At 72.5% G+C, this 57671-nt stretch carries 49 protein-coding genes (1 of these 49 running past the window's edge); 14 read left to right on the plus strand and 35 right to left on the minus strand.

Annotated elements, in window-relative coordinates:
• From H9623_RS20005 to H9623_RS09235, 9 genes are all read right to left on the minus strand, one after another.
• Positions 1 to 1704: PfkB family carbohydrate kinase (locus H9623_RS20005; RefSeq protein ID WP_193719759.1), on the minus strand; the 1704-nt coding region annotated here is incomplete at its 3' end.
• Complete coding sequence (locus H9623_RS09200; RefSeq protein WP_193719760.1) at positions 1701 to 2933, minus strand: AGE family epimerase/isomerase; 1233 nt, start codon at positions 2931 to 2933, stop codon at positions 1701 to 1703. The genes H9623_RS09200 and H9623_RS20005, both read right to left, overlap by 4 nt.
• Entirely contained in the window at positions 2930 to 5464 is a 2535-nt protein-coding gene (locus tag H9623_RS09205) for a glycoside hydrolase family 2 protein (RefSeq protein WP_193719761.1), read from the minus strand. The genes H9623_RS09200 and H9623_RS09205 overlap by 4 nt, the downstream gene beginning before the upstream one ends.
• Positions 5461 to 6327: a carbohydrate ABC transporter permease gene (locus tag H9623_RS09210; RefSeq protein ID WP_193719857.1), complete on the minus strand. Its 867-nt coding sequence runs from the start codon at positions 6325 to 6327 to the stop codon at positions 5461 to 5463. The genes H9623_RS09205 and H9623_RS09210 overlap by 4 nt, the downstream gene beginning before the upstream one ends.
• A gap of 80 nt (positions 6328 to 6407) precedes the next feature.
• Positions 6408 to 7337: a carbohydrate ABC transporter permease gene (locus H9623_RS09215; protein WP_193719762.1), complete on the minus strand. Its 930-nt coding sequence runs from the start codon at positions 7335 to 7337 to the stop codon at positions 6408 to 6410.
• Positions 7338 to 7437: 100 nt separating this feature from the next.
• Positions 7438 to 8700: an ABC transporter substrate-binding protein gene (locus tag H9623_RS09220; protein ID WP_227748437.1), complete on the minus strand. Its 1263-nt coding sequence runs from the start codon at positions 8698 to 8700 to the stop codon at positions 7438 to 7440.
• A gap of 214 nt (positions 8701 to 8914) precedes the next feature.
• A complete protein-coding gene (locus H9623_RS09225; protein ID WP_193719764.1) occupies positions 8915 to 9934 on the minus strand; it encodes a LacI family DNA-binding transcriptional regulator in 1020 nt (339 codons plus the stop codon).
• 203 nt (positions 9935 to 10137) lie between these two features.
• A complete protein-coding gene (locus H9623_RS09230; RefSeq protein WP_193719765.1) occupies positions 10138 to 10599 on the minus strand; it encodes a hypothetical protein in 462 nt (153 codons plus the stop codon).
• 76 nt (positions 10600 to 10675) lie between these two features.
• Positions 10676 to 11452 carry an SDR family oxidoreductase gene (locus H9623_RS09235; protein ID WP_193719766.1) on the minus strand — a complete coding sequence of 259 codons (777 nt, stop codon included), beginning with the start codon at positions 11450 to 11452 and terminating at the stop codon, positions 10676 to 10678.
• 182 nt (positions 11453 to 11634) lie between these two features.
• Here H9623_RS09235 and H9623_RS09240 point away from each other — a divergent pair, with 182 nt between their 5' ends.
• A complete protein-coding gene (locus H9623_RS09240; RefSeq protein ID WP_193719767.1) occupies positions 11635 to 12264 on the plus strand; it encodes a hypothetical protein in 630 nt (209 codons plus the stop codon).
• Between the two features lie 22 nt (positions 12265 to 12286).
• Here the strand turns inward: H9623_RS09240 and H9623_RS09245 are convergent, their stop codons facing one another.
• From H9623_RS09245 to H9623_RS09255, 3 genes are read right to left on the minus strand one after another with little or no spacing between them, the layout of a single operon-like run.
• Positions 12287 to 12802, minus strand: a complete 516-nt coding sequence (locus tag H9623_RS09245) for a MarR family winged helix-turn-helix transcriptional regulator (protein WP_193719768.1) — start codon at positions 12800 to 12802, stop codon at positions 12287 to 12289.
• Positions 12799 to 13587, minus strand: a complete 789-nt coding sequence (locus H9623_RS09250) for an SDR family NAD(P)-dependent oxidoreductase (protein ID WP_193719769.1) — start codon at positions 13585 to 13587, stop codon at positions 12799 to 12801. Before H9623_RS09250 ends, H9623_RS09245 begins: the two co-directional genes overlap by 4 nt.
• Positions 13588 to 13633: 46 nt before the next feature.
• Complete coding sequence (locus H9623_RS09255) at positions 13634 to 14065, minus strand: VanZ family protein (protein ID WP_193719770.1); 432 nt, start codon at positions 14063 to 14065, stop codon at positions 13634 to 13636.
• 28 nt (positions 14066 to 14093) lie between these two features.
• Here H9623_RS09255 and H9623_RS09260 point away from each other — a divergent pair, with 28 nt between their 5' ends.
• Positions 14094 to 14540 carry a YchJ family protein gene (locus H9623_RS09260; protein ID WP_193719771.1) on the plus strand — a complete coding sequence of 149 codons (447 nt, stop codon included), beginning with the start codon at positions 14094 to 14096 and terminating at the stop codon, positions 14538 to 14540.
• 47 nt (positions 14541 to 14587) lie between these two features.
• Positions 14588 to 15706, plus strand: a complete 1119-nt coding sequence (locus H9623_RS09265) for a threonine aldolase family protein (protein WP_193719772.1) — start codon at positions 14588 to 14590, stop codon at positions 15704 to 15706.
• A gap of 29 nt (positions 15707 to 15735) precedes the next feature.
• On the opposite strand, the gene H9623_RS09270 is transcribed toward H9623_RS09265, so the two are convergent.
• From H9623_RS09270 to H9623_RS09290, 5 genes are all read right to left on the minus strand, one after another.
• Complete coding sequence (locus H9623_RS09270; RefSeq protein ID WP_193719773.1) at positions 15736 to 21249, minus strand: DUF5979 domain-containing protein; 5514 nt, start codon at positions 21247 to 21249, stop codon at positions 15736 to 15738.
• A gap of 269 nt (positions 21250 to 21518) precedes the next feature.
• Positions 21519 to 21800, minus strand: a complete 282-nt coding sequence (locus H9623_RS09275; protein ID WP_193719774.1) for a hypothetical protein — start codon at positions 21798 to 21800, stop codon at positions 21519 to 21521.
• Positions 21797 to 23092 carry an inorganic phosphate transporter gene (locus tag H9623_RS09280; RefSeq protein WP_193719775.1) on the minus strand — a complete coding sequence of 432 codons (1296 nt, stop codon included), beginning with the start codon at positions 23090 to 23092 and terminating at the stop codon, positions 21797 to 21799. The genes H9623_RS09275 and H9623_RS09280 overlap by 4 nt, the downstream gene beginning before the upstream one ends.
• Before the next feature lie 241 nt (positions 23093 to 23333).
• Positions 23334 to 23804 carry a VOC family protein gene (locus H9623_RS09285; protein WP_193719776.1) on the minus strand — a complete coding sequence of 157 codons (471 nt, stop codon included), beginning with the start codon at positions 23802 to 23804 and terminating at the stop codon, positions 23334 to 23336.
• A gap of 112 nt (positions 23805 to 23916) precedes the next feature.
• Positions 23917 to 24702 (minus strand): NUDIX hydrolase, encoded by a 786-nt coding sequence (locus tag H9623_RS09290; RefSeq protein ID WP_193719777.1) that lies wholly within the window; start codon positions 24700 to 24702, stop codon positions 23917 to 23919.
• 97 nt (positions 24703 to 24799) lie between these two features.
• On the opposite strand from H9623_RS09290, the gene H9623_RS09295 reads away from it, so the two are divergent.
• Complete coding sequence (locus H9623_RS09295) at positions 24800 to 25837, plus strand: SPFH domain-containing protein (RefSeq protein WP_193719778.1); 1038 nt, start codon at positions 24800 to 24802, stop codon at positions 25835 to 25837.
• 1 nt (position 25838) lies between these two features.
• Positions 25839 to 26855, plus strand: coding sequence for a diacylglycerol kinase catalytic domain-containing protein (locus H9623_RS09300; RefSeq protein ID WP_193719779.1), 1017 nt, complete (start codon positions 25839 to 25841; stop codon positions 26853 to 26855).
• 109 nt (positions 26856 to 26964) lie between these two features.
• Here H9623_RS09300 and H9623_RS09305 read toward each other — a convergent pair whose 3' ends face one another.
• The 6 genes from H9623_RS09305 to H9623_RS09330 form a co-directional block, all read right to left on the minus strand.
• A complete protein-coding gene (locus H9623_RS09305) occupies positions 26965 to 27420 on the minus strand; it encodes a GNAT family N-acetyltransferase (protein WP_193719780.1) in 456 nt (151 codons plus the stop codon).
• A 179-nt stretch (positions 27421 to 27599) separates the two neighbouring features.
• Positions 27600 to 29408 (minus strand): glycoside hydrolase family 43 protein, encoded by a 1809-nt coding sequence (locus H9623_RS09310; protein ID WP_321575364.1) that lies wholly within the window; start codon positions 29406 to 29408, stop codon positions 27600 to 27602.
• Between the two features lie 4 nt (positions 29409 to 29412).
• Entirely contained in the window at positions 29413 to 31878 is a 2466-nt protein-coding gene (locus H9623_RS09315; protein ID WP_193719781.1) for a beta-xylosidase/alpha-l-arabinosidase, read from the minus strand.
• Between the two features lie 7 nt (positions 31879 to 31885).
• A complete protein-coding gene (locus tag H9623_RS09320) occupies positions 31886 to 32848 on the minus strand; it encodes a carbohydrate ABC transporter permease (RefSeq protein ID WP_193719782.1) in 963 nt (320 codons plus the stop codon).
• On the minus strand, positions 32848 to 33768 hold the full coding sequence (locus H9623_RS09325) for a carbohydrate ABC transporter permease (RefSeq protein WP_193719783.1): 921 nt from the start codon (positions 33766 to 33768) through the stop codon (positions 32848 to 32850). Before H9623_RS09325 ends, H9623_RS09320 begins: the two co-directional genes overlap by 1 nt.
• Positions 33769 to 33793: 25 nt before the next feature.
• A complete protein-coding gene (locus H9623_RS09330; RefSeq protein WP_193719784.1) occupies positions 33794 to 35101 on the minus strand; it encodes an ABC transporter substrate-binding protein in 1308 nt (435 codons plus the stop codon).
• Positions 35102 to 35292: 191 nt separating this feature from the next.
• Here H9623_RS09330 and H9623_RS09335 point away from each other — a divergent pair, with 191 nt between their 5' ends.
• Complete coding sequence (locus H9623_RS09335) at positions 35293 to 36312, plus strand: LacI family DNA-binding transcriptional regulator (RefSeq protein ID WP_193719785.1); 1020 nt, start codon at positions 35293 to 35295, stop codon at positions 36310 to 36312.
• A 34-nt stretch (positions 36313 to 36346) separates the two neighbouring features.
• On the opposite strand, the gene ehuA is transcribed toward H9623_RS09335, so the two are convergent.
• From ehuA to H9623_RS09355, 4 genes are all read right to left on the minus strand, one after another.
• On the minus strand, positions 36347 to 37120 hold the full coding sequence (gene ehuA, locus H9623_RS09340; RefSeq protein WP_321575365.1) for an ectoine/hydroxyectoine ABC transporter ATP-binding protein EhuA: 774 nt from the start codon (positions 37118 to 37120) through the stop codon (positions 36347 to 36349).
• Between the two features lie 196 nt (positions 37121 to 37316).
• On the minus strand, positions 37317 to 37958 hold the full coding sequence (ehuD, locus tag H9623_RS09345) for an ectoine/hydroxyectoine ABC transporter permease subunit EhuD (RefSeq protein ID WP_193719787.1): 642 nt from the start codon (positions 37956 to 37958) through the stop codon (positions 37317 to 37319).
• Positions 37955 to 38683 carry an ectoine/hydroxyectoine ABC transporter permease subunit EhuC gene (gene ehuC, locus H9623_RS09350; RefSeq protein ID WP_193719788.1) on the minus strand — a complete coding sequence of 243 codons (729 nt, stop codon included), beginning with the start codon at positions 38681 to 38683 and terminating at the stop codon, positions 37955 to 37957. Before ehuC ends, ehuD begins: the two co-directional genes overlap by 4 nt.
• A 13-nt stretch (positions 38684 to 38696) precedes the next feature.
• Positions 38697 to 39692 (minus strand): transporter substrate-binding domain-containing protein, encoded by a 996-nt coding sequence (locus H9623_RS09355; protein WP_193719789.1) that lies wholly within the window; start codon positions 39690 to 39692, stop codon positions 38697 to 38699.
• A 248-nt stretch (positions 39693 to 39940) separates the two neighbouring features.
• Between H9623_RS09355 and H9623_RS09360 the strand changes: the two genes are divergently transcribed.
• The 8 genes from H9623_RS09360 to H9623_RS09395 all read left to right on the plus strand — a co-directional run bounded on the left by H9623_RS09360 (position 39941) and on the right by H9623_RS09395 (position 48098).
• On the plus strand, positions 39941 to 40705 hold the full coding sequence (locus H9623_RS09360; RefSeq protein ID WP_193719790.1) for a GntR family transcriptional regulator: 765 nt from the start codon (positions 39941 to 39943) through the stop codon (positions 40703 to 40705).
• Between the two features lie 148 nt (positions 40706 to 40853).
• On the plus strand, positions 40854 to 41060 hold the full coding sequence (locus tag H9623_RS09365) for a hypothetical protein (RefSeq protein ID WP_193719791.1): 207 nt from the start codon (positions 40854 to 40856) through the stop codon (positions 41058 to 41060).
• A 177-nt stretch (positions 41061 to 41237) separates the two neighbouring features.
• Positions 41238 to 42770 (plus strand): glycosyltransferase 87 family protein, encoded by a 1533-nt coding sequence (locus H9623_RS09370; protein WP_193719792.1) that lies wholly within the window; start codon positions 41238 to 41240, stop codon positions 42768 to 42770.
• A 222-nt stretch (positions 42771 to 42992) separates the two neighbouring features.
• Positions 42993 to 43973, plus strand: a complete 981-nt coding sequence (locus H9623_RS09375) for an ABC transporter substrate-binding protein (protein WP_193719793.1) — start codon at positions 42993 to 42995, stop codon at positions 43971 to 43973.
• A 62-nt stretch (positions 43974 to 44035) separates the two neighbouring features.
• A complete protein-coding gene (locus H9623_RS09380) occupies positions 44036 to 45061 on the plus strand; it encodes an ABC transporter permease (protein WP_193719794.1) in 1026 nt (341 codons plus the stop codon).
• Positions 45048 to 46109: an iron chelate uptake ABC transporter family permease subunit gene (locus tag H9623_RS09385; RefSeq protein ID WP_193719795.1), complete on the plus strand. Its 1062-nt coding sequence runs from the start codon at positions 45048 to 45050 to the stop codon at positions 46107 to 46109. The genes H9623_RS09380 and H9623_RS09385 overlap by 14 nt, the downstream gene beginning before the upstream one ends.
• Entirely contained in the window at positions 46106 to 46864 is a 759-nt protein-coding gene (locus H9623_RS09390) for an iron ABC transporter ATP-binding protein (RefSeq protein WP_193719796.1), read from the plus strand. Before H9623_RS09385 ends, H9623_RS09390 begins: the two co-directional genes overlap by 4 nt.
• A 22-nt stretch (positions 46865 to 46886) precedes the next feature.
• On the plus strand, positions 46887 to 48098 hold the full coding sequence (locus H9623_RS09395; protein WP_193719797.1) for a glycoside hydrolase family 3 protein: 1212 nt from the start codon (positions 46887 to 46889) through the stop codon (positions 48096 to 48098).
• 165 nt (positions 48099 to 48263) lie between these two features.
• On the opposite strand, the gene H9623_RS09400 is transcribed toward H9623_RS09395, so the two are convergent.
• The 8 genes from H9623_RS09400 to H9623_RS09435 all read right to left on the minus strand — a co-directional run.
• Entirely contained in the window at positions 48264 to 48983 is a 720-nt protein-coding gene (locus H9623_RS09400) for an ABC transporter ATP-binding protein (RefSeq protein ID WP_193719798.1), read from the minus strand.
• Positions 48970 to 49992, minus strand: a complete 1023-nt coding sequence (locus H9623_RS09405; protein ID WP_193719799.1) for an ABC transporter ATP-binding protein — start codon at positions 49990 to 49992, stop codon at positions 48970 to 48972. Before H9623_RS09405 ends, H9623_RS09400 begins: the two co-directional genes overlap by 14 nt.
• Positions 49989 to 51410, minus strand: a complete 1422-nt coding sequence (locus H9623_RS09410; protein ID WP_193719800.1) for a branched-chain amino acid ABC transporter permease — start codon at positions 51408 to 51410, stop codon at positions 49989 to 49991. The genes H9623_RS09405 and H9623_RS09410 overlap by 4 nt, the downstream gene beginning before the upstream one ends.
• Complete coding sequence (locus H9623_RS09415; RefSeq protein ID WP_193719801.1) at positions 51407 to 52441, minus strand: branched-chain amino acid ABC transporter permease; 1035 nt, start codon at positions 52439 to 52441, stop codon at positions 51407 to 51409. Before H9623_RS09415 ends, H9623_RS09410 begins: the two co-directional genes overlap by 4 nt.
• A 174-nt stretch (positions 52442 to 52615) precedes the next feature.
• On the minus strand, positions 52616 to 53707 hold the full coding sequence (locus H9623_RS09420; protein WP_321575366.1) for a branched-chain amino acid ABC transporter substrate-binding protein: 1092 nt from the start codon (positions 53705 to 53707) through the stop codon (positions 52616 to 52618).
• 411 nt (positions 53708 to 54118) lie between these two features.
• A complete protein-coding gene (locus H9623_RS09425) occupies positions 54119 to 55801 on the minus strand; it encodes a CHAT domain-containing protein (RefSeq protein WP_193719803.1) in 1683 nt (560 codons plus the stop codon).
• Positions 55798 to 57135: an ATP-binding protein gene (locus H9623_RS19795; protein WP_193719804.1), complete on the minus strand. Its 1338-nt coding sequence runs from the start codon at positions 57133 to 57135 to the stop codon at positions 55798 to 55800. The genes H9623_RS09425 and H9623_RS19795 overlap by 4 nt, the downstream gene beginning before the upstream one ends.
• Before the next feature lie 190 nt (positions 57136 to 57325).
• A protein-coding gene (locus H9623_RS09435) for an aldo/keto reductase (protein ID WP_193719805.1) crosses the window boundary here: on the minus strand, positions 57326 to 57671 show its end. 506 nt of this gene lie beyond the right edge of the window; the window shows 346 of its 852 coding nt (coding positions 507–852); its start codon lies off the right edge, out of view — the gene reads right to left on this strand; its stop codon occupies positions 57326 to 57328.

Below are 57671 nucleotides of genomic sequence, written 5' to 3' on the forward strand. Positions count from 1 at the left end.
GCCCGACGGCGCCCCGGCGAGCGTCCAGTCGTTGGGCCGGTCCGCCGACCCCTCGCGGCTCGGGCACCCCGCCTCGAGGAACACGAACGGCTTGTCCTCCCGGGCGACCACACGCTCGATCCGGTCGAGGTGCTCCTCCCACGTCCCCGTCGGGTAGTACCCCGACGAGCTGATGACGTCGACCGCGTCCCACCAGGTCAGCCGGTCCTCCTGGTACTTGTCGCAGTTGTACGTGACCAGGCCCGGGTACACCTCGCGCACCTGCCGGACGAGCTCACGCCACTCGTCCTCGCGAGCGTCGGCGCGGACCATCTCGCACCCCACGCTGAACATCTCGACGCCCTCCTCGGCCGCGATCCGGGCGTGGTGGACCACGAAGGTCGTGTACGACGCGAACCACGCGTCCCACGTCGGCTCGCCCGGCACGTCCTGGTCGAAGAACCCGATGTGCCCGCGCCAGGTCCCGTCCGCACTGTTGACCACGGGCTTGAGGCAGACCCGCCACCCTCGCCGCCGCGCCTCGCGCACCGCGAACCGGACCTCGTCGTCGGTGACCGTGGGCTCCTGGTCGAGCGGGACGTGCGTCGACTGCGCAGTCGCCTGCTCCGCCGCGTACGTGACCGCTACCCAGGTGACCGCGTCGAGAGCCTCGAGCTCGTCCATCGACCGCCGAGCCTCGGGCCCGTCCCACGTACCCCGGACGCCCGTCCACCCCCAGGTCATGCCAGCCACGGGAGCCCCGGCGAACGGCGCAGGCCGGACCGGGCCCACGGCGTCGGCGAGCTCGCTCCGCGTGGGCGGGTTGGCCCCGGCCCGCGAGACCGTGACCGACGCGGCCACCGCGGCTCGCCCCGCGGCCCACCGCAGCGCGGCGTCGGAGAGGCCGCGCAGCCGCTCCCGGCCACCGGGCCCGTGGACCCCCATGCCGGCGAGCGCGTCGAGCAGCACCCCCGTGAACGTGTCCCCCGCGCCGACCGTGTCGACGACGGTCACGGCCCGGCCCGGCACGTCCTCGGTGCGCCCGCCCGGGCGCACGAGCGTGCACCCGTCGCCTCCCCGCGTCACGACGACGAGGCCCGGACCCCACGACACCCATCGCCGCGCGACGTCGACCGGGTCCTCGTCGGGGAAGAACCAGGCCAGGTCCTCGTCGCTCGCCTTGACGACGTCGCTCAGCGCGACGAGCTCCTCGACCCTCGCGCGCGCCGCGAGCCCGTCCTCGACGAGCGCGGGGCGCGCGTTGGGATCGAGCGAGACGACGGAGTGCCGGCGCGCCCGCCGCACGGCGTCGCGCACGACGTCGGCGCCGGGAGCCAGGACCGTCGCGACCGACCCCACGTGCATGACCTCGGCCTCCGCGACGTCGACGTCCCGCAGGTCCCACGCCAGGTCGAACGCGTACGACGGGGACCCGGCAGGGTCGAGGGTCACGGTGGCCGTCGAGGTCCGTCCGGACGCGGGGACCTCGGCCCGCACGACCACGTCGCTGTCGGTGAGCCAGCGCCCCACGGCTTCGCCTCGCGCGTCGGGCGCGAACGTGGTCGCGAGCGCCACGTCGCGGCCCATCCGTCCGAGCGTGATCGCGACGTTGGCGGGGCTGCCCCCCGGGAGGTCGCGCGGGCCGCCCGATGCGTCCGGCACGACGTCCACGAGGGCCTCGCCGACGATCAGGAAACGCGGTCCGGTGCGCGCCGCGGGCGTCATGCCGAGACCAGCCCGTCGTGCGCGGCGCGAGCGAGGCTGGGACCCAGCGGGACACGCGGGAGCAACGTCGCCTGCACCGCGTGGTACAGGTCCGGCTTGCCAGGCCAGACACCGTCCGCCGGGACGTTGGACGCGTCGAGCTGGTGCCGCCACGACCCGCGGTCGACGTCCACGAGGTAGGTCACGACGTAGTCCCACCACCGGGCGTACAGGTCCGCGTACCGCGCCTCGCCCGTGCGCCGGTGCAGGGCGTCGGCCGCTCCGACCGCCTCGGCGGCGACCCAGTGCATGCGGTCGCGGACCACCGGGACTCCGGCCCAGTCGGTCGTGTAGACGAATCCCGGCGCTCCGTCCCGCGCCCAGCCGTCCTCGACCGCGCGGTCGAACAGGAGCGAGGCCGTGGAGGCCAGGCCCGACGGCGCCCGCTCACCGAGCGCCGCCTCGGCCTGCAGCAGGAGCCGGGCCCACTCGAGCCCGTGCCCGATCGTCGCGCCGTACGGCTTGAACGGGTCGTCCGGGCGGTCTCGGTTCAGGTCGGGCTGCGGGCCCCAGCCGTCGTCGAAGTGCTCGGGCAGGCGACTCTCGTTCTCCTCGGCCAGGGTGACCACGAACGCGCAGATGCGGGCCGCGCGGTCCCGCCAGGAGTCGTCGTCCAGGCAGTCGGCGACCGCGAGCATGGCCTCGACCGCGTGCATGTTCGCGTTGAGCCCCCGGTACGGGGCGACCACGGACCACGACACGTCCCACTCGTCGACGCAGCGCCCGGCCTCCTCGTCCCAGAAGCGGTCGAGGAAGACGCCCGACGCCTCGTCGAGGAGCTCACGCGCCCCCGGGATGCCCGCGAGGGTCGCACTCGACGCCGCGAGCAGGACGAAAGCGTGGTCGTAGCAGCTCTTGCCCGCCACGGTGTCGGGGACGCCGTGCTCCGAGAGGGCGTGGTACCAACCGCCGGCGCGGGCGTCCCGCAGCCCCCCGGTCAGCCCCGCGAGCGCCCCCGCCGCGACGCCCGCAGAGCCGGGCACCCCGAGCAGGGCCCCCAGGCTGTACACGTGCACGGTCCGCGCCGTGATCCACGTCTGGACGCCGCGCGAGGGATCGGGGACCCCGTCGTCGTCCAGGTAGGCCGCGCCCCCGCCCGGGAGCACCACGTGCCGCCCGAACCCGAGCAGCCGACGGCACTCCGCGTCGAGCCACGACCGGTGCGTGGGGAGCGTCTGCCAGGGCCTCATCGGGTCACCTCCGTGACGAGCTGGTTCGCGTGCCGCAGGACCCGCGGGTCGGCGAGCGCGGCGAGGTCGATCTCGCCGGGGCACGTGACCTCGAACGTCACGGACTCCCCGGGGAGCAGGGTCACGAGCATGTCGTCGACGACGGCGTCCGGGGCGACCTTGTCGGCCAGGAGCGCGAGATCCTGGACCAGGACGTCGGTCGTGACCCGCACGCGGGCGCCTGTCGCGGTGCGGACCGGCTCGACGACGAGCCCGGGCGTCTCCAGCGCGCTGTCACGGGGCTCGGCGAAGAACCACGTCGCGCGCTCGGCCCCCAGGGTCGCCACGAGGACCTCTCCGGTCGGCGTGTCGGTCGCAGCGACGTCGGGTGGCACGGGGACCGTCGCCGTCGCGCGCGCCCCCACCTCGACCGGGACCTTGACGCCCTGGAGCTCGACGCCGTCGAACCGGAGCCTGCGGATCACCAGGTCTCCCGTCCACGCCTCGCCCGAGTCGTTGACGACGGCCACGGCGAGCGGCATGCCAGGCTGGTCGTCGCGCGGCTGGATCGTGACGAGCCGGTCCGCGTACGCATGCTTGAGGGCGTACAGCAGCGGCTTGGCGTGCCCGTCGCCGTCCACCGCGGACCACGAGGTCACGGGCCAGCAGTCGTTGAGCTGCCAGACGACCGAGCCCATGCAGACCGGGCTCCACGAGCGCAGGTGCTCGACCGCGACCCGTACCGCGGTCGCCTGGTTGAGGGACATGGCCCAGTGCCAGTCCTCCATGTCGTCGGGCAGCGGCAGGTGCGCCACGAGCCCGTCGACGAGCTTGTCGTTGCCCTGCATCGCCTTCTGGTGCACGAGCATGCCGGGCGACTCCGGGGTCAACGGGTCGTCGCTGATCGCTCGCGTGAGCGTCGACCAGGTGGGCGGCCCCTGCCACCCGAACTCGGCGAGGAAGCGGGGGACGACGTCGCGGTAGTGCGGGTAGTCCTGCCGGTTCCACAGCTCCCACGAGTGCATCGACCCGTGCGCGGGGTCGTTCGGGTAGACGTCCAGGCTCCCCGACCACGGGCTCGACGGCGTGTAGTCGCGCGCCGGGTCGAGCTCGGCCAGGAGCTGCGGGAGGAGCTCGGTGTAGTAGCCGAGGCCCCACGTCCTGCCGTCGAGGCGCTTCTCCCAGCCCCAGTCCTGGTAGCCCCAGATGTTCTCGTTGCTGCCGTTCCACAGCACGAGGGAGGCATGGTGCGCGAGCCGCACGACGTTGTCGCGGACCTCGGCCTCGACCTCGCCGCGCAGCGGCTCCTCCTCGGCGTACGCGGCGCACGCGAACAGGAAGTCCTGCCACGTGAGGATGCCGCGCTCGTCGCACAGGTCGTAGAAGTCGTCGGCCTCGTAGATCCCGCCGCCCCAGACGCGCAGCAGGTTGATGTTCGCGGTCTGCGCCTGGGCGATGCGCGCGGCGTACCGCTCGCGCGTCACGCGGTGCGGGAACGCGTCGTCGGGGATCCAGTTGGCGCCGCGCACGAACACGGGTCGCCCGTTGACGACGAACCGGAACGACGTCCCGTGCTCGTCGGGCTCCATCTCCAGGCGCACCGTGCGGAAGCCGACGCGTCGGTGCGCCCGGTCGAGCCGGTACGTCCCGCACGCGAGGGTCGCCTCGACGTCGTGGAGCGGCTGGTCGCCGTACCCCTGCGGCCACCACAGGGCGACCGCAGGGACGACGACGTCGACCGTCGCCGAGGTCTCCCCCTGCGTTACCTCGACGACCGTCTGCGCCCCCGCGACCTGGACGCCCAGACGGAGCGCGTCCGTCCCGGACGCCGTGCGCTCCACCTCGACCTGGACGCGGACCCGGCCCGGGGCGAGCGTCTGGCCCGGGCCGCCGTCGAGCGCGCCGTCCTCGACCGAGGCCTCGACCCGCACCACGGACAGCCTCGCGACCGACCAGGACTCGAGCCGTACGGGTCGCCAGATGCCCGACGTCGCGGTGTCGAGCCCCCAGTCCCAGCCGAAGCTGCACGCCATCTTGCGGATGGCGTTGAACGGGTGCTTGTTGACCTGCGGGCGGTACCCCAGCGCGAGGCTCTGCCGGTCGGCGTGCCGCACGGGCGACGCGAAGCGGACCACGAGGTCGTTGTCCCCGACGCGCAGCGCGCCCGACACGTCGAACCGGTAGGTGCGGTGCATGTTCGCGGTCGACCCCAGCACCTGGCCGTTGAGCCGCACCTCGGCCACGGTGTCGAGCCCGTCGAAGACCAGGTCGTGCCGCTCGTGCGCCGCAGCCTCCTCGGCCGTCCAGCCGAGCGTGGTGCGGTACTCCCAGTCGCACCTGCCGATCCACCCGAGCAGACCCTCGTTGTCGTCGAGGTACGGGTCGGGGATCAGCCCTGCCGCCAGAAGGTCCGTGTGCACGCTGCCCGGCACGGTCGCCGGGACGCCTACGAGGTCCGCGGCCTGGGGGGCCGCCGCCTGCGCGACCGAGAGGGTCCAGCCCTCGTGCACCTCCCGGGCGACAAGGGGCCGGGGGGCGTGCTGCTCTGTCACTTGGTAGCTCCTGAGGTGAGTCCGCTGTAGATGTGCCGCTGGAGCAGGAGGAAGGCGATGAGCGTCGGCACGATCACGAGGATCGTGCCGGCCGCGATGACCTCCCACTGCGACCCGTACGGCCCCTTGAAACGGAACAGCGAGGTCGAGATGACACCGAGGTCCCGCGAGGGCATGTAGAGGAAGGGGATGTAGAACTCGTTGTAGATCGCGAGACCCTTGATGATGACGACCGTGGCGATCGCGGGGCGCAGCAGCGGGAAGACGATGCGCGAGTAGATCGTCAGCCGGTTCGCGCCGTCCAGCATCGCGGCCTCGTCGAGAGAGCGCGGGATCGACCGCATGAACTGCAGGAAGATATAGATCGCGATGATGTCGGTGCCCATGAACAGCACGATCGCCGCCCCGCGGGTGTTGAAGAGTCCCAGGCCGTTGATGATCTGGAAGGTCGCCACCTGCGTCGTGACCGCAGGGACCAGGGTCGCGAGCAGGAACAGCCCCATGACGAGGCGACGCCCCCGGAAGTCGAACCGGTCCACCGCGTAGGCGGTCATGGTGCCGATGAGGATGGTCCCCGTGAGCGAGACGACGAGGATGACCGTCGTGTTGAGGAACCCCTCGAGCATGTTGCCGCGGGTGAACGCGGTCACGAAGTTCTCGAGGTTGAACCAGTCGGAGGGCGGGTCGAGCGGTCCCGTCGTCGCGTACTCCTCGCGCGACTTGAACGCAGCCATGAAGATCGTCACCAGGGGCACGATCGCCACGGCGCACGCGATGACGAGCGAGACGTACTTGAACGTGGTGCCCAGGGGGCCGAGGACCGCGCTGAACGACCTGGTCCGCTGCGCAAGACCTTGTCGCATCCGCTCGCTGGTACGGGGCGGCGCCGGGCGCTGAGGTCCGGGGCTCGCGACGGGCCGGGCGGGGGTGACGTGCTGCTGGCTCATGCCAGGTCTCCCTTCTCCTCCGGGAAGAACCGGCGCTGGACCCAGCTCACGAGGAGCACGAGGAGCAGCAGGACGACGGCCATCGCCGACGCGAGTCCGACCTTGGAGAACTTGAACGCGGTGTTGATCGTCTGGATGACGAAGGTCTCGGAGCCGTTCGCGCCGCCCGTCATGATGAACGGGATCTCGAAGACCGACAGCGCCCCCGAGACCGCCAGGATGAGCGAGAGCCCGACGATCTGGCTGATGCTCGGGAGGATGATGAAGCGGAACTTCTGCCAGGAGCTGGCCCCGTCGAGCTCCGCCGCCTCGTAGAGCTCGGTCGGGATCGACTGGATCGCCCCGAGGAACAGGACGAAGTTGAGGCCCATGTAGCGCCACACCGACGTCGCGGCGAGCGAGACGTTGACGAGCGACGGGTCGCCGAGCCACTGAGGGCCGTCCTGGACTCCCACGAGCGCCAGGAGGGCGTCGAGCGTCCCACCCGGTCGGAAGAAGAAGAGGAAGACCAGGCCGATCGCGACGCCGTTGAGCAGGTAGGGGAAGAAGATGATGCCCTTGAACCAGTTCCGGAACCGCGTGCTGAAGCTGAGCACGGTCGCGAAGTACATCGCCAGCACGAGCTGGAGGAACGCCCCGACCAGGTAGTAGACGCTGACGAGGAAGACGCGGAAGATCTCCGGCCGGGTGAAGATCTCGACGTAGTTCTGGAAGCCGACGGGTTCCTTGACGGCGTCGAGCCCGTCCCAGGACGTGAAGCTGTACCAGACCATGTTCGCGACGGGGACGTACGTGAACAGGATCAGCAGCCCCAGCGGGACGGCGAGGAAGAGCCAGGGCGTGATCTTCCACCCTCGGCGGGCAGGGCGCGGGCTGCCCGGGCTACGGGAGCCCGCAGCGCGCACCCGCGCGGTCGTTCCACTCATGACGGCCATGACGTGCTCATTTCTCCGGGAGATTCTCAGGGAGCGGCACGGTGGGGACCTCGACGGGTCGAGGTCCCCACCGTGCGGTGCGGGCCGGCGGTCAGCCGTCGTTGGCGATACGCGCGCTGTCCCAGCGCGAGTTGAGGTCCTCGAAGAACGAGAGCCGGTCCCCCGAGCCCGCGCCGCGAGCCACGTCGATGAGGGCACGCCGGTACTGGTCTCCGAAGAGGTCGATCTCGGCCTCGTTGTAGATGTCGGAGTCGAGCGACTCCTGGCCTGCGGGCGACGGCGTGAGCTCGATCTGCTGGACGCCGAACGTGTCGAAGTCCTTCAGGGTGTCCGGGCTCTCGGCGCCGACGACGGGAGAGATCCCGCCCTCGTCGACCGCGAAGGTCGACTCGGTCACGAACCAGTCGAGCCAGGCACGCGCGGCGGCCTTGTTGTCGGAGTGCTTGGAGATCCCGAGCTTGTAGTCACCGCCGACGCGGGACTGGAACGCGTCGTCGGTCTTCCACGGCATGGGCCAGATGGAGATGTCCTCCGGAGCGCCTCCCACGGTCTCGGTCGCGGCCTGGATCTGCGGGACGGCCCAGGAACCGAGGACCATGGTCGCGACGTCGCCCGAGGCGAGAAGGTTCTTGGACTCCTCCCAGTTGGTCGTGGTGGGGTCTGCCTCGGACAGACCACCGGCGACGACGTCGAAGAGCAGGCTGTCGAGCGCGTACTGCTCGTTGCCGTCGGACCACGGTGCTTCCTGGGCGTCGCGGATCTGGACCGCCTCGGCCCCGGCGAAGCTGCCCTGGTTGTTCTGCCACTGCGACAGCGGCCAGCCATCGGCGTAGTTCGTGTAGTACGGGGTCGCGTCGGTCTTCTCCCCGACGGCTTCGAGGGCGTCGAGGAACGCTTGCGGGGTCGTGGGCGGCTCGGTGATCCCGGCCTCGGCCCAGACCTTCTTGTTGAGCACGTAGCCGTTGGCCGTGCCGAAGGTGGCGATGCCGTAGACCTGGCCCTCGTAGGCCTGCTCGTCGATGAACCGGTAGGTCGCGGACAGCGCGTCGACGGTGTCGAGGGGCTCGAAGAACTGCGGGAGCTGGTCCTTGGTGACCGAGTTGGGCACCAGCAGGACGTCGCCGTAGTCCTGGGAGTTGAGGCGGATCGAGACGTCGCCCTCATAGTCGGTGATGGCCTCGAACTCGACGTCGATGTCGGGGTAGGTCTTCTGGAACTCGGTGACGTAGTCCCGCAGGGTCGTCTCGACGATGTCGGTGCGGTTGGTGAGGACCGTGATGGTCCCCGACAGGCCTCCCTCGCCCGATCCACCGTCGTCACCGGTCGAGCAGGCGGTCAATGTCAGCGCTGTCATCACTGCCAGAGCAGACGCTGCGTGCTTCCTTGCCATGGTGTTCTTCCCATCTCGCTGTCGTCATTGACGCACGCCGGTCAGCAGCACTGCGGGACCCTCGCTCATCGAGCTCATCGAGACGGTCCGCGGCCTTCTCTGGCGCAACGAGAACAAATTAAGCGCTTAAGTTCCGTTAAGTCAAAGGTGACAGGTCACGATCCGGCAACGGAACCGGTCATGCCCCGGGCGCCCGCGCCGTCGTCCCACGCGGTCGCAGCGCGGGGGTCGAGTCGAGGAATGCAGCGGGCGGGGCTCCGTCCATGCGGTCGAAGAGCCGCCGCGCCACGTGCGCGCCGTACCGGGTCACGTCGTGGCTGAGCGCCGAGAGCCGGGGGTAGGTCGCCTCGCACAGGGGCGAGTCGTCCCACGCGATGATCGACAGGTCACCGGGGACCTTCGTGCCCATCTCGCTCGCGACCCCGAGCCCCGAGAGCGCCATCACGTCGTTGTCGTAGATGATCGCCGACGGCGGAGCGTCGGACGCGAGGAGCGCCCGGGTCCCCGCCGCGCCCTCGACGGCCGTGTAGTCGGTGCGCACGACCGTCCCCTCGACGCCCAGCCGCGCGGTCTCGAGCGCGAACGCGTCGTCACGGATGTGGGTGTGCCCGAAGCTCTCCACCCCGGCCACCCGCGCGATCCTCCGGTGCCCCATCATGTGCAGGTAGCGCACGCTCTCCCGCATCGCGGCGGCGTCGTCGGTCCAGACGTTCGGCAGCCCTCCCGCCAGGGACGTGTCCCCGACGACGACGGCCGGCAACGCGTCGGGGCCCTGCAGGAGCTCGATCCGCGGGTCGTCCACCCGGGGGTCGACCATGATCACGCCGTCGACCCGCCGCGCTGCCCGCCACTGCCGGTAGGTCCGGACCTCGGTCTCCAGGTCAGGGACGACCTGGAGCAGGAGCGCGTACGAGCGCTTCGTCAGCTCCGACTCGATGCCCGCGAGGAACTGCATGTAGAAGGACTCGACCCCGAGCATCCCGGGGTCGCGCGCGAGGACCAGACCGATCGTCTCCGTCTTCGCACCGGACAGCGACCTCGCCGCAGAGCTGGGCGCCCACCCCATGTCGGCGGCGATCTGCAGGATGCGTGCGCGCGTCTCGTCGGACACCCCGGGCCGGTCGTTGAGCGCGTACGACACCGCGCCGGTCGAGACACCCGCCTGCCGCGCGATGTCGGCGATCGTGATGCGCGCCACCCTGCTCCTCCTTGCTCGGGACGGGACCCTCGTCGTCATCGACGGCACCCAGGAGCCGCACCCTCACCGCCCGCTCGTGCCCGAGGCCCGACCACGGGACCGAGGGTCAAGTCTGCCACCGCGAGCCGCGTGCACCGCCCGACCTGACGCCTGACGGCGCCGCTCACCTCCGGGGTGGGCGGCGCCGTCGGGCCGTGGTCTCCTCAGGTGCGCACCGCGAACGCCGCGGACGACAGCGCGACGGCGTCCTCCGCGACCGCGAGCTGCCAGTCCGGCGCCCAGCCGCTCGCGGCGAGCCGCCACATCGCACCGCCCGCCGTCCCGACGGCTGCGGCCACCGCCCCGAGGACCACGGGCGCGAGCACGCCGACGCCCGCACGGCGCGCGAGGGCCAGCCCGCCGAGCGCCCCCGACGCCATGCGGATCGCGGGCCCGGGCGGCTCGAGGCGTGAGCCCGCGCTCGGCAGCTTGTCGCCCGTGAGCTCGGCCGCGACCCCCAGCCCCGCAGCCACCTTGGCCGTCACGCCCCCCGGCCCGGGGAGCGCCGACGTCAGGATCGGCGCAGCCAGGCCGAGCGACGCCCGACTGCCCGCCGCGACGCCGAGCGCGACCGATCGGACCAGGACGTCGAGGGAGAGGTACGGGGCGTCGGCGGCTCGGGTCATGCTCTCCACGATCGTGCCGAGCCGGACGTCCGGCAACCGCAGGCAGCCGCGCCGGCACGGCGGTCGCAGGCAGGGGTCAGCGCGGAGGACCGTACCGCGCCAGCAGGTGCTGCCCGTACGTCTGCGTCCCGTAGGGCTCGCCCGGCACCAGGTGGTGCCCGGCCGCGTACGCGCCGAACGTCCGGCCCGGGAGCCGCACGCGCACGACGGCACGACGCCGCCCGGTCGCCCGCAGCCACGCGCGGGCGGCCTCGCGACCCGTGATCCGCTCGGGCCCGCCGATGTCCGCCGCCCGGCCCGAGGGCCCGGCGCCGACGATCTCCACGAGGCGCGCGGCGACCTCGGGCACGGCGATCGGCTGGACCTGGAGCCACGGGGTGAGCAGGGCGGGCGAGAGGTGCTGCGCCGCGAAGAGGCCGTCCACGAACTCGTGGAACTGCGTGGCCCGCAGGATCGTGTGCGGCAGCCCGGACGCGGTGAGCATCTGCTCGACCTCGAGCTTGGCGCGGTAGTAGCCGAGGGGGATCTGGTCGACGCCCACGATCGACACGAGCACGACGTGCCCCACTGACGCGTCCTGGGCGGCGGCCACGAGGCGTCGCCCCATCTCGACGTCGGCCCGGGGACCGCGTGTCGCGAGGTGCAGGACGGTCTGCACGCCGTCGAACGCCTCACGCAGGCCCTGGCCCGTCGTGAGGTCGCCCGTCACGACGGTCGCACCGGGAGCGGCCGCGCGGCCGGTCGAGGGGCTCGCCGACCGGCTGAGGACGCGGACGTCGTGCCCGTCGTCACGCAGGAGGGCCACCGTGGGCGTGCCGAGGGTGCCGGTGCCGCCGGTCACGAGGATCGTCATGCAGGCATCCTCCCTCTCTGCGGTCCACCCGGCACGCGCTGCCGACCGGGCCGGCGGGCAGCCCCCGGATCCCGGCCCCACCTCGCTCCGGCGTCACCCACAGGCGGCACCTCTGCACGCCCGTCCACAGGAGGCCGCGCGCTCCCGGTCCACGACGCGACGGGCCGGGCACGCTACCGCCCATGAGCCACGGCAACCGGACCCCGCACCCCCGACGACGAGCCACCCCTCGGCACCCCGTCTCGCCCCTCGGCGTGCCCAGGCTGCGCGCCCTGTGGAGGCACCAGGCCGCCGAGGCCAACGGCCCCGGCGGGTTCCACCACGTCCACGGCCCCCACACGCACGGCTGGCTGCTCGACGACGCCGTCCCCGAGCTCCTGGAACCGGTCCTGCACCCCGAGGACGACCCCCTCGAACCGACGTTCTTCGCGAGCCTCGACGGTCCCCTCGCCGAGGCGCTCCTCGCCCGGCTCGCCCCCGCACGGCTCGCGCACAGGACGAACGGGTCGCCGCCCCTGAGGAGCCTGCTCCGCGCAGCCGCCGAGCACCCCGACGACGTGCGGCTCCACGGGTACGTCCTGGGGCCGGGGCGCTGCGACGAGCGGATCGTCGCCGAGGGGGCCGTCGTGCGCTTCGAGGCGGACCTGCTCGTCACCGAGCAGCACACCCCGGACTGCGAGTGCGAGCTGCTGTGGGCCTACGCCGTGGACGAGCTGGGGCTCGGCGACGCGGTCCACGCACCGCACCGCATCCACCCGCTCCAGCGCGCGGACGCGCCGGGCGAGACGTGGTGGCGGCTGCTGTGGGCGTAGCGGGGCGGGCGCGCGCCGCACCTCAGGACCGGTCGAGGAACGCCTCGCTGGCGCTCTCGAAGCGCCGCATGAGCGCTGCGAAGGCCACCCGGTCCTGGGGTGCCCACCCGTCGAGCAGCTCGTCGACGAGCCTGTCGCCCGCCGCGACGAACACCCTCGCGACCCGGGCCCCCTCCTCGGTGAGGTGGACGCGCGACGCACGGGCGTCGTCGGGGTCCTGGCGCCGCTCGGTGAGGCCCGCCGCGTCGAGGCGGCGCAGGATCTTGCTCACGTTCGACGGCCCCGTCGACAGGTGCTCCGCGATGGCCGAGGGACGGCGCGGCCCCTGCCGCCACACGACCGTGAGCACCACGACGGCCGGGGAGTCCAGGTCGATCCCCTCACGGGCCGCGACCGCTGCGAGGAAGTCACCGCTCGTCCACAGGCCCATGACCCGCACCAGCGAGTCGAGCAGGTCGGAGCGGTACGCGGGGACCCGCGGGTCGCCCGGGGCGGGGCCGTCGGCCGGCCCCGCCCCGGGGAGTGGTGCGTCGGTCACGCGACCAGTGTGCCGCCGTCGACCGGGAGGACCACACCGGTGATGAAGCTGGCCTGGTCGGACAGCAGGAAGACGACGGCGTTCGCGATCTCGGCCGGCTGGCCCAGGCGCTTCATGGGGACGTCGGCGGCGTATCCCGCACGGGCCTCCTCGGGCAGCGACGCGAGCGCGGCCGTCTCGATCGCGCCGGGCGCGACGGCGTTGATGCGGATCCCGTCGGTCACGTACTCGACCGCGGTGCCGCGCGTGAGGGACACGACGCCCGCCTTGGCGGCCGAGTAGGGCGACAGGCTCGGCGAGGCCTTGAGGCCCGCGATCGAGGCGATGTTGACGATGCTGCCGCCACCGTTGCCGAGCATGTGGGCGATCTCGGCCTTCATCGACAGGAAGGTCCCGCGCAGCGTGACGTCGAGCGTGCGGTCCCAGCCGTCCTCGGGCATCTCGTCGATGCGGAAGGGCCGGGTGCCCACGCCCGCGTTGTTGACCGCGAGGTGCAGGCCACCGAAGGTCTCGACGGCGAACGCGACGAGCGCGGTGACGTCCGCGGGGTCGGCCACGTTGGCGCGACGGTAGGCCGCGCGCCCGCCGGCTGCCTCGATCTCGGCGACGACCCGTGCACCGGCCTCGTCGTTGACGTCGGAGACGACGACGGCCGCCCCCTGGGCGGCGAGCCGCTTCGCGACCGCCTCCCCGATGCCGGCTCCGGACGCGGTGACGAGGGCGACCTTGCCGGTGAACGGTGCGGCGCCGTCGACGGGCGTGCCGGTGGAGAGGGGGGTGGACATGGGTACCTCCGGGTGACGATGCGAGAATTTTTGTGTCGTCGCGACACTATCTTGCAGTCAACGGGCGTCGCCCGCCCAGAATTCCCGCGACGGCCGCCGCACCCACGAGAGCCCCCGTGGTGTTCATCACGACGTCCTGCACGGTCGAGTAGCGCCCGGGGATCACGAGCTGCGTCAGCTCGATCGCGAGCGACAGCGCGAAGCCGGCCAGCACCACGAGCCCTGCCGCGCGCCAGATCGGCACCGCCTGGCGCGTCCCCGACACCACGAGCAGCCCCAGGACGCCGAACGGCAGGAACATCACGACGTTGGACGCGGCCTCGAGGAACGCGACCGTCAGGGGCACCCCCACCGAGCGGAACGCGTCGACGACTGCGAGCGCCCAGCCCGGGGCCGCGGTGGACTCGGGCGACGGCCAGCACGTCACGACCAGGACGGCGGCGAGGTAGACCGCGAAGGTCCAGCGGAGGGTACGCACGGCTCACACCCTACGGAAGGATGGTCGGATGACCGCGACCTGGCCCCTGCCCGACGACGCCCGCTGCCCGTGCCTGTCCGGAGAGACGTACGGGGCGTGCTGCGGGCGCTTCCACCACGGGACCCCCACGGGTCCGGGCACGGGCAGCCCCGGCACGCTGACGGCCCCGACCGCCGAGGCCCTCATGCGCTCGCGCTACGCCGCGTTCGTGGTCGGCGACGTCGACTACCTGCTCGCGACCTGGCACCCCTCGACCCGGCCCGCGGGGCTGGAGCTCGACGACGACGTGACGTGGCGCCGCCTGGACATCGTCTCGACGAGCGCGGGCGGCCCGCTCGACCGGACGGGCGTCGTGGAGTTCGTGGCCCGCTTCCGGTCTGCGGAGTCGCGCGAGCGCGGATCGTTGCACGAGGTCAGCACGTTCGTCCGGGAGGACGGGCGCTGGTACTACGTGGACGGGGCGCACCGGGGCTGACCCCTCCCCCGCGGACGGCCACGTCGTGCTCGGCATACCCTGACCGGGTGCCCCAGACCCGCTCGTTCGCGTCCGACAACTACGCCCCGGCCCACCCGGCGGTCCTCGCGGCCCTGACCGCGGCGAACGTGGGCCACGCCGGTTCGTACGGCGCGGACCCGTGGACCGAGCGCCTCCAGGAGGTCGTCCGCCACCACTTCGGCGAGCAGGCCACGGCGTACCCGGTGTTCAACGGGACGGGCGCGAACGTCGTCGCGCTCACGTCGATGCTGCCGCGCTGGGGTGCGGCCGTGACGTCGGAGCACGCGCACGTCCACCAGGACGAGAACGGAGCCCCCGAGCGCGTCGGCGGGATCAAGCTCCTCACGGTCACCGCACCGGACGGGAAGCTGACACCGGGCGCGGTCGACCGGTTCGTGGGCGACCTGGGCGACCAGCACCGCGCGCAACCGCTCGTCGTCTCGATCACGCAGGCGACCGAGCTGGGCACGGTCTACTCGCCCGAGGAGATCCGCGCGATCAGCGACCGCGCGCACGCGGCGGGGATGCGCGTCCACCTCGACGGCGCCCGGCTCGCGAACGCGGCGGCCTCACTGGGGGTGTCGCTGCGGGAGACCACGACCGACGTGGGTGTCGACGTCGTGTCGTTCGGCGGCACCAAGAACGGTCTGCTGTTCGGCGAGGCCGTCGTGGTCCTGGACCCCGACGCCGTCCAGGGTGTCGACCACGTCCGCAAGATGACCATGCAGCTCGCGTCCAAGATGCGCTTCGTCTCGGCGCAGCTCACGGCGCTGCTCGAGGACGACCTGTGGCGCACCGGCGCGGCGCACGCCAACGCGATGGCCGCACGCCTGCGTGCCGCGCTCTCGCCCGTGGCGAGCGGGGGAGAGGTGCCCGACGGCGGCACGCACGCGGCGCCGTCGGGCCTCGCGTTCTCCCAGACCACCCAGGCCAACGCCGTGTTCGCGGTCCTCCCGCGCGCCGCGGCCGAGGCCCTGCGCGCGGACTTCGCGTTCTACGACTGGGCCGCCGCCTCCCCGGACCCGGTCACGGGCGACGAGCGCGTCGAGGTCCGCTGGATGTGCTCGTGGGACACGACCACCGAGGACGTCGACGCGTTCGCGACCGCGGTCGGTGCGGCCCTGGAGGCCCCGGGGCAGGCCTGACCGTACGCCTGCCCCCGGGGCCGGCCGGCTCAGGCCCGACGGCGTCGCGCACCCACCAGGAGCAGCGCGCCTCCGCCGACCAGCAGCAGGGCCGTCGCGGCGATCCCCACGGCCCCGGACCCGGTGACGGCCAGCCCGGCCCCCGCGGTGTTGACGAGGGTCACGTCGACGACCTCACCGGGGCCGATCGTGACCGACGTGACGTCCTCGCCGTCGACCATGAAGACGGGCGTCCCCCACACCACGCCGTCGACGTCCGGGAGGTCGACCTCCTCGAGCTCGACGACCGTTCCCGCGGGGAGGTTCGCCGGGCCCTCGACGACCGTGCCGTCGGCGCGCAGCCGCAGGGTGCCCTCGGTGCGCTCGCCGTCGACGGTCGCGGAGAACGCGACCGTGAACTCGGTGCCGTCGGGGACCTTGGCGGCGTTCGGGCCGACGACCGCCTTGGCGACCGTGAGGCCGCCGACCTGCGCGGCGACGACGTCAGCGGTGTTGGTGAGGGTCACCGTGGTGCTCTCGCCCTCGGTGATCGTGACAGTGGCCGGGCTGAACACCGGCGGCCCCCACACGACCCCCGCGACCGCGGGCAGGTCGACCTCCGAGAACGACACGACCGTCCCCACCGGGAGGTCCTGCGGACCGTCGACCACGGTGCCGTCGGCCAGCACCTGCACGGTCCCGGTCACGACCTGGGCGTCGAGCCCGTACGAGTACGCGACCGTGAACGGGCTCCGCGGCGGGACACCCTGCGCACCGGAGCCCGCGACGACCTTGCGGATCGAGAAGCCGCCCGCGGGCTCGGCCCCGGCCGTGTTCGTCAGGGTCACGGTCGGGCTCCCGCCGTCCGCGATCGTGACCGAGGCCGGGCTGAACACCGGGGCGCCCCACACCACGCCGTCGACCGCGGGCAGGTCGACCTCCGCGAACGTGACGACCGTCCCGACCGGGAGGTTCTGCGGGCCGTCCACCACGGTGCCGTCGGCCGCGACCGTGAGCGCGCCCGTGGTCGACGTCCCGCCCAGGTCGTACGCGTACACGACCGTGAACTCGCTGTCGGCGGGCACCCGGTCGGCGGTCTCGCCGACGACGTCCTTGACGAGGGCGAAGCCGCCCGCGGGAGCCCGTCCCGCGGTGTTGGTCAGGGTGACCTCGACCGTCCGGTCCCTCCCGACGACGACCCGGTCGTGGCTGAGGACCGGGGTCCCCCACACCACGCCCTCGACGTCGGGAAGGTCCACCTCGCGCAGCTCCACGACCGTGCCCTCCACGAGGTTGCCGGGGAAGGACACCGGGGCGCCGACCGTCAGGCCGGCGAGCGTGCCCGTGACGGTCTGCGCGCCGAGCCCGTACGCGTACTCCACGGTGTACGCGGTCCCTGCCGGGACCAGGGCGGCCCCGTCGCCCTGGACGACCTTGGCGATCGAGAACGTGCCCACGGCGACGTCGGCCGTGTTGGTCAGGGTCACGGTCGGGTTGGCGCCGTCACCGATCGTGATCGACGTGACCGGCGTCCCGGCGACCGAGAACACCGGCGTGCCCCACGCGACGCCCACGACCTCCGGGGGCGTGAGCTCGCCGAACCTGACGACCGTGCCCGCGACGAGGTGCTGCGGGCCGTCGACCACGGTGCCGTCGCCGGACAGGCGCAGGGTCCCACCGGTCGTGACGCCGTCGATCGTGTACTCGTAGGTCGCGGCGAACTCGGTCCCCGTGGGCACCGCCGCGGCGGCCGCACCACGGAAGGCCTTGGCCATCGAGAACCCGCCCGTGGGCACGACGACCGCGTTCGCGGTGTTGGTCACGGTGACGGTCGGGTTGCCGCCGTCGCCGACGGTGACCGAGGTCGTCGGCCTGCCCCCGACCGTGAGGACCGGCGCGCCCCACACCACGCCGTCGACCGTGGGCGGCGCGAGCTCGCGGAGCGTCACGACCGTCCCGACGGGCAGGTTCTGGGGCCCGTCCACGACCGTGCCGTCCGCACGGACCGCGAGCGTGCCCGACGTCGTCGCACCGGCCAGGTCGTACGAGTACGCCACCGTGAATGTCGTGCCCGCCGGGACCAGGTCCGCCGCGGTCCCCGTGACCGCCTTGCGCACCGAGAAGCCGCCCGCCGGCTCGTCGCTCGCGGTGTTCGTCAGCGCGACCACGGGGTTCGTGCCGTCACCGATCACGAGCGACGTGACGGGCTGCCCGCCGACCGAGTAGGCGGGTGCACCCCACACGACGCCGTCGACCGACGGGAGGTCGACCTCGCCGAACGTCACGCGGGTCCCCTCCCGAAGGTTCTGGAGGCCCGTGGTCACGGCGCCGTCCGCGCCGACCGTGAGCGTGCCCGACGCCGTCGCACCGGCCAGCTCGTACGAGTACGCCACCGTGAACCTGGTGCCCGCGGGCACCAGGTCGGCGGCGTCGCCAGCGAGGGACTTGCGCACCGAGAAGCCACCCGTGGGCACGACGACCGCGTTCGCGGTGTTGGTCACGGTGACGGTCGGGTTGCCGCCGTCGCCGACGGTGACCGAGGTCGTCGGCCTGCCCCCGACCGTGAGGACCGGCGCGCCCCACACCACGCCGTCGACCGTGGGCGGCGCGAGCTCGCGGAGCGTCACGACCGTCCCGACGGGCAGGTTCTGGGGCCCGTCCACGACCGTGCCGTCCGCACGGACCGCGAGCGTGCCCGACGTCGTCGCACCGGCCAGGTCGTACGAGTACGCCACCGTGAATGTCGTGCCCGCCGGGACCAGGTCCGCCGCGGTCCCCGTGACCGCCTTGCGCACCGAGAAGCCGCCCGCCGGCTCGTCGCTCGCGGTGTTCGTCAGCGCGACCACGGGGTTCGTGCCGTCACCGATCACGATCGACGCCGGGCTGAACACCGGCGCGTCCCACACGACGCCGTCGAGCGACGGCAGAGCTTCCTCCTGGAAGGAGACGACCGTCCCGACGGGCAGGTTCTGCGGCCCTTCCTGCACCGACCCGTCCGCGCCGACCGTGAGCCGTCCGGACGTGGGCACGCCGTCCAGGTCGTAGGAGTACGCCACCGTGAACCGGGCGCTCGCGGGTACCTGACCGGCTGCCTCCCCGGTGACGGACTTGCGCACCGAGAAGCCGCCCGCGGGCTCGTCGCTCGCGGTGTTGGTCAGGGTGACGGTCTGGTTGCTGCCCTCGCCGACCGTGACCGAGGTGGTCGGACGGCCCCCGACCGAGAAGGTGGGAGCACCCCAGACGACGCCGTCGATCGACGGGAGGTCGACCTCGCCGAACGTCACGGCCGTCCCGGCAGGCAGGTTCTGCGGGCCGTCCTCGACAGTCCCGTCCGCCCTGACCAGGAGCGTGCCCGACGTCGGCGTCCCGTCGACCTCGTACGAGTACGCCACCGTGAACCGTGTGCCCGCCGGGACCAGGCCGGCGGCCTCCCCGGTGACGGCCTTCCGCACCGAGAACCCACCCACGGGGGTGGCAGCAGGGTCCGCCCCGTTGGTCACGGTCACGGCCGGGTTGCTGCCGTCGCCGATCACCAGCGACGTGGCGGGCTTCCCGTCGACCGTGAGGACGGGCGCGGCCCACACGACGCCGTCGACCGTGGGCGGCGCGAGCTCCGCGAACGTCACGAGGGTTCCCTCGCGAAGGTTCTGGGGACCTGCGACCAGGGCGCCGTCGGCCCCGACCGTGACCGTGCCCGACGTCGGGGCGCCGTCGACCTCGTAGGAGTACGACACGCTGAACTGGGTGCCTGCGGGCACCAGGCCGGCTGCCGCACCGGTGACCACCTTCTTCATCGAGAACCCGCCCACGGGCGCCACGACGGGGTGCGCGGTGTTGGTGACGGTGACGGTGGGGTTGCCGCCGTCACCGATCGTGACCGACGTGACGGGTTTCCCGTCGACCGTGAAGACCGGGGCGCCCCACACGACGCCGGGCACGGTCGGCAGGTCGGTCTCGGAGAACGTCACGACGGATCCGACGGGGAGGTCCTGGGGCCCGGCCTGCACGGTCCCGTCGGCGCCCACGCGGAGGGTGCCCGAGGTGGGCGCGCCGGCCAGCTCGTACGAGTACGCCACGGTGAACTCGGTGCCCGCCGGCACCAGGTCGGCCGCGTCCCCGTCGATCGCCTTCCCCACCGAGAACCCGCCCTGCTGCACTCGTGCGGTGTTCGTGAGGGTCACCGCGACGCTCCCGCCCTCGCCGATCGTGATCTCGTCCGAGGGACTGAACGACGGCGTGCCCCACGCGACGCCGGGGATCGTCGGCAGCGTGGGCTCGGAGAGCGTGACGACCGTCCCGGTCGTCAGGTGCGCCGGGCCGCTCACGAGGCGACCGTCGGCCGCCACGACCAGGTCGCCCGTGACCTGGGCACCACCGTCGGTGTAGGAGTAGCCCACCGTGAACGAGGTGGCGTCCGGCACGCGGCTCTCCGCGTCGCCGACCACGCGCTTGGTGACCGTGAACGTGCCCGTGTTCTCCGGGACGCACGCGAACGCGCCAGGCCCGATCCAGGGGTAGTTGTGGTGCTCGATCCCGTTGCCCACGACCCGGAGGTCTCCCCCGACGTAGAGGCGACCGCTCGTGCTGGTGCTGAGCGTGGCGTCCGCGAACGGCGCCAGGACCGTCCCCAGGAAGTGGTCGTTCTGGCCGATCGTGACGGTCCGCGCGTCGACGAAGTTCCACAGGATCCGCGACGACGCGTTGCCGATCCCCGGGGAGGACAGACCGTTGACCTGCGTGCCGTCGAACCGGACCGTGCCGAGGTCGATCGTCGCGTCCGCGCCGGTCACGTTGACCACGATCGGTGCGTCGGGGCCGACGCCCGTGAAGTCGACCTCGACCTTGGTACCCAGGGACGTCAGCGCGGAGGCCTCGACCGTGAAGGTGTGCAGGGAGGCGGAGGCGTCCGCCGCGAAGGAGACCTTCTTGCCCGAGCGCTCGATCCGGGCAGGCGTCGGATGTGCTGCGGCGAGGTCCGCCGACTGCTGGCGGACGACCCTGCCGAAGTCGCCGTAGGGTGCGACGGCCTCGGCCCCCAGGCCCGGCCGCACGGCGCCGCCGTTGGTGTCGATCGGGTGCGTGCTGGTGACGGTCCCGCCGACGTCGACGTTGCCGCCGCCGTCGACGTTCATGCCCACGTGCAGCTTGGTCGTCGACCCCACGGTCAGGCGTGCGCCCACCGCGAGCATCGTGGTCCCTCCGGGCGGGGTGATCTGGGAGCCCGCCCCGGCCGTCCCGACGTTGTACACGCCCTGCGAGGCCTTCTGGAACGTCGCGTCGCCCATGACGACCAGCAGGCCCTCGGACTCGGCGGCCGCGCCCGTCGCGGAGAAGTCGCCGCCCACGTAGACCGCGACGTTCGAGTCGGTGAAGGCGGGGACGTTGCCGACGCCCGGCATCTGCCCCGGGGCCGGGCATTGCGGGAGCTGCGACGCGGACGCGGGCGCGGTCGCGGCGGTGTCCACGAGTACCGCCCCGGTCAGCGCCAGGATGGCGGCGGTCGTGGCCGCGACGACCCTGCTGAGGGGGCTGCGGGTTCCGCGGGCCCGGCGGGGGGTGCTCATGAGGTTCTCCCGGTGAGTTGAACAGGTGTCCAACTCGGAAGACCCGGGCAGATGGGCAGGATGACGACAGTCGAGAGTGACGTGCGTCACCTTCACCAGGTTTTCGCGCGCCACGGCGTCAGAGGTGCGGGGCTTTCACCCGACCCCGGTGTATAGGCACCCCGAAGCGGGGGCGCCAGCACGGTGCGGCACCGGCGACCCGACGACGGAGGCCGCCCCGTCGTGGAACGACGGGGCGGCTCAGGGGGGGTCGTGCGGAACAGGAGCCGTCAGTGGCCGCCGGACGCGAGGAACCAGATCCCCACGGCGCACGCGGCCAGCACGACGCCGAAGCACAGCATCGCGGCGGCGCGCCGAAGGCCCGTGGGGCGTGCCGCCGTCGGGCCGGCGTCCGTGCCCGACGGCGCACCCTCCACCGCGAGCGTCGCCGCCGCGGCGGGCGCGCTGAGCAGGCGCACGCCCAGCGCGAAGAGCGCGGGCAGACCGGCGCCGACGAGCGCGCCGGCGACCAGGACCTGGAGCAGTGCGTCGAACTGGATCAGCTCGCTCATGCGGGGACTCCCTCGCGGCGGGTGGCGGTGGTCGGGTCAGCGGCGTTCGCCGTGGAGGCCGCGTCGGCGTCCGCAGCAGCCTTGGTCGCGGCGATCGTGGCCTCGGCCTCGGCCGTGACCTCGACGGCGACCGCCGTGAAGGACTCGGCGGCGTCGACCACGGCCTCGCCCTCGCCGTCCCACTCGTCGTTGACGTTCGAGGCGTCGACCGGCTTGCGGCGCGAGGCGACCCAGATCGCGAGCGAGGTCCCGATGAGGACGGTGAAGACCGCGACGGTCCCCCCCACGCCACCGATCGCGTCCTGCAGCCAGAAGCAGAGCGCACCGACGATGCCGGCAGCCGGCAGCGTCAGGCCCCACGCGGCGAGCATCTTGCCCGCGACGCCCCAGCGGACCTTCGCGCCCGGCATGCCGACGCCCGAGCCCAGGATGGAGCCGGTCGCGACGTGCGTCGTCGACAGCGAGAAGCCGAAGTGGCTCGAGAGGAGGATGACCGCGGCCGACGACGTCTCGGCGGCCATGCCCTGGCGGGAGTCGATCTCGACCAGGCCCTTGCCCAGGGTTCGGATGACGCGCCAGCCGCCCAGGTACGTGCCCAGGGCCATGAAGGTCGCGCAGGCCAGGACGACCCAGAACGGGACGCCCGAGTCGGCCGGGACCGCGCCGCCCGCGATGAGCGCGAGCAGGATGATGCCCATCGACTTCTGCGCGTCGTTGGTGCCGTGCGCGAGCGAGACCAGGGAGGCCGAGCCGATCTGGCCCCAGCGGAAGCCGCGGCTCGTCGTGTCCTGCGGCAGGTCCTTGGTGATGCGCGCGACCAGGAACGTGCCGAGCGCGGCCACGCCGATCGCGATCACGGGGGCGAGCAGGGCGGGGATCATCACCTTGGACAGGACCCCGGTCCACAGGACCCCGCTCGTCCCGACCGCGGCCAGGACGGAGCCCACGACACCACCGATGAGGGCGTGCGACGAGCTCGACGGGATACCCAGCAACCAGGTCAGCAGGTTCCAGGTGATGCCACCCACCAGACCGGCGAGCACCACCTCGAGGGTGATGACGTTCGAGTCCACGATCCCCTTGGCGATGGTCGCCGCGACGGCCAGGGACAGGAACGCCCCGACCAGGTTGAGGACTGCAGACAGCGCTACCGCGGTCTTGGGCTTGAGGGCACGCGTGGCGATGGACGTGGCCATCGCGTTGCCGGTGTCGTGGAAGCCGTTCGTGAAGTCGAAGGCCAGGGCCGTCACTACCACGAGCGCGAGCAGGATCGTCTCGGTCACGTCATCCATGGTGGAGTCTCCGCGACAGGCTTCAAGACCAAGTCGGCGAGTCTTCGACGACTGTTCACCTGGTGTTCATCTGGCGTTCGAAGGTCCTTCGAAAAGGTCCTGTGCGGCCCGTCTGGCGGGCTGTTCCGGCTCGGATTCCGGACGCTCCGAGGTCCGCACCCGAGGCCGGTCAGGCCCTTGTTCCGGTGGGTCTGACCGACCTCGGGTGCGGCCGCATCGAGCGGCGCCGGCGACCGGTCGCTCAGCCCTCCCGCCCCTCCAGGACCGCGAGGTAGTGCGGGTTCTCCATGACTCCGAGCACGTTCCCGAACGGGTCCACGACGGCCGCCGTCACGAACCCGCCGTCACCCTGCGGGGTGACCGGCTGGTACTCGGCGCCGCCCAGGGCGAGCAGGCGCTCGTAGGTCGCCGCGACGTCGTCGACGTGCCAGTACACGACCGCACCGCCGGGCGTCGTCGCAGCCCCCGCGGGCGCGTACGAGCGGTCGATGATCCCGAGCTCGTGCTGGTAGTCGCCCACCCGGAACTCGACGTACGCGGCCGGGGCCGGTGCGGGCGGCATGACGTAGTACGGCGCGACGCCGAGCACCTCGGTGTACCAGGCGACCGCCGCGGGGACGTCGTCGGACCAGAGGCTCACGGTCGTCAGGCCGCGCGGGGTCGTGGCGTCGGTGCGGGCAGGGCTGGGGGTGGTGCCGGTCGGGTCGCTCATCGTCGTGCTCCTTCGTCCGGGCGGGCTCGTCCCGACGACGGTGCCGGGGCGTCGTTCCCACGCTAGCGGCGGGGTGCGACAGCGCACCCGGCGCCCGTGAGGGCCCCCGCCCTCAGCCCGCGGGGCGCATGAGCGGCGGGTTGAGGACGGCGGGCACCGAGGCGGGCGCCTCGTCCTGCCCGACGACGTCGCCCGCCCTCGCGGAGCGCTGCGCCTCGGGCGCGAGCCGGTAGAGCGCGGCCGGCCGACCGGTCCCGCCCGACGTCGACTCCCCCGTCTCGACGAGGAACCCGGGGGTCCCGACCGCCTTGCGGTGGAAGTTGCGGGGGTCGAGGCGCGTGCCCCACACGGCCTCGTAGACCGCGCGGAGCTGCGCGATCGTGAACTCGGGTCCGCAGAACGCGGTGGCGAGCGTCGAGTACTCGAGCTTGGCGCGGGCCCGCTCGACGCCGTCGCGCAGGATGCGGTGGTGGTCGAACGCGAGCCCACCGGGGTCCGCGAGCGCCTCCTCGACCGGGTACCAGCCGACCTGCGCGGCGTCGCTGCCCGCGGTCGGCAGGCCGTAGGTGGGGGCGAGCAGGAGGTGGGCGACGGTCAGCACGGGGCCGCGCGGGTCGCGGCCGAGCGGCCCGTAGGTGCGGAGCTGTTCGAGGTGACCCGGGGCCCCGACGCCGGTCTCCTCGGCGAGCTCCCGGGTGGCGGCCTGCGGCAGGGACTCGTCGGGCAGCACGAACCCGCCCGGCAGGGCGAGCCGGTCGCGGAAGGGGTCGAGGAGCCGTGTCACGAGCAGGACCTGGAGCGTGCCGTCGCGGACCGTGAGCGCGACGACGTCGACCGTCACGGGGATCCGGGCGGCCGTGGCCGGGGTGTCGGCGTGCGGGTCGGGGAGGCGGCTCATGCTGCCCACCCTACCTTCTTATCGTCAGGTTGACGAGAAAGCAGGTCGAGGCTTATCGTCAATGTGACACAAACACCGACGACGGACGGAGCCTCCCATGGCCACCATCAAGCGCTACCCCTGGCTGCGGCACTTCCTCGGCAGCCCCACGGGCGCCGTGATCCATCTCAAGGCAGGGCGGGTCGCCCACCGCGGGATCGGCCAGGCGTTCTGGTTCCGCCCCGGCACCTCGGTCCTCAGCGAGGTCCCGGTCGACGACCAGGAGCTACCAGTCCTCTTCCACGCCACGACGCGCGACCACCAGGACGTCACGGTCCAGGTCAACGTGACCTACCGGTTCGCGGACCCGGCCGTCGTCGCGCAGCGGCTCGACTTCGGGATCGACCCCGACACCGGGGCCGCCACGACGACCGGCCGGGACCAGGTCGCGACGATCATCGGGCAGCTCGCGCAGAGCCACGCGATCGACCACCTCGCGGCCGTGCCCCTGACGACCGCGCTCGAGCAGGGCGTGAGCCAGGTCCGGGCCCAGCTCGTCGAGGCCCTGGGGACGGACGCCAGGCTTGCCTCGACCGGCATCGAGGTCCTCGGGGTGCACGTGCTCGCGGTCCGTCCGGACGGCGACGTCGAGCGCGCCCTCCAGACCCCGCTGCGCGAGCACGTCCAGGCCGAGGCCGACCGGTCGACGTACGAGCGGCGCGCCCTCGCGGTCGAGCGCGAGCGCACCATCTCGGAGAACGAGCTCGCGAGCCAGATCGAGCTCGCGACGCGGCGCGAGCAGCTCGTCGCGCAGGAGGGGGCCAACGCCCGGCGCGAGGCCGAGGAGACAGCCGCCGCGGCGCTCGTCGAGGCCCGGGCGGCAGCCGAACGTCGCGACCTCACCTCGCGCGCGCAGGCCGAGGAGATCCGGCGGCTCGGGGAGGCGAACAACGCCAAGTTCCGGACCGTGATGGACGTCTACGAGGGCATGGACCGGTCGACGATCCTGGCCGTGGCGATGCGCGACCTCGCGGGTGCGCTGCCCAAGATCGGCAGCCTGACCATCACACCGGACCTGCTCAGCGGGGCGCTCGCCGCGCTCACGGGGGCCGGCGTCGCGAACGGGAGCGCCGCTCCCAGCCAGCGCGGAGCCTGAGATGCCCCTCCAGCGGCGCGTGGTCGTCGTCCACCGGCGGACCGAGCTCGACGAGCTCCTCGACCGGCATGCGACCAGGGGACAGGCCGAGTTCTTCCTCCGCACGCGTGGCCGCACGCTCGAAGCGGTCCAGGAGCGGCACGACACCGTGACCGAGGCTCGCGCCCGGGTCGTGGCGGCGATCCCCGAGGGATGGCGGCGGGCCGACGTCGAACGCGCGGACCTCGGTCGGTTCCTCGTGGCCCCCGAGGACGTCGTGGTCGTGGTCGGGCAGGACGGGCTCGTCGCGAACGTCGCGAAGTACCTCACCGACCAGCCCGTGCTGGGCGTCGACCCCGAGCCGGGGACCAACGCGGGGGCGCTGGTCCGCCTCGACGTCCCGACGGCCGTCGCGCTCCTGCAGCGCGCGGGACGCGCGACGCGCGCAGGGACGGCGGCTCAGGAGACGGGTGGGCGCGGGGCTGGCAGGCCCGACGACGGCGCCCCGGGCCACGCGCTCGGCCTGCGGACCGAGGACCTCACCACGGTCGGGGCGTCGCTCGACGACGGACAGGTCCTGACGGCGCTCAACGAGGTCTTCGTCGGCCACCCGTCGCACCAGTCGGCGCGCTACCGGATCACCGCGGACGGCCCGGGCGACGCGGCAGGCCGTCGGGGTGCGAGCCGCCGACCCGTCAGGTCCGAGAGGCAGTCCTCGTCGGGGGTCATCGTCGCGACGGGGGCCGGTGCCACGGGGTGGTGCGCGTCGATCGCGCGCGAGCGCGGCGGGCGCAGCCTCCCTGGGCCCGCCGACCCGGCGCTCGCGTGGTTCGTGCGCGAGGCGTGGCCGTCGCCCGCGACCGGTGCCGACCTGACCGAGGGACTGCTCGACGCGGGCGGCGAGCTCCGGCTCACGGTCGAGTCCGACCAGCTCGTGGTGTTCGGCGACGGTGTCGAGTCGGACCGGCTCGTCGCGTCGTGGGGCCAGGAGGTCACGGTGCACGTCGGGGCGAACCGGTTGCGGCTGGTCGTGGGGTGAACGCTACGGACCGGCGGGGTCTGACGCGTCGGCCCAGGTGCGCCGCCCTGCGGTCACCGCGGGAGCCGGGTGGGGCCGACGTGCATCTGCCTGCCCAGGTACCGCTCGATCAGGCGGGCAGGCGCAGGTGCACGATCGGGTAGGGACGACCGTCGGAGTCGAGCGGGCTGCGTCCCGCCTCCTGGAAGCCGCGGTGCAGGTAGAAGCCGAGCGCGTCGGGGTTCTGCTCGTTCACGTCGACCCGGGTCACACCGTGTCGGGTCACGGCCTCGGCGAGCAGCGCCGACCCCACGCCTTCGCCTCGCGCCTCGTCGGCGACGAACAGCATCTCCAGGCCGCCGTCCGCGATGCCGGCGAACCCGACGGCCCGACCGTCACGCTCGGCCACGAGGAGCTCGACCGCAGGAAGATAGTCGGACGCCAGCGCCGCCTCGATCCGCTCGAAGTCCGCCTGTGCCAGGAAGTCGTGCGTGGCCCGCACCGCGCTGCGCCAGATCTCCACGAGACGGGGGAATTCCGAGGGACCCGCCGTCGGGCGAACAAGGATCTCGAAACGTGCACTCATGCGCTCAAGAGTACGCGCGAGGGCCGGGCGCCTCCGCTGACGCCGGGGTCCCGTGACGGACGCAGGGCGCCGCCGCGCGTGCGACCCGAGACCGAGGACGTCCCCCTCGATGAGGAAGCCGCCGAGGACAGGGCCGATGATGCCGCCCGGCCCGAGCAGACCGAAGATCGCGAGGTGTCCTAAGACCCCCGGTACTCCACGCACTCGACGTCCGCGACGGTCGCGGTAGCCGTCCCGCGGCCCGTCGCGTAGGGCCCGACCCACACGCCGAGGAACCCGCCCGCCTCGGGCGAGCTGAGCCGCCCGCCGTGCACGGTCGCCACCGCGTGGAAGCCGCGTACCGTCCGGACCCCGCAGGTGTAGTCCTGCCCGGCGGCGTGCAGGGCCACGTCCACGGGACCCTCGCCCAGCCCGAGCGGTCCGAGCGCGACGCGGCCCACGACGGCCTCCTCGCCGTCGAAGCGTTCGACGACGAGGAGCTCGCGCCCACCGGGCGCGTCGGCCGCGCCGGGCGACGCCCGCGTCACGACCGCTGCGATCCACGCGTCCTCGGACTGTCGCACCGCGAGCCCGGCCCACTCGTCGGGCCCCGCGGGGTCGACGTCGACGCGCACCGTGAGGTCCATGTCCGTGTGCTGCTGGCGGCGCCCCAGGAACGCGGGGGTCGAGACGTCGGACAGCGTCGCGGGCAGCAGCGGGAGCCGCAGGTGCCAGGGCCGTTCGGTCAGGGACCAGAACCGGTCCCCCGTCCGCACCTGGTTCCACGCGAGGTCGAGCTCGTCGTCCGTCCCGTCGGTCTCGTGCACGACGACGGCGCTCACCTCGGCACCCGGCCCCACCTCGACGGGAGGCCCGGACGGCGCGGGCGACCCCGCCCCGGGGAGCCGCGCTCCGACGTCGGGCAGGGGGAACCTCCCCGCGACGTGGCCGACGCCCGGGGCGACCACGGGCCACCCGTCCTCCCAGACCACGGGCGCGAGGAACGTCTCGCGGCCCAGGTTGGGGAAGTAGCCGCCGTAGGGGCGGCTGCCGAGCAGCACCATCCACCACTCGCCGGCGGCGGTCTCCACGAGGTCGGCGTGCCCGACGCCGACCACGGGGAAGTCCCGGCCCAGGTGCCGGTGCGTGAGGACCGGGTTCGCGGGGTTGCCCACGTACGGGCCGGTCACGGCGTCGGCTCGCGCGACCGACACCGCGTGGCGGTGCTCGGTCCCGCCCTCGGAGGCGAGCAGGTAGTAGTGGTCGCCCACCCGGTACAGGTGCGGGCCCTCGGCCCAGACAGCGCCGTGCAGCGCCCCGCGCCACAGGACGTGCTCGGGGCCGACGAGCGCCCCGGCCGCGAGGTCCAGCTCACGCAGCCACACCTCGGTCTGCCCCTCCCACTCCCCCGGGTCGGCGAGGCGCGTCGCGGTGAGCCACACGCGCGCGCCGTCGTCGGGACCGGCAGCGTCGTCGGGACCGGCAGCGTCGAAGAAGAGCGACGGGTCGATCCCGTCCCCCGCGAGCCACACCGGGTCGGACCACGGCCCGGCGGGGTCGGTCGCCGTCACGAGGAGGTGCCCGCCCTGCCCCTGCGTGTGGACGAGGGTCGTGACGACGTAGAACGTCCCGTCGTGGTGGCGGATCGTCGCGGCGTACAGCCCGCCCGACGACGGCACGCTCGACATGTCCACCTGGTCGGTCCGGTGGATCGCGTGGCCCACCTGCGTCCACGTGACGAGGTCGTGGCTGTGGAAGACGGGCAGGCCCGGGAAGTACTCGAAGGTCGAGGTGACGAGGTAGTAGTCGTCGGGCGCGACGGTCCCGTCGTCCCGGGTGGCCCCGGGGACCCGGCAGATGCTCGGGTCCGGGTGCGTGCCGGGCAGGACGGGGTTCGCGAAGGTCCTGGCTGCCCGTGCTCCGGCTGCCCGGCCCCCGCGCCCGGCTGCCGAACCCGAGGTCGGCAGGGCGACAAGGGTCGGTTGCCTGACGGACCTCGGGTTCGGCACCGCGTCAGCCCACCATGAGCGGCGCGTGCAGCTCACGCGTGTGGTCGACCACGCGCACGTCGCCCACGAGCCGCACGGGCGCCGTGAGCCGCACGTCGGCGCTCGACGCCCCGAACCGCAGCTCGATCGCGCCCGGCTCGACGATCCGCCGGCCGTCGCGCCCAGTGAAGGACAGGACGTCGGCGGGCACGGTCGCGCTCACGCGCGCCGAGGCACCGGCCGCGAGCGGGACGCGCACGTACCCGATCAGCCGCTGCACGGGCCGCACGACCGAGGCCACGGGGTCGTGCGCGTAGAGCTGCACGACCTCCACGCCGTCGCGCCCGCCCGTGTTCCGCACGACGAACGACGCCTCGAAGGCCCCGTCGGTCGCGGCCTCGGCCGTGCCCACCTCGAGGTCCGACCAGTCGAAGCTCGTGTACGTGAGCCCGTGGCCGAACGCGAAGGCCGCGGTCGGGTCGATGTTCGACACGTCGGTCGCCTGCGCGAGCGTCGCGGCCAGGTAGGACGTGGGCTGGGCGCCCTCGGTCCCGGGCACGCTCACGGGCAGCCGGCCCGACGGCGCCACGCGCCCCGACAGGACGCCCGCGACCGCGGGGGTCCCCTCCTCGCCCGCGAAGAACGCCTGGACGATCGCCGCGGCGCCGGGCTTCCCGGGCGCGGGGGTCGCGGCCGCGCCGAGCGCGTAGGGACGACCCGAGAGGATCGTCGCGACCACGGGACGGCCCGTCGCGAGGAGCGCGTCGAGCAGGTCCTGCTGCGCGCCGGGCAGGCGCAGCGACTCGGCGTCGCAGCCCTCGCCGCTCGTGCCGCGACCGAACAGGCCGGCCCGGTCGCCCAGGGCGACCACGACGACGTCGGCCTCGCGGGCCAGGTCGACCGCCGCCGCGATACCCTCGGCGTCGGCCGCCGCGACCTCGGCCGTGCTCACGGCCCCGGTCGAGGACGGGTCGCTCGTGCCGTCGAGCGTGATCGCGGGCAGCACGTCGAGCGTGACGCCCGGCAGCTCGGCGCGCAGCGACGCGGCGAGCGTGGGCAGCGAGATCCCGAGCGGGACCTCCGGGTGGGCCAGGCCCACGTGCGCGGGGAACGAGTAGCAGCCGAGCACGGCCATGGGGTCCTCGGCCGTGGGACCCACGAGCGCGACCCGGCGCACGTCGGGGCCGAGCGGCAGCACGCCGTCGTTCGCGAGCAGGACCACGGCCTGCTCGGCGACCTCGCGGGCCAGCGCCCGGTTGGCGGGGCCGTCGAGGTCGACGGTCCCGCGCAGCGCGGCCACGGCCGCCTCGTCACCGGGTCCGGCGACGGCCGCGAGCACGTCCGCGGGCACGTCGCGCAGCACGCCCGGGACCGGGTCCCAGCCCGCGTCGAGCAGGCCGAGCTCGACCTTCTGGCGCAGCACGCGCTCCAGGGCGCGGTCCACGAGCGCGACGTCGACCTCCCCGGCCTCGAGGGCCGCGACGAGCGGCTCGCCGAACGTCTTGACGGTCGGCAGCTCGACGTCGACGCCCGCCGCGAGCGCCGCCGCGGCGGCCTCGGCCCAGTCCCCGGCCACGCCGTGCATGATCTTGAGGAACGCGATCCCGAAGTAGTCGGCGACGACGGTCCCGTCGAAGCCCCACGTGTCGCGCAGGAGTCCCGTGAGGAGCTCGCGGTCGGCGGCCGACGGGATGCCGTCGGTGTCGGTGTAGGCGTGCATGACCGAGCGCACGCCGCCCTCGCGGACGGCCATCTCGAACGGCGGCAGGATCACGTCGGCGCGCTCGCGCGCCCCCATGGAGACGGGCGCGTGGTTGCGGCCGCCGCGCGAGGCCGAGTAGCCCGCGAAGTGCTTGAGCGTCGCGACGATGCCCGCGGACTCCAGGCCCTGGACGTACGCCGTGGCGACGGTCCCCACGAGGTACGGGTCCTCGCCGATGGTCTCCTCGACGCGGCCCCAGCGGGCGTCGCGCACGACGTCGAGCACGGGGGCCAGGCCCTGGTGCACGCCGACCGAGCGCATGTCCTGCCCGATCCGCTCCGCCATGCGACGCACGAGCGCGGGGTCGAACGTCGCCCCCCAGGACAACGGCACGGGGTAGGCCGTCGCGCCCCACGCGGCGAACCCGGCGAGGCACTCCTCGTGCGCCACGGCCGGGATGCCGAACCGGTTCGCGGAGCGCACGCGCTCCTGCGTGCGCAGCAGCGACAGCGCACCCAGGGCCGGGTCGACCGGGTTGGTCCCGAAGGGCCGGGTGAGCTGCCCCAGCCCGTCGGGCAGGATCGCGTCGAGGTCGACGCCGTCCTCCATGTCGTGCTGGTGCGGGGCGACCTCGCCGCCCTCGGCCGATGCGCCGACCCACACCCCGAAGAGCTGGGCGACCTTCTCCCGGAGGGTCATCTCGGCCATGAGGGCCTTGACACGGGTCCCGGTGCCGACCGTCGGGTCGGACCACACGGGCAGCTCGGTCTGGTTCGTCTGAAGAGTCATCGTGGAGCTACTTTCCGCCGACGCCCATGAGGCCCTGGACCAGGGCACGCCGGGCGAACAGGTACACGAGCAGGATCGGGATCATCGACATGACGACCGCCGCGAGGAGGCCGGGGATGTTGACGCCGTACTGCGTCTGGAAGTTGAAGAGGCCGAGCGTGATGACCTTGGTCGCCTCGGACTGCGTGAGGATCAGGGGGAACAGGAACCCGTTCCAGGCCTGCAGCGCCGAGTAGACGACGATCGTCGCGACACCGCCCTTGGACAACGGAAGCACGAGCTGCAGGAACACGCGCCTGGGCGACGCCCCGTCGAGGGCCATGGCCTCGTACAGCTCGTTGGTGATGTCACGCATCGAGCCGCTGAGGATGATGGTGCAGATCGGCAGGCAGAACGCCGCGGTCGGCAGGATCACGCCGATCAGGTTGTCGTACAGGCCCACGACCGAGATCACGTAGAAGATCGGGACGATCACGGCGCTCGCGGGGACCGCGAGGCCCAGCAGGAACATCCGGAAGATGCCCGTGGTGGCCCGGGAGCGGTTGCGCACGATCGCGTACGACAGCGGCGGCACGAGCAGCACCACGATCCCGACCACGGCGACCGTCACGACGACCGTGTTGAGGAAGTAGCGGCCGAAGCCCTGCTCGAACGCGTTGGTGAAGTTGTCGAGCGTGAACGTGGTCGGCAGGGACAGGGGCCCGCCCTGGGCGTACCCGGCCTGCGTCTGGAACGACGCCGTGACCAGCACGTAGAGGGGGATCGCGACGATCAGGAGCCAGATCGTGACCGCGATCCCGGCGCCCCAGTTGGGCCGGTTGCGGCTGCCCCGGCCCGCCCGGCCGCCTGCCCGACGCCGCCGCGCGCCGCCGTCCTGCGTCCCGCCCGGGCGGGACGCACCACCCGGGGTGGGCGGCGTCGTCGGGCCGGAGGCGTGCTCTGCGGGGGTGACGCTCAGGTCGTTGCTCATCACACGCCCTCCAGCTCGCTGCGCATCTTGTCGTACCCGGACAGGCGGACCGTGACCAGGGAGATCGCGGTCGCCGCGACGACCAGGACCACGGCGATCGCGGACGCGAGGCCGAAGTCGAAGCCGCGGAACGCCTTCTGGTACATGTAGAAGGCCGTGATGGTCGTGTCCGTGCCGGGTCCGCCGTTGGTGAGGATGAGGACCGTGTCGAACGTCGTCAGGCCGCCGACGATCATGAGGATCATCGAGGTGATCATGGTGTTCCGGAGCTGCGGGAGCGTGATCGCGAAGAACGAGCGGACGCGCCCGGCGCCGTCGATCTCGGCCGCCTCGTAGAGCATGGGCGGCACTGCCTTCGCGGCCCCCTGGTAGATCAGGGCGTGCAGGGGCGTGAACTGCCACAGGCTCACGAACACCAGGACCGCGATCGCGGTCGACTGGTTGCCGAACAGGTTGCCGTCGCCGAACAACCACTCCATCTGGGCCGGGACGCCGAAGTTCGGGTCGAGCACCGCGCGCCACAGCACGGACACCGCGGCCGCCGACAGCAGCAGCGGCACGAAGAAGATCGCCGAGAGCACCGCGCGGTTCCACTGGTGGCCCGCGGCCCACACGCCCAGCAGCATCGCGACCGGGGTCTGGGTCACGACGCCGAGCGCGGTCAGCAGGAGCGAGAGCCCGATGCTCTTGAGCATCACGGGGTCGTCGAGGAGGCGGGACCAGTTCTCGGTCCCGACGAACTCGGGGCTGCCCAGCCCGCTCCACTGCGTGAACGACAGCACGAGCACGAGGACCATGGGCAGGAGGGCGAAGAGCCCGAAGAACAGGGCGGCGGGCAGTGCCCAGACCACGCCCGGGCGGCCGACCTGCTGGTCGGCGGCGCCCGGGCGCGTGCGCCCCTGGGGTGCGCGGGTGGTCATGTCGATCTCCGTCCGGGGGACCGGGTCAGCGCGAGGCCGGCAGGGACTGCATCGCCTGGATGAAGCCGTCGGCGTCGATCTGACCGCTGAAGAACTGCTGGACCGCGATCTTGAGCGGGGTGCCGGCAGCCGGGGGGAACGCCTGGTCCCAGGACATCTGGAAGTGCGGGGCGTTCTTGACGAGGTCGAACTGGAAGGCGGCGTAGTCGGGGCTCGCGGCCTGGTCCAGGAACTGCTCGGTGTTGGTCGTGGTCGGCAGGTTGCCGATCGCGAGCTGCGCCTCGACGAACTCGTCCGAGTACATGAGCTTCAGGAAGTCGCGCACGGTGTCCGGGTAGCGGGTCTTGGCGAGCACCGAGTAGAAGTTGTTGGTGTTGCCCGTGATGTTGGCCGCGTCGCCCTTGCCGCCGTCGATCGCGGGGAACGCCGTGTAGCCGAGGTTGGCGTCGGTCCACTCGGGCTCGACGTCGTAGTGCGTCGAGTAGTTCCACGAGCCCATGAGCTCGAACGCGGCCTTGCCCGTGCGCAGGAGGGCGGGCGAGCCGCCGTCGGTGAACTTCACCGAGTCGAAGTTGGTGCCGAAGGCGCCCGCCTCGATGAGCTCGGAGAGCTTGTCGAGCGCCTCACGGCTCTCGGGCGAGTCCCACACGTCCGACTCGCCCGCGAGGGCCTTCTCGAAGAGCTCGGGGCCTGCGACGCGGTCGAACGCGTACTGGTACCACATGAGGGTCGGCCACTGGTCGGCGCCGCCGAGGGCGATGGGGGTCACGCCCTTGGCCTGGAGGGTCTCGACCGCGGCGAGCAGCTCGTCCCAGGTCTCGGGGGCCTCGATGCCGGCGTCCGCGAGGACCTGCTTGTTGTGGAACAGCATGACGGGCTGCGTGCCGCGCATGGGGATGCCGTAGGACTTCCCGTCGATCACGGCCGAGTTGAACACCGCGGGCAGGAACGCGTCCTTGAGCTGGGGGTCCTCGGCGATGAAGTCGTCGAGGGGCAGGAGCAGGTCGGCGTCGACGAAGGGCTCGATCGAGCCGCCGCCCCAGTTGAAGAAGACGTCCGGCGCCGCGTTGGTGTCGATGATCGTCTGGAGCTTCTGCTGGTAGTCGGCGCCCGGGATGGTGTCGAGGACGACCTTGACGTCGGAGGTCGCGTTGAAGGTGTCGACCATCTGCTGCTCGACCTTGTTGGTCGCGTCCCCGTAGACCATCACGTGGATCTCGTTCTCGGGGCGGCTCGACCCGCCGGAGTCTCCGCTCGCGCACGCGGCGAGCGGGAGGACCAGCGCCGACGCCACGGCCGCGGCCGTGAGCGACTTCCGCGTTCTTGTGTTCATCATCGAACCCTTTCGAAAGTTTCGGCGTCTGCGCCGAAAGTACTCGGTTGCCCTGGACTCTAAGACTCGAAATCCTCAGGGTCAACACCGACGCCGAACTGTTATCAACCGCGAGAACCTTGAGAAGGCTTCCGCAACACCGCCCAAAACACCCATCGAAAGTTTCTGCCCGAGGCGCTACGCTGGCCCGCATGACCGACGACGTTCTTCCCGGCCGGGTCACGCTGGCCGCCGTGGCGGCCGAGGCCCAGGTGTCCCTCTCGACCGTGTCCAAGGTGCTCAACGGACGCACCGACGTGTCCGCAGGGACCCGCGACCGCGTCGAGGCGCTGCTCGTCCAGCACGGCTACCGGCGCCGCAAGAGCCCCACCGCCTCGGCCCCCCTCATCGAGATCGTGTTCCACGAGCTCGAGAGCATCTGGGCCATGGAGCTCATCCGCGGCGTCGAGGACGTCGCGCGGGAGAACGGCGCGAGCGTCGTGCTCACCGAGAGCGGCACCCGCCACGCGCCCGGGCCCGAGTGGATAGAGGGCGTCCTGGCCCGCCGACCGCTCGGCGTCGTGCTCGTCTTCTCGACCCTCCCCGCCGCCGTCAAGGAACAGCTCCGGTCCCGGGCCATCCCGTTCGCCGTCATCGACCCCGCAGGGGACCCCGAGCCCGACGTCCCGTCGGTCGGCTCCGCGAACTGGCAGGGCGGGCTCATGGCCACGCGCCACCTCATCGAGCTGGGCCACCGCCGCATCGGGGTCATCACGGGACCCGAGGACATGATGTGCTCGCTCGCTCGGCTCGACGGCTACCGCTCGGCGCTCGGCACCGCCGGGATCGCCGCAGATCCCGACCTGGTGCGGTTCGGGGACTTCCACCCGCAGGGCGGCACCGACCGAGCCGAGGAGCTCCTGAGCCTGCCCGAGCCACCCACCGCGATCTTCGCGGGCTCCGACCTCCAGGCCCTCGGCGTCCTCGAGGCCGCGCGCCGCCACGGCCTGCGCGTCCCCGAGGACCTCTCGATCGTCGGGTACGACGACGTCCCCGTGGCCCGCTGGTCCAGCCCCGCCCTCACCACGGTCCACCAGCCGCTCCAGGAGATGGGCCAGGAAGCCGCCCGGCTCGTCCTCAAGGCCCGCGACGGCGACGTGACCAACACGCGCATGGACCTCGCGACGAGCCTCGTGGTGCGCGGGAGCACAGGGCGGCCCGCCGCGGGCTGACGCCGCGCGACGGGCCGAGTGCGGAACAGGCGGCTCAGCCCGCCAGCACCGCCTTGAGGAACTCCTGCGTGCGCTCCTCGCGAGGAGCGCTGAACATCGTCTCGGGGTCCGCCTCCTCGACGATGCGCCCGTGGTCGAACATCAGCACGCGGTTCGACACGTCACGGGCGAACTGCATCTCGTGCGTCACGATGAGCATCGTGATGTCCGTGGTCTCCGCGACCTCGCGCAGCACCCCCAGCACGTCGGCGACCAGCTCCGGGTCGAGCGCGCTCGTCACCTCGTCGAGCAGCAGGATCTCCGGGTCCATCGCCAGGGCACGCGCGATCGCGACCCGCTGCTGCTGCCCGCCCGAGAGCTGCGTGCACCGGGCGTCGGCCTTGTCCCCCAGACCCACCTGGTCGAGCAGCTCCTTCGCGCGGTGCACGGCCTGCTCCTTCGAGATGCCGAGCACGTGCACCGGCGCCTCGACGATGTTCTCCAGGACCGTCATGTTGGGGAACAGGTTGAACTGCTGGAACACCATCCCGACCCGCTTGCGGACCAGGCTGCGGCGCCGCTCGCTCAACGCGACCCGACGACGACCCTTCATCTCGTGCGTGTACGGGTCACCGTCCACCAGGATCAGGCCCGCGTCCGACTCCTCGAGCGTCATGAGGAGCCGCAGGATCGTCGTCTTGCCCGAACCCGACGGACCGATGAGCGTGACCCGGTCCCCCTTCGCGACCGAGAAGTCGAGTCCGTCGAGCACCGTGTTCGCGCCGAACCGCTTGACGACCCCCCGCAGCTCGATCGCCGGCGGAGCCACCGGACCCGAGCCCGACGGCGACGCGCACGGCGCGACCACCGCCCGGGGTGCGGGCGGACGCGAGGCGAGCGGCGCCGTCGGGCCGGCGTCACGGGGCGCGACCGAAGGACCGTCCGATGGACGGACCCCAGGACGGGACGGGCTCACAGCGGAAGCCATAGGGGCGTCGACCGGAGGGATCGGGACAGGGGGCGTGCTACGCAAGGCGGGTCTCCAATCTGCGCACCAGCAGGGACGTCGGATAGCTCGCGACCAGGAACAGGATCCCGACGAGCGTGAGTGCCTCGGTGTAGACGAACGTGCGGCTGCCGTACTGCTCGGCCGCAGTGAACATCTCGACCACACCGATCGCGAAGAGGAACGGGGTCTCCTTGAACATCGAGATCGCATAGTTGCCCAGGCCGGGCAGCGTCTTGCGGACCGCCTGAGGAAGGACCACGGCCCGCCACGTCCGGGCCCGCGGCAGGTTGAGCGCCTTGGCCGCCTCCCACTGCCCGCGCGGCACCGCGTCGATCCCCGCCCGGTAGACCTCCGACATGTACGTCGCGTAGTGGACACCCAGCACCACGAACCCGATCGTCATGGCCGACAGGTCCGTGAGCAGCAGGTACGCGAAGACCAGCTGCACGAGCAGCGGGGTCGACCGGACGAACTCGACCGCGACGCCCAGCGGCACCGTCAGCCACCGGTTCGACGACCGCCGCGCGAGCGCGACGACCAGGCCCAGCACGGCCGCGATCGCCGTGCCGACGAACGTCGCGAGGAGCGTGACCTTGAACCCCTCGAGGATGAACGGCAGGACGTCGGCCGCACGCTGCCAGCTCCACACGTCGCTCATGCGGCACCCGCTCTCACCGGTCGACGGCCGGGCACGACCGACAGCACCTGCCGCAGCGACGGCCCCGCACCGACCCGGTGCTTGGCCCGGACCTCGAGCGCGTTCATCAGGAGGGTCAGCGCGTAGGCCAGGAGGAAGTACAGGACCAGGCCCACGCCGTAGGAGAAGACGGTGTCCTGCGTCCCTCGACGGAGCTGCTCGATGAAGTAGTTGAGGTCGTGCAGCAGGATGTACGTCGCGAGCGCCGACCCCTTGACGAGCTGGATCAGGAGGTTCGTGAACATCGGGATCATCAAGGGCCACGCCTGCGGGAAGACGACGCGCCGCATGCGGTGCACCGGACTGAGGTCGAGCGCGACCGCGGCCTCCCACTGCCCGGTCGGGACGGCTGCGAGCGAACCACGCACGACCTCCGCGCCGTAGGCCCCGAAGTTGAGGCCGAGCGCGAGGATGCCGCACACGAGCGACTCGAGCCGGAACCCGAAGACCGGCAGGACGTAGAAGAGCCAGAAGAGCTGCACCACGAGCGACGTGCCGCGCAGCAGCTCGACGACGACGCGCGACGGGCCGCGCACGAGCAGCGAACCGGTCCGGGACCCGAGGCCCAGGAGCACCGCGACGACGAACGCGAGCGCCGCACCACCGACCGTGAGCTGGAGCGTGACCAGGACCGCGTCACCCAGCCTCGGGAGCGAGTCGAGGAGGATCTGGAGATCGTCGGACATGGGGAGCGGCCTCTCAGCCGTCCTGCCCGAGCTCGGGGGCGAGGTCCTGCGCCAGCGCGTCGAGGTCGCCGCCGCACAGCGCCTCGGTCGTCAGACCCTCGACGGGGCGCTCGGCGGCCGTGAAACCGTACTCACCGACGATGCTCAGGTAGCGCTCCTCGTCCGCGACGATCTCCGCGAGCTTCTCGTTGTAGGCCGCGAGCAGCTCGGTGTCGTTCGTCCGGAAGACCGTGCCGCCTGCGCCGATCTGCGGGACGCCGTCGATCTCGGCGACGAACGACTCGGTGACCTCGACCGGGGCGGACGCACCCTCGACCAGGTTGTTGAGCGAGATGCCCGTCAGGGCGAACGCGGCGGCACGGCCTGCGGCGACCGCGTCGAGCCCGTCCTGGGGAGTGCCGACCTCGAGGTGGTCGAGCCCGAGCGCGCGGGCGTAGTCACCCTCGACCGCGCCGCTCATGGTCGCGAGCCTGATCCCCGCGTCCTGCACGGACTGCATGTCGGTGAGGTTCGCCGGGTTGCCCTCGGGCACCAGGAAGGCGGTCGTGTACATGAACTCGGGCTCGCTGAACGCGGCCTGCTCGCAGCGGTCCGGCAGGATCGACATCCCGGCGCTCACGGCGTCGAAGCGGCTCGCGGTGAGCCCCGGGATGAGCGAGCCGAACTCGGTGTTGACGCCCTCGACGGTCTCGATCCCGAGCTCGGCGAAGATCTCGCGGTGCAGGGCGACGGTGGCCCCCGTGAGCTCGCCGCCGTCCTCGTAGCTGTAGGGGGCCTCCCCCGCGAAGCCCACGGACACGGTCCCGGACTCGCGCAGCCGGTCGAGGGCGCTGCCGTCACCGGCGTCGGCCGTGCTGGTGCAGGCCGACGTGAGCCCGAGCGCGACGAGCGTCGCCGAGACGGCCAGGGTGCGGGACCGGCGGGCCGCCGTCCCAGGTAGGCGAGCGCCGGCGGCGGTGGCGGTCCGGCGGGCTGCGCGGCGGGTGGGGGCGGGATGCGAGGCGGTCATGATTCCCTTCGGCTTCCGGGGCGCGCTGGTCGTTCCCGGGGTGAGTCGGCTGAATGGTCGGCCACGCTAGCGCGTGTCGGACCATTGAACAATCCGCAATTCCGACTGTCAGATTGTCTACAATGGAGTCGGTCGTCGGGGTGCAGCCGCAGGATCCCGCTCCTGGCGCGCCCGGCCCGGTGGTGTGACACGGCCCGGAACCGAGGATGATGAGAGACCAGATCGTGACCGAATCGAAAGGAGGGTCGATGGCCCCGACGTCACGGGCACCACTCGGCACCGCCCCCCTCATGTCCCCGGTGACCCGTCCGTCCACCGTCGACCTGATCACCGTCGAGCTCCGCAACGCCATCTACTCGGGCGTCCTGCGCGTCGGGTCACCCCTGCGCGAGATCGAGATCGCCGGGCAGCTCGGCGTGAGCCGCGGACCGCTCCGCGAGGCAGCACAACGCCTCGTCCAGGAAGGCCTGCTCACCGCGACCCCCGGGCGCGGCCTCAGCGTCGTCCGCATCGGGCTCGACCGCGTGCCCGCGCTCTACGAGGCGCGCAAGACCGTCGAGACCGCCGCGGCGCGCCTCGCCGTCGCCCGAGCGGACCAGGCCGGCATCGCCGCGGTGCGCGCCGCGCACGACGAGCTCGTGTCCGCCGGGCGCAGCGAGGACGCCCGTCGCATCGGCGACGCAGACCTCAACGTGCACTGGGCCCTCGTCGCCGCGAGCGGGAACCCGTGGCTCGTGCGCTGGATGACCACGCTCATCGTCGAGGTCCGCGTCGCGAGCTTCACCGTGAGCGGCGAGTACGCGGTCCGCAAGGACTCGGCCGAGTACCACGAGGACATCGTCGACCGCCTCGAGGCCCGCGACGCCGACGGGCTCGTCGCCGCGATCACCGCGAACCTCGACGGCGCCGTGGAGCGCCTCCTCGCCCCGCAGGCCGCGGACGTCGAGACGCTCGAGGAGCCGCAGCCCGCCACCACCATGCGGCTCGACCCGATCGAGTCCCCGGGCCTCTGACGCGGCACGCGCCGGTGGCCGGGCCGCTAGTCCACCCCCGGCGCCCCCGCCACCGGTGCGACACGTGACCCTCTTCACCCCCTCCCCACCGCACCTGGCGGGGCGGTCCATGCCTACCGTGGGGAACGCACACCCCGGAGGTACGACCATGAGCACCCAGCACGCCACCGAGCCCGCCCCCGTCACGGCGGGCATCTCGCGCCGCGAGATCCACCACGCCGCGACGCCGGTCCGCGCCCCGAGCCTCTGGCAGCGCCTCAACGGCACCCCCGCCCACCCGGTCGCGCTCACGGTCGGGACGATCACGGTCGGGCTCCTCGCGGGCCTCGGCGCCGGAGCCGCGCTCGGCCTCTGACAGGACCTGCGGCCCGGCCGCACCGCTGAGTGCGTAGGAGCAGCCGCGCATCGGCCGGCCGGACGACTCCTTCTCGGCACCCAGCGCTCGCCGGACGCCCGGGGCGAGCTCCGCCGTCGGGCGCTGAGCGCCACTCCCCCCGCGCGGCACCGCGCGACGCCCGGCAGACTCGAGGAAGTGAGCCCCGCACCCCGCACCCCCCGTCTGGTCGTCCGACCGAGCCCGGCCACGGGCTGGGCCGTCGCCGCCGGGGTCGCCGCGCTCGCGTTCCTCGTGCGGTGGCACGTCGTGGGCGGGGCAGTCGGGCTGCGGGGCAACCACGGGTACGACGACGGCGTGTACTTCTCGTCGGCCGTCGCGTTCGTGCACGGCCTCCTGCCGTACCGCGACTTCCTGCTCCTGCACCCGCCCGGCTCGATGCTCGCCCTGACACCCTTCGCGGCGCTCACCTGGTGGATCGAGGACAGCGACGCCCTGGTGGCCGCCCGTGCGGGCTTCCTGCTGGTCGGCGCCGCGAACGCCGTCCTCGTGACGCGGGTCGCACGCCGCTGGGGCACCGCGGCGATGGTCGTGGGCGGCGTCCTGTACGCCGTGTCGTACGCGGCGGCCTGGGCAGAGCGCGTGACGCTGCTCGAACCGTGGGGATCGCTGTGCCTGCTGGGCGGGGTCGTCCTGCTGCTGCGCGGCCTCGACGCGGGCCGGCACCCGACGGCGGTCGCCGGAGCGGGCTGGCTCTGGGCGGGCGGCGCGGTGCTGGGCCTCGGTGCGACGGTCAAGATCTGGGGCGTCGTGCCGTTGGCGGTCGTGGCCGCGTGGGTGCTCGTGACCGCGGGCTGGCGGGTCGCGGCGCGCGTGGCTGCGGGGGCGGTCGCGGCGGTCGCGGTCGTGCTGGCACCGTTCGCGGTCGCGGCGGGAGCGGACATGTTCCGCATGGTGGTGCTGGACCAGCTCGGACGGCCCCGGCAGTCCGCCGCGGACCTCGAGCAGCGGCTCGCGTGGATCGCAGGCACGGGCGACGCGGAGTGGGTCCGGACCCCGACGGCGCAGCTCGCCCTGGTCTGGGCCGTGCTGGGGGTCGTGCTCGTCGGGGCGGTCGTCGCCTGGGTCGGTCGGCGGGGGCGCCTGTGGGTCGCGCTCCTGGTCGTGCAGACCGTGGTGCTCGTGGCGTCGCCGTCGGCATACCAGCAGTACGCGGCCTTCGTGGTCCCGGCCCTGGTGCTCGTGCTCGCGGCCGCGGTCTCGCTCGTGCCGGTGCGCTGGCGTGAGGCCGTGGCCGCGGTCCTGTGCCTGGGCTTCACGCTCGGTGCCGGGGTGACCTCGACGCAGCGGGTGACCCCGTTCCCCGCTGCCGAGCTCCGCGCCGCGCTCCCCGCCACGGGCTGCGTCCGTGCGGACTCGCCCGTGCTGCTCGCGCTGACCGACGTCCTGAGCCGGGACCTGCGCGCGGGGTGCGAGCTCCCGGTGGACCTGTCCGGGTACTCGTACGACGTCGGGACGCGTGACGCGGCGGGCGACCCCGTCCCGCGCCGGGAGAACGCGGCGTGGCAGCGCGAGGCGTTGCGCTACCTGACGTCGGGGTCCGCGACGCTCCTGGTGCGGTCGGTCGGCAACGGGTTCGACGCCACGACCGTCCGGACCCTCGACGAGGAGACGACGACGGTCCTCGAGCGTGGCGGCGTGCGGGTCCTGGTCCCGCGCGAGGGGCCGTAGACCCGACCGGAGGCTGGCGGTCCGAGGCGGCGGTTCGCGTCCGATGGACCATCGCGTGCGCTGACAGGCGCCTCCCCGCCAACCCGTGAGACACCTGTGCCGCCACCTGCCCAACTCAGGTTAGGCTAACCTGACATCCAGCGCGCCGGAAGTCGAGCTTCGGGCGCGCCGTCGACCGTACGCACCCCGCGACGACCGACCGACACCCTCAGGAGAATCGCTGTGAAGCTCACGACCAGCCCCCGCAGGTGGACCGCCCTCACGGGCGCCGGCATCGCCGCAGCGCTCGCGCTCACCGGCTGCTCCTCCACCCCCGAGGCCGAGGAGGCGCCCGCCGCCACCGCGATCACGGTCGAGACCAACGACGGCGACGTCGAGGTGCCCGTCGCACCCGTGCGCGTCGCGGTCCTGGACAGCACGGCCTTCGAGACCCTGCTGGCGTTCGGCATCGAGCCCGTCGTCGCCCCCAAGCCGCTGCTGCCCTCGACGGGCTTCGAGGCCTGGGCCGACGACGCCGACGTGCTGGACGCCGGCAGCCACCGCGAGCCGGACCTCGAGGCCGTGAGCGAGGCCGCGCCGGACCTCATCATCGGCGGGTACCGCTTCGAGGACTACACCGAGGACCTGAGCAAGATCGCGACGACGATCGACATCGCTCCCGGCGACGAGTCCGAAGGTGGCTACGTCGAGGGCCTCAAGGCCCAGACCCTCACGCTCGGCAAGATCTTCGACAAGGAGGAGGAGGCAGAGAAGCTGGTCGCCGACCTCGAGAAGTCCGCCGCCGCAGCCGCCGAGAGCACGAACGGCGAGTCCGTGTTCCTCGCCTCGACCTCGGTCGGCCGGGTCGACAACGCCGCCGGGCGCCTGAGCCGCATCCTCGAACCGCTCGACCTGAAGGACGTGTTCGCGGTCGAGTCGGGCGAGCTCGACGAGGGCTCGCACCACACGGACCAGGGCCTGGCACCCGAGACCGTCGCCCAGAAGAACCCGGACTGGGTCATCGTGTTCGACCGCGACGCGGCGACCTCGGACGAGGAGTTCACGCCCGCCCAGGAGATCTTCGAGTCGCAGGCGGCCTGGGCCCAGACCACGTTCGCGACGAACGACCAGGTCGTCTACCTCGAGCCGAACTTCTACATCACCGAGGGCATCCAGGCCTACACCAGGGCGTTCGACCAGATCTCGACGGCCTTCACGGCCTGAGCGAACGACTCCCCGCCCGGGGCGACCGCGACCTGCCGCGGTCGCCCCGGGCGGCACGTCCCATGAACCCCACCCTCACCTCCCCCGCTGCCCGCACCGGCGCCGCCGTCCCGGCGCGCCCCGTGCTGCGTCGTCGGCTCGCCCTGCCCGCGCTCGTCCTCGTCGTGGTCGCCCTGCTCGTCGCCTCGCTCATGGTCGGCGGGTACGACATCACGTTCGCCAACCTCTTCACGGCCGACGCCTGGAACATGTTCCTCATCTCGCGCGTCCCGCGCACGCTCGCGCTCGTGTTCGCGGGCGTCGCGATGAGCGTCTCGGGCGTCATCATGCAGGTCCTCACGCAGAACCGGTTCGTGGAACCTACGACGATCGGTACGAGCCAGTGGGCCGGGTTCGGCATCCTCGTGATGCTCATCGCCGTGCCGGGCGCGTCGATGATGCTGCGCATGAGCGTCGCGACGCTCTTCGCGTTCGTGGGCACGCTCGCGTTCATGGCGATCGTCCGGCGGGTATCGCTCCAGTCCTCGATCGTGGTCCCGCTGATCGGCATCATGCTGGGCGCGGTCGTGAGCGCCGTGACGGTCTACCTGGCGGCGACGTTCGACCTGCTCCAGGCGATGGACACGTGGCGCTCGGGCGGCTTCAGCAGCATCGTGCGCGGCGCGTACGAGCCGTTGTGGATCGTCGCGGGCACGACGGTCGCGACGTTCTTCCTGGCCGACCGCCTGACGGTCGCGGGCCTGGGTCGCGACCTCGCGACCAACGTGGGCCTGCGCTACGAGCGCGTCGTGCTCCTCGGGACGCTCGTGGTCGCGGTCGCGACGGGCGTCACGAGCGTCGTCGTCGGCTTCCTGCCCTTCCTGGGGCTCATCGTCCCGAACATGGTCTCGATGGTCCGCGGCGACGACGTGCGCAAGAACCTCCCGTGGGTCGCGCTCGTGTCGGTCGCCCTCATCCTGGTCTGCGACCTGATCGGTCGCGTCGTCATCGCCCCTCTGGAGCTCCCGGTCTCGGTGGTGCTCGGCACCGTGGGCTCCGTGGGCTTCATCGCCCTCGTCCTCAGGCAGCGTCGTCATGTCACGTACTAGTCCGTCCACCGTCGCCGAGGCGACCACCACGAGTGCCGGGCCGGGCGCCCCGGGCGAGGTGGCGCCGTCGGGCCCCGCTCCCCGTGCCCGACGCCGGACGCTCACCCCCGGCGTGCGCCTCGCCCTGGTCTCGGTCGTCGTCGTGGTGGCGTCGGCGTGCTTCCTGCTCCTGTTCATCCGGGGCGGTTTCGAGTTCGTGATCGAGCGCCGGGCCACGATGCTGGGCGCGATGGTGGTCGCGGCCTTCACGCAGGGCGTCGCGACGGTCCTGTTCCACACCGTGACGAACAACCGCATCCTCACGCCGTCGATCATGGGGTTCGACTCGCTCTACACGCTCATGCAGACCCTCATGGTCGTGGTGTTCGGCGGCGAGGTCCTGGCGCGCACCGAGGGCCTGCCCAAGGTGATCGCGCAGACGCTCCTCATGGTCGCGTTCGCGACGCTGCTGTACCGGTGGTTGTTCTCGGGGCGGTTCGGGAACCTGTACGTGCTGCTGCTCGTGGGCGTGGTCTTCGGCATGGCGTTCAGCAGCGTCTCGACGTTCCTCCAGCGGCTCCTGTCCCCGACCGACTACGACCTGCTCTCGACGCGGCTGTTCGGCCGGATGAGCAACGTCGACGCGGACTACCTGCCGTTCGCGGCGGTCGTGTGCGTCGCCGTCGGGGTCGTGGTGTGGCGTCGGCGGTTCCGCCTCGACGCGCTCACGCTGGGCCGCGACACCGCGACGAACCTGGGGATCGACCACCAGCGCGAGCTGACGATCATGCTCATGCTCGTCGCGCTGCTCATCTCGATGTCGACCGCGCTCGTGGGACCCATGACCTTCTTCGGGTTCGTCGTCGCGACGCTCGCCTACCGGGTCACGGGCAGCCACAAGCACCAGTTCGTGCTGCCCATGGCGTTCCTGCTGGGCCTCGCGACGCTCGTGGTCGGTCAGTTCGTCCTGCAGCACGTCTTCTACGCCGCGGGCCTGCTGACCGTCATCATCGAGTTCGTCGGCGGCATCGTCTTCCTGTTCCTCCTCCTGCGAAAGGGCGCGCTGTGATCGAGTTCGCCGACGTCACCAAGGACTACCTCGACCAGCGCGTCCTGGGTCCTGTCTCCGGCACGATCGCCGAGGGCGGCATCACGTCGCTCGTCGGGCCCAACGGCGCCGGGAAGTCGACGCTGCTCACGATCATGGGCCGCCTGCTGCAGCCGACGTCGGGGGACGTGTCGGTCGCGGGCCTCGACGTGCGCTCGACCAGGTCGGACGTCCTCGCGAAGAAGCTGTCGATCCTGCGCCAGGAGAACCACTTCACCGCGCGGCTCACGGTCCGCGACCTCGTCGGGTTCGGGCGCTTCCCGTACTCGAAGGGGAGGCTGGGCCCCGAGGACCACGTCAGGATCGACGAGGCCATCGCGTTCCTCAACCTGGAGGAGTTCCAGGGCCGCTTCCTGGACGAGCTGTCGGGCGGGCAGAAGCAGCGCGCGTACGTCGCGATGGTGCTCGCCCAGGACACGGACTACGTCCTGCTCGACGAGCCGCTCAACAACCTCGACATGAAGCACTCGGTGCTCATGATGCGCCAGCTCCGCCGGGCCGCCGACGAGCTCGGCAAGACGATCGTCCTCATCATCCACGACATCAACTTCGCGGCTGCGTACTCGGACCGCATCGTGGCGCTGCGCGACGGCCGGATCGCGGCCGCCGGGACCGTCGAGGAGATCATGCAGGACGACGTGCTCTCGACGATCTTCGACACCCCTTGCACGGTGCACCACGTGGGCGGGCACCCGACGGCGGTCTACCACCGGTAAGGACCCGGCCTATGGTCGATGCATGAGCCCGTCCCGTCGCGGTGCCACGAGCACCGCCCTCCTCACCACCTCCCTCCTGCTCGCCGCGTGCTCCACCGGAGGGGGGACGGCCTCCCCGACGAGCGCTCCGCCGTCGGGCAGCCCCACGCCCACGGCGACCGCGTCCCCCTCGCCGGCTCCGGGCCCGAGCACGGGCGCCCCGGATCCCCTCGCCGGGTGGAGCCTCGAGCAGAAGGTGGGGCAGCTCCTCATGGTCGGGGTGCGCGTGAGCGAGGCCGAGCAGGCGAGCTACGACGCCGTCCAGCAGCACCACGTGGGCAACGTGTTCCTCGCGGGCCGCACCACGGCCGGGGCGGCGCCCGTCGCGGAGCTCGTCGACTCGTTCACGGCCCTCGTGAGCGACGGGACCACGAACGGCACCCCGCTGTTCGTCGCGACCGACCAGGAAGGTGGCCGGGTGCAGGTGCTGCGCGGCCCCGGGTTCTCCGACGTTCCGAGCGCCATGGACCAGTCCGGGCTGGCCCCTGACGAGCTGCAGGCACAGGCCACGATCTGGGGCCGAGAGCTCGCGGACGTCGGCATCGACCTCAACCTCGCGCCCGTCATGGACGTCGTGCCGAGCCCCGAGGCCGCGCGGACCAACGCCCCGATCGGGTACTTCGGGCGGAACTACGGCTACGACGTGGAGACTGTCACGTCCCACGCGAACGCGTTCAGCGCGGGCATGGAGGCCAACGGCGTCGACGTGGCGATCAAGCACTTCCCCGGGCTGGGCCGGGTCACGGGCAACACCGACACCACCGCGGACGTCCGGGACACCGAGACCACGCGCGACGACCCGTCGGTCGAGGCCTTCCGGTCGGGGATCGAGGCGGGGGCGGCGTTCGTCATGACGTCGACCGCGGTGTACGACCGGATCGACGGCACGGTGCCCGCGGCGTTCTCGCCCGTGGTCGTGGACGGGATGCTGCGCGGCGACCTGGGCTTCGAGGGCGTCGTCATCACCGACGACGTGTCCGCGACCGCGCAGGTGCGGGCCTGGTCGCCGGGCGACCGTGCCGTCCTGACGATCGAGGCCGGCGGCGACATGGTGCTCGCGTCGGCCGACCCGACCGTGGTCCCCGAGATGGCGACGGCCCTCGTCGAGCGTGCCCAGAGCGACCCGGCCTTCGCCGCGAAGGTCGACGCGTCGGTGCTGCGTGTGCTCGCGGCCAAGGAGCGGCTCGGCTCCTGACGGACGAACCCGTCACGCCGACGGCGGGCGGCTCCCGCCAGGAGCCGCCCGCCGTCGCGTCGTCCACCGTCGTCCACACCGTCGTCCACCGGGTCCGGCACGTTGTCCCCATGCCTGTCCACAAAGTTATCCACAGACCTGGGGACAGTGTGCACAGGCGTCCCGTCACGCGACCCCGAGGTACGCCTCCTTGATGCTCGGGTCCGCGAGCAGCTCGCGCCCACCCCCCGAGCGCACGACCTCACCCGTCTCCAGCACGTACGCGCGGTGCGAGCGCGACAGCGCCTGCCGCGCGTTCTGCTCCACGAGCAGCACCGTGGTGCCCTGCGCGTTGATCTCCGAGATGATCCGGAAGATCTGCTGGATGACCATGGGCGCGAGCCCCATGGACGGTTCGTCGAGCAGCATGAGCCGCGGCCGGGCCATGAGCGCACGCCCGATCGCGAGCATCTGCTGCTCGCCCCCGGACATGGTGCCGCCCACCTGCGACGTGCGGTCCTCGAGGCGCGGGAACAGCTCGAAGACGCGGGCCAGGGTCTCGTCGTGCACGGCCTTCGACTCGAACGTGCGCCCGTACGCCCCCATCTCGAGGTTCTCCAGGACCGTCATGCCCGGGAAGATCCCGCGCCCCTCCGGTGCCTGCACGATCCCCTCGAGGACCCGCAGGTGCGGCTTCATCCGGGAGATGTCCTTGCCGTCGAACAGGATCTTCCCGCGCGACAGCGGACGGATACCCGAGACCGCGCGCATGGTCGTCGTCTTCCCCGCACCGTTGGCGCCGATGAGGGTCACGAGCTCACCCTCCTCGACCGTGATCGACACGCCGCGCACGGCCTCGATCCGCCCGTAGGCGACCGTCATGTCGGTGATCTCAAGCAGGGGCATCTGCGTCTCCCTCGGCCAGCTCTTCGTCGGGCACGCCCAGGTAGGCGGCGATGACCTTGGGGTCGGCCGTGACGTCCTCCGGCGTGCCCTCGGCGATGACCTTGCCGAACTCGAGCACCACGATCCGGTCGGTCACGCCTCGCACGAGGCGCATGTCGTGCTCGATCAGCAGGACCGTGTACCCGTCGTCACGGATGTGGCGGATGAGGTCCATGAGGGCCTCCTTCTCCGCCGGGTTGAAGCCTGCCGCGGGCTCGTCGAGGCACAGCAGCTTGGGCTCGGTCGCGAGCGCCCGCGCGATCTCCAGGCGCCGCTGCTCGCCGTACGACAGGTTGCGTGCCTTCTCCGTCGCCCGGGCCCCGACACCGACGAACTCGAGGATCGCCATGGACCGGTCGATCGCGTCGCGCTCCTCCTGCCGGTGCCGCCTGGTGCGCAGCAACGCCCCGGGCACCGAGGTCCGGTGCCGCGCGTCGGTCCCGACGACCACGTTCTCCAGAGCCGTCATCTCGTTGAAGAGCCGGATGTTCTGGAAGGTCCGGGCGATGCCCAGGCGCGTGATCTGGTTCCGCTTGGCCTTGCCCAGGACCTGCCCGTCGAAGCGCACGAGCCCCTTCGTGGGCCGGTAGACCCCCGTCATGGCGTTGAAGGCCGTGGTCTTCCCGGCCCCGTTGGGGCCGATGAGCCCCAGGATCTCCCCGCGCCGGATGTCGAACGACACGCTGTCCAGGGCCGTCAGACCGCCGAACACGACCGACACGTCCTCCATCCGCAGCAGCGGCTCGCCCACCTCGGTGCGGACCGTGCGGTCGGCCGCGACGATCGCGTCGACCAGCGCGGAGTCCGCGAGCTCGGGCCGCACCTCGGTCACGTCGACCAGCACGGGTTCGTCGAGCCCCGCGCCGGGCAGGTACTTCTCGGCCATGGGTGCGCCCGCGTCCGCGGACAGCGACAGGTGCGCGTCGCCGACCTCGCCGCCGGCGCCCATGCCACCAGGATCGTTGCTCATCGGTTCCTCCCGTCGGTGGGCTCGTCGTCGCCCGTGCGCTCCGTCGTGGCGGCGCCGTCGGCACCACCGCTCCGCGTGCCCACCGTGCCCGACGCCGGGGCGGACGTCGCGTACGCGGCCTGCGGTCCGCCGTCGGACATCTTGGCGAGCGTGCGGCGTGCCGCGACGTACAGCTCGCGCCCGTACGTCAGGAGCTTCTGCCGGACCGGTATCAGCCCTTGCGGCCTGAAGATCATGAGGACCATGAGCGCGACCCCGAAGAACAGGTACTTGTAGTTCGCGATCTCGCTGCCGTCGATCGGGATGCCGAACAGGGACGTGCGCCCCAGGAAGAAGTTCGGCAGGTACACGATGATGAACGCCCCGAGGATCACGCCCAGCTTGTTGCCCTGGCCGCCGAGGACCACCGCGCACAGGAACAGCACCGAGTTGATGATGTTGAAGTTCGTCGGGATGACGAACTGCACCTGGCCCGCGTAGATCGCACCCGAGACGCCGCCGATCGACGCCCCGATGACGAACGCCCACAGCTTGAACTTGAACGTGGGCACGCCCATGATCTCGGCCGCGTCCTCGTCCTCACGGATCGCGACCCACGCCCGGCCCACGCGCGAACGCTCCAGGTTCCCCACGAGCATGAGCGAGATGATGATGAAGACGAGCGACAACCAGAACCACCACACGCCCGAGTTCAGGGTGCTCCCCACGTTGCCCGCCGAGAACACGCCGTTGGGCAGCTCCTCGGTGACCCCCAGGCGCGGATAGGCGACCGACTTGAGGCCCTGGCCACCACCCGTGATCTCGTCCAGGTTGTCCGCGAGCAGCCGCACGATCTCGCCGAAGCCCAGCGTGACGATCGCGAGGTAGTCGCCGCGCAGGCGCAGCGTCGGCGACCCCAGGACCAGGCCCGACATGGCCGTGATCGCGACCGCGACCGGCAGGATCGCGAGCCACGCCCAGTCGTCCGAGAGCCACCCCTCGGGCTGCGTCACGTTCCAGGGGCTGTCGGGGCTCGTGAGGATCGCGAGCGTGTACGCCCCGATCGCGTAGAAGCCCACGTAGCCGAGGTCGAGCAGGCCCGCCTGCCCCACCACGACGTTGAGGCCGATCGCGATGAGCGCGTACATGCCGAACTGCGCCATGACGGCCCCGAAGTTGGTGCCGACCGTGGTCAGGACCGGGATGTTCAGGATCGGCAGGAGCGCGATGAACACGACGAACGGGACCCCGATCCCCCACTGCGCGGGACGCGCGAGGGCGTCCCACCACAGCCGGAGCCGGTCGCCCGCCCCGCCGTGCGCGCGCTGCCTGACGGGCGTCTGGCCCGCGGGCGGGAGCTCGGGACGAGGGCGTACGGGCTGCGCCGCGCCGTTGGTGCCCGCCGCGCCGTTGCTCTCTGCAGGAGTGCTGGTGCTCATGCTCGTGCCCTCCCCAAGGACTCGCCGAGGATGCCCGTCGGACGGAACATCAGGACCACGATCAGCAGGACGAACGCGACGACGTCGCGCCACTCCGTCCCGAACACGACCTGGCCGTAGTTCTCCATGACGCCCAGCAGCAGGCCACCGAGCAGCGCCCCGCGCAGGTTCCCGATCCCGCCGAGGACCGCGGCGGAGAACGCCTTGATCCCGAGGATGAACCCGCCCGAGTAGATGATCCCGTTGGGGACGCGGAGCGTGTACAGCAGCGCCGCGGCCCCGGCGAGGATGCCGCCGATGAGGAACGTCAGCATGATGATGCGCTCGCGCGAGACCCCCATGAGGGTCGCCGTGACGGGGTCCTGCGCGACGGCCCGGATGCCGCGCCCGAACTTGGTCCGGTTGATGAACATGTCGGTCGCGAGCGCCAGGATCAGCGCCGAGAAGATGATGATGAGCGACACGTTGGTGACGTTGGCCCCGAACAGCGTGAACTGGACCTCCGGCTCGACCAGCCGGATGGGTTGCTCGGCGTTCACGCCGCCCAGCTCGCCGCCGGTCAGGGCCGGGAGCACGAAGTGCACGAACTCCTGGATCACGAACGACGCACCGATCGCGGTGATGAGGAAGACGAGCGACGGGGCCCCGCGTTTGCGCAGGGGTCTGTAGGCCACGCGTTCGAGCCCGACGGCGGCCCCTCCCGCGACCACCATGCCGCCGATCATCGCGATCCCCAGGTAGAGGATCGTGAGCAGGATGCCCTTGTCGAACGCGTCGCCGCTCGGGTAGAACCCGAGGGCGAGCAGCGTGGCGTACTGCCCGAACATGCCGAGCATGAAGATCTCGGAGTGGGCGAAGTTGATGAGTCGCAGCACGCCGTAGACGAGCGTGTAGCCCACCGCGACGAGCGCGTAGACGGCGCCGTAGGTCAGGCCGTCGACGGTGAGGGCCCAGAAGTTGCGGCCCAGGGCCGCGAGGTCGAATCCGATGAGAGGGTCAGCGGCGAGGACGCCGTGGACGAGCATCGACATGGTGCTCCTTGAAGCCGGTGGGAGGGCGGTCGGCCGGCCGTGGTGCCCCCGCCCCACCGGGGGACGCAAGGGACCACGACCCGCTCGGCGCCTGCCGTCAGAGCACGCCGCCCCCGGCCCGGTCGCTCTCGGCCGGGAAGGGGGCGGCGCTCCGGATCAGCAGGCGCCGACCGGCTACTCGACCTCGTAGATCCAGATCAGGGCCGACGAGAGCTCGCCCGTGTCGTCCCACTTGTAGGTGCGGGCGAGGCCCTCACCGTCGTAGTTCGTCACGTAGTCGAGCATCCCGGCGCGGTCCGTGACCCCGGACGCGATGCCCGTGAGCATGATCGTCGCGAGGTCGTAGCCCTCGGTCGAGTAGACGCCCGGGGCCTGGCCGTTGAGGGCCTCGTACGCTGCGGCGAACTCGTCGGGAGCCGGGCCGCACGGGCAGGACAGGATCGCGCCCTTGGACGCCGCGCCCGCCTGGGTCACGAACTGCGGGTCGTTGGTGCCGTCCGCGGACACGAACGGGATCTCGACACCCGCGTCACGCAGCTGCTGCGCGAACGGAGCGGCCTCGGCGTAGTAGCCGGCGTAGAAGACCGCGTCGGCGTCCGAGCTCGAGATGATCTGCGTGGCCGCCGCGAAGTCCTTGTCCCCGACCTTGACCTCGGCCGAGCACGAGTCGTCCGCCGCGTCGCCGAGGCCCGCGGTGATCTCCGTGGCGAGGCCGACGCCGTAGTCCGAGTTGTCCTGGACGACGCAGACCTTGTCGTAACCGAGCGTGTCCACCATGTACTTGGCGACCGCCGGGCCCTGGACCGCGTCGTTCGCGAGACCGCGGAAGAACGTCTTCCAGCCGTTCTTGGTGATGTCCGGGTTGGTGGCGGACGCCGACAGCGACGGGAGGCCCGCCTGGCTGAAGACGTCGCCCGTCGCGGAGGTCTCGCCCGAGAACGCCGGGCCGAGGAGCGCGAGCACGCTCGCGTCGCCGACGATCTGCGGCGCGACCTGGGTCGCCTTCTGCGGGTCGCCCTCGGTGTCGAACTCCTTGATGGTGATCTGGCAGCCCGCGTTGGCGGCGTTGAACTCGTCCACGGCGACCTTGGCGCCGTAGAGGATGTTCTGGCCGAGCGCCGCGTTGGGCCCGGTCAGTGCGCCGGCCATGGCGATCGAGGTGCCTTCGGCGCACTCCGCCGTTCCGTCACCGGCCGGGTCGACGGGATCACCCGAGGTCTCGACAGGGACCTCCGCGCCGTCGATGTCGATCTGGACGGAAGGCACGATCGCGAGATCGGCCGACCCTGACTCGCTCGACGACTCTGTCGAACCTCCGTTGTCCCCCTGAGACTGGGTACCGCATGCGGTGATGGCGAGGGTGGCGGCCAGCGCGAGAGCCAGCCCACCCGTCGTTCGACGTGCTGTGCGTTGCATTCCGAACCTCCGTGCGCCCAGATCGCACCTGGGTGCTCAGAGACCTCGCACCCGCGGTGGATCACCTGAATATTCAGCACTGAATAACGTGCTGAACGATGGCACAGGTCGGACGAGCGCGAAACCCCAGATGCACAATTGCAACCAGGGACCCACACCCGGCGATCCGGACAGTGCGCCCTCGTGCTCCCCGGGCGCGGGTCCGGCGACCCGTGTGCCTGGAACGTATGCGGACGCGGTTACGCGAGACTCCGTCCCGCGTTACGGCGTCGTCACGGGAACGTCTCGATCCGGCACCGCGTCGGCGGGCGGGGTCGGGTCGAGCGCTCCCAGGTCGATGTCGGGGACGTCGAAGGTCGGGATGTCGACGGGCGGCGGGTCGAACGTCGGGACGTCGACGCCCGGTGGGACGTGGACGTCCGCGCAGGGCCCCGACGCCGCACCGCCGCAGGAGGCCGGGTCGTCGTCCGGTCCGTCGGCAGGCCGGACGTACCTGCCGTGGGCGTCGTACGCGTTGGCCCCGACGGGTACCTGCACGAGGCCGACCACCCCGGACAGGAGCACGAGCACGGCCGAGGCCACGAGCGCCACCCGGGACAGCCCGCCCGGGGCCGAGGCGGTGGCGACCGACCCGGTGCGCAGCATCCGTTCGATCGCCCACCACGCCGCCACGGACGGGGACAGGAACATCGTCGCGCCCAGGAGCGCAGCCGCGAGCGCGTCGGTCCGCCCGGTCGCGGGGAACCGACCGACGACGACGACGGCGACGAGGACGACGACGACGAACCTGGCCAGGACGGCCCGGCGCACGTGACGCCGTGCGTGCTCGAGCTGGTCGGCCCCCGCAGCGGAGTCCGGGTAGAGCCCCTGGGCCCGCCCGACCAGGTACAGGGAAGGCGTCAGGATCGTGCGTCCCGCACCGGCCAGCAGCACGGAGACGGCCGCCAGGACCACCAGGTACCGGGCGGACACCGCGTCCTGCACCACGAAGAGTCCCACGACGGCGGCGAGCACCCCCACGAGACCGGCCACCGTGAGCGCGAAGGCCGCACGGGTCGGCCGTCCTCCCGCGCGGAACGAGCGCTCCAGGTAGGGCCGGGAGGTTCTCCTCAGACCGCGCTGCGCGCGCACCGAGCCCACCACGAGCAGGACCATGAGCACGACGGCGCACGACGGCGCGAACCCGATGCCGCGGTCGCTCATGACCGCGCCGACGAGGACCAGGGCGAGCGTGCCGACCCGGACCGCGACCCGCCCGAACCCCTCCATCTGCTGCCAGACCTGGTGGTGGAGCAGGAGCCCGGCCTCGGCGTGCATCGGGTTGTCCGCGAGGACGCCGTCGAGGGAAGCGGTCCCGTCGGGCGTGAGCCGCGCCAGGGCCACGAGCAGGTCGGCGTCCTCCGGTGCGAGCTCCAGTCCCCGCAGGACCAGGCCACGCGCCTCGTCCTGGCTGCCGAGCCGGTTCCGGATCATGGCGGCGTCGTACAGGACCCGGGGGTCCTCGGGCGAGAGCTCGAGCGACCGACCCGACGCCGCCCGCGCCCGCGCCTTGTCCACTGCTCGCGGGCGACCCGCGAGCAGCACGTACGCGTGCTGGCCGTGCGCGGCCGCGTCGTCCGGGTCCAGCGCGAGGCATCGCTCGACCGCGGACCGGGCACCTCGTGCGTCGCCCCGGTCGAGCAGCGCGACCGAGGCCAGCAGGTGGGCGACCGCGAGGTCGGGGGCGACGGCCACCACGGCCTGCGCGTACCTCAGGGCCTCGTCGGTGCGGCGCAGCCCCAGGCAGAGCGACGCGGCCGACAGGAGCAGGCGGGCGTCGTCGGGCTCCTCGCGGAGCGTCGCCACGACCAGTGCGAGCGCGTCCTCGCCCCGCCCGACCTCGTCGAGCAGCTCGACGCGTCCGAGGACGGTCCGGACGAGCTCCGACGCGTCCGCGAGCGTCACAGCATCCGCCGGGCCCGCAGGTAGGCCGCGAGCTCGTCGTATCTCCCGTCGGCGTTCGCGAACGTCACGACGTTGCGCGCGGACTGCAGCCACGCGGTCGTCGAGGGCCGCACCTCGCGGAGGGTCGCCAGGACGTCGGCCATGGAGATCGGCCGCACCTGGCCGCTCTCGATCGAGGCCATCATGGCCTTCTCCGCCGCCGACGAGCACAGGTGCTCGAGGTCGGCGCCGGAGAACCCGTCGGTCCGCGCGACGATCACGTCCAGGTCGATCCCCGCGACGGGCCGCCCCTTGAGGTGGTGCCGCAGGATCGCGTACCGGGCGGGCTCGTCGGGCGGCAGGACCAGGACCACTCGGTCGAAGCGCCCGGGCCGCAGGAGCGCGGTGTCGACGTCCCAGGGATGGTTCGTCGCCCCCAGGACGAACAGGCCGTCGTTGTCCGACCCGATCCCGTCCATCTCCTGGAGCAGCTGGTTGACGACGGTCCGCATGCCCGAGGAGCTCGAGTACCCGGCCCGCTTTCCACCGATCGCGTCGACCTCGTCGAGGAAGAGGACGGCGGGCGCGAGGCGGCGCGCGCGCTGGAACAGGTCGTGCAGGTTGTGCTCGCTCTCGCCGATGTACTTGTCGAGGATGTCCGCGAGCGTGACGGTGAGGAACCGGGCGCCGAGCTCCCCGGCCACCGCGCGGGCCATGAACGTCTTGCCCGTCCCGGGCGGTCCGTACAGGAGAAGCCCACCGCGCATCGACTTGCCGAACGCGCGCGCGATCTCCTGGTTGCGCATCGGTTCGAGGAAGGCCTCGTGGATGCGCTTCTTGACCTGGTCGAGGCCCCCGACGTCGGCGAGCGTCACGGTCTCGCGCGACACGTCGAGCAGCCCGTTGGCGTCCGAGGGGTCGTCGTCGACGCCCGTCCGGAGGAACGGGGCGGGGAGTGCGACCCCGACCTCCTGCTCCATCCGGTCCCAGTCGACCGACGGGGCCGGGTCGCTCCCGACCTCGGCCGCGGCGGGCACAGAAGGCGGCGCGGGGTGGTCCGCCCCGGGCGCGGCCGGCGGCGCGACCGGCCCCGGGATGCCCGACGGCGCCGCTCCCGCCTCCTCGGAACGCGTCGGCACGCTGTCGCTCCCGTCCGCGAGCGAGGTCGCGGCACGGGTCACGAGGTCGAGCGCGTCCGTGCTCGTCGGGTCGAGCCGCAGGGCCGCGCTCGCCTGCTCGAGCGCTTGCGCGGGCTGCTCGGCCTGGAGCAGGAGCCGCGCGAACTGCACGCGCAGGACCGCGTTCTCGGGGGCGGCGCTCACGGCCACGGTCATCGCGTCCAGGATGTGACGCATCGTTGGGCTCCTCGGGTCGGCGCGCCCCCGGCGCAGCGCCGGGGCGGGGCACAGTCTGCCGTGCCGGCCCGCGGGGGGTCGAGGTGGCCGCCCTGTGGCCCGTCGTGGGGACGCGCGCCGGTCCGTCGGACCGCGGGCGGACGGCCTTCCCGCGGTCGGGAGGGGCCGCCGTCTCAGGAGGGGTACGGCCTCAGGAGGGGTACTGCGAGAACGCGGCCGTCGCGGGGTCGGAGCCGAGCCGGACGTCGGAGTCGAGGCCGTCGATCGCCGCGACCTCGCCGGCGGTCAGCTCGAAGCCGAACAGGTCGATGTTCGTCGCGATGCGCCTGGGGTCGACCGACTTGGGGATCACGATCCGGTCGTGCTGCAGGTGCCAGCGCAGGACGACCTGGGCGGGCGTGACGCCGTGCGTCTCGGCGATCGAGGTGACCGCGGGGGCGTCGAGGTCGGTGCCGCGCCCGAGGGGTGAGTACGCCTCGACCGCGATGCCCGCGGCCCGGGTCGCGTCCTGCGTCGCGCGCTGCTGGTAGGTCGGG

The sequence above is a fragment of the Oerskovia douganii genome (genome assembly GCF_015142735.1).
Classification (GTDB): domain Bacteria; phylum Actinomycetota; class Actinomycetes; order Actinomycetales; family Cellulomonadaceae; genus Oerskovia; species Oerskovia douganii.

Coding starts and splice junctions, on each gene's coding strand:
- H9623_RS09200 (WP_193719760.1), bottom strand. CDS start 2,933: ATGAGGCCCTGGCAGACGCTCCCCACGCACCGGTCGTGGCTCGACGCG.
- H9623_RS09210 (WP_193719857.1), bottom strand. CDS start 6,327: ATGCGACAAGGTCTTGCGCAGCGGACCAGGTCGTTCAGCGCGGTCCTC.
- H9623_RS09215 (WP_193719762.1), bottom strand. CDS start 7,337: ATGAGTGGAACGACCGCGCGGGTGCGCGCTGCGGGCTCCCGTAGCCCG.
- H9623_RS09220 (WP_227748437.1), bottom strand. CDS start 8,700: ATGACAGCGCTGACATTGACCGCCTGCTCGACCGGTGACGACGGTGGA.
- H9623_RS09230 (WP_193719765.1), bottom strand. CDS start 10,599: ATGACCCGAGCCGCCGACGCCCCGTACCTCTCCCTCGACGTCCTGGTC.
- H9623_RS09235 (WP_193719766.1), bottom strand. CDS start 11,452: ATGACGATCCTCGTGACCGGCGGCACCGGCACCCTCGGCACGCCCACG.
- H9623_RS09240 (WP_193719767.1), top strand. CDS start 11,635: ATGAGCCACGGCAACCGGACCCCGCACCCCCGACGACGAGCCACCCCT.
- H9623_RS09250 (WP_193719769.1), bottom strand. CDS start 13,587: ATGTCCACCCCCCTCTCCACCGGCACGCCCGTCGACGGCGCCGCACCG.
- H9623_RS09260 (WP_193719771.1), top strand. CDS start 14,094: ATGACCGCGACCTGGCCCCTGCCCGACGACGCCCGCTGCCCGTGCCTG.
- H9623_RS09270 (WP_193719773.1), bottom strand. CDS start 21,249: ATGAGCACCCCCCGCCGGGCCCGCGGAACCCGCAGCCCCCTCAGCAGG.
- H9623_RS09275 (WP_193719774.1), bottom strand. CDS start 21,800: ATGAGCGAGCTGATCCAGTTCGACGCACTGCTCCAGGTCCTGGTCGCC.
- H9623_RS09280 (WP_193719775.1), bottom strand. CDS start 23,092: ATGGATGACGTGACCGAGACGATCCTGCTCGCGCTCGTGGTAGTGACG.
- H9623_RS09285 (WP_193719776.1), bottom strand. CDS start 23,804: ATGAGCGACCCGACCGGCACCACCCCCAGCCCTGCCCGCACCGACGCC.
- H9623_RS09290 (WP_193719777.1), bottom strand. CDS start 24,702: ATGAGCCGCCTCCCCGACCCGCACGCCGACACCCCGGCCACGGCCGCC.
- H9623_RS09295 (WP_193719778.1), top strand. CDS start 24,800: ATGGCCACCATCAAGCGCTACCCCTGGCTGCGGCACTTCCTCGGCAGC.
- H9623_RS09300 (WP_193719779.1), top strand. CDS start 25,839: ATGCCCCTCCAGCGGCGCGTGGTCGTCGTCCACCGGCGGACCGAGCTC.
- H9623_RS09305 (WP_193719780.1), bottom strand. CDS start 27,420: ATGAGTGCACGTTTCGAGATCCTTGTTCGCCCGACGGCGGGTCCCTCG.
- H9623_RS09315 (WP_193719781.1), bottom strand. CDS start 31,878: ATGACTCTTCAGACGAACCAGACCGAGCTGCCCGTGTGGTCCGACCCG.
- H9623_RS09320 (WP_193719782.1), bottom strand. CDS start 32,848: ATGAGCAACGACCTGAGCGTCACCCCCGCAGAGCACGCCTCCGGCCCG.
- H9623_RS09325 (WP_193719783.1), bottom strand. CDS start 33,768: ATGACCACCCGCGCACCCCAGGGGCGCACGCGCCCGGGCGCCGCCGAC.
- H9623_RS09330 (WP_193719784.1), bottom strand. CDS start 35,101: ATGAACACAAGAACGCGGAAGTCGCTCACGGCCGCGGCCGTGGCGTCG.
- H9623_RS09335 (WP_193719785.1), top strand. CDS start 35,293: ATGACCGACGACGTTCTTCCCGGCCGGGTCACGCTGGCCGCCGTGGCG.
- ehuD (WP_193719787.1), bottom strand. CDS start 37,958: ATGAGCGACGTGTGGAGCTGGCAGCGTGCGGCCGACGTCCTGCCGTTC.
- ehuC (WP_193719788.1), bottom strand. CDS start 38,683: ATGTCCGACGATCTCCAGATCCTCCTCGACTCGCTCCCGAGGCTGGGT.
- H9623_RS09355 (WP_193719789.1), bottom strand. CDS start 39,692: ATGACCGCCTCGCATCCCGCCCCCACCCGCCGCGCAGCCCGCCGGACC.
- H9623_RS09360 (WP_193719790.1), top strand. CDS start 39,941: ATGGCCCCGACGTCACGGGCACCACTCGGCACCGCCCCCCTCATGTCC.
- H9623_RS09365 (WP_193719791.1), top strand. CDS start 40,854: ATGAGCACCCAGCACGCCACCGAGCCCGCCCCCGTCACGGCGGGCATC.
- H9623_RS09380 (WP_193719794.1), top strand. CDS start 44,036: ATGAACCCCACCCTCACCTCCCCCGCTGCCCGCACCGGCGCCGCCGTC.
- H9623_RS09385 (WP_193719795.1), top strand. CDS start 45,048: ATGTCACGTACTAGTCCGTCCACCGTCGCCGAGGCGACCACCACGAGT.
- H9623_RS09395 (WP_193719797.1), top strand. CDS start 46,887: ATGAGCCCGTCCCGTCGCGGTGCCACGAGCACCGCCCTCCTCACCACC.
- H9623_RS09400 (WP_193719798.1), bottom strand. CDS start 48,983: ATGCCCCTGCTTGAGATCACCGACATGACGGTCGCCTACGGGCGGATC.
- H9623_RS09405 (WP_193719799.1), bottom strand. CDS start 49,992: ATGAGCAACGATCCTGGTGGCATGGGCGCCGGCGGCGAGGTCGGCGAC.
- H9623_RS09410 (WP_193719800.1), bottom strand. CDS start 51,410: ATGAGCACCAGCACTCCTGCAGAGAGCAACGGCGCGGCGGGCACCAAC.
- H9623_RS09415 (WP_193719801.1), bottom strand. CDS start 52,441: ATGTCGATGCTCGTCCACGGCGTCCTCGCCGCTGACCCTCTCATCGGA.
- H9623_RS19795 (WP_193719804.1), bottom strand. CDS start 57,135: ATGCGTCACATCCTGGACGCGATGACCGTGGCCGTGAGCGCCGCCCCC.